Source organism: Halovulum sp. GXIMD14793 (assembly GCF_054457435.1).
The window spans coordinates 1-55,347 of the sequence record NZ_JBTLNE010000014.1 but is presented as its reverse complement, the minus strand read 5'-3'; the positions used below and the strand labels follow the sequence as shown (position 1 = coordinate 55,347).

Here is a 55,347-nt window from a genome sequence, read left to right as displayed (position 1 = left end):
AAGTCTTCGGCCATCATGTCTGCGCACATGGCCCGCGCCGTGATTTGCGGTTGCCAGCCGAGCTTCGACTTGGCCTTTGACGCATCACCCAAAAGCGTTTCCACCTCGGCGGGGCGGAAATAGCGGGGATCGATGCGCAGGATGACATCGCCAATATTGACGGCAGGTGCCATGTCGCCCGTGATGCCAGAGACGGTGGCGACCTCATCAACATCGGTGCCAGTGAACTCCAGGCTCAAACCGACCTCTGCTGCGGCCCAGGAGACGAAGTCCCGCACCGAATGCTGCTGCCCTGTGGCTATGACGAAGTCTTCGGCGGCCTCTTGCTGTAGCATCATCCACATCATCCGGACATAGTCGCTGGCATGGCCCCAATCGCGGCGCGCGTCCAGATTGCCAAGATACAGACAGTCCTCCAACCCAAGTGCGATATTGGCGATTGCGCGGGTGATCTTGCGGGTCACGAAGGTTTCGCCACGCCGTGGGCTTTCGTGATTGAAAAGAATGCCGTTGCAGGCATAGAGATCATAGGCCTCCCGATAATTCACCGTGATCCAATAGGCATAGAGCTTTGCCGCTGCATAAGGGGAGCGTGGATAGAACGGCGTTTTCTCAGTCTGAGGGCTTTGCTGCACTAGGCCATAGAGCTCGGAACTTGAAGCTTGATAGAACCGCGTCTTGTCCGTCAAGCCAAGAAATCGGATCGCCTCAAGCAGACGTAAGGTGCCCAATGCATCGACATCTGCAGTGTATTCCGGCGCCTCGAAACTGACCGCAACATGAGACTGAGCACCAAGATTGTAAACTTCGTCCGGCTCAACCTCAGCAATGATCCGCGTCAGGCTGGAACTGTCGGTCAGGTCACCATAGTGCAGCCGCAATCGAACATCATCGGTATGCGGGTCCTGATAGATGTGGTCGATCCGTTCGGTGTTAAAAACCGAGGAGCGGCGCTTGATGCCATGCACCTCGTACCCTTTGTCCAGCAGAAGCTCTGCCAGATAGGAGCCGTCCTGCCCTGTGATCCCGGTGATCAGCGCCTTCTTTGTCATTATCCTGCCTTTGTTGCCCCGATGGCATAAGCTTAGACTGCGGCGGGCCAGGGCCGCAACCCACCGGGCAGCCCGGGATCATAAAACGGCCCTTGCGCCGGAACCGCATGGCATGTTGGATGTGGTCAAAGCAAAGGGGATGACGATGACGTTTTCTGCACTTGTGGTTGAGAAAGACGAAGCGGGCAGCACCCATGCAGTGGTGCAGCACCTTGAGGAGGACCGTCTGCCCGAGGGCGAGGTAACGGTTGCGGTCGAATATTCGACCCTCAACTACAAGGATGGTCTTTGCATCGGACCTGGTGGCGGTCTGGTGCGCACTTACCCGCATGTGCCGGGGATCGACTTTGCCGGTGTGGTGGAGACATCCGATGATGAACGCTATGTGCCAGGCGACCGTGTGGTGTTGACCGGCTGGCGCGTGGGTGAGGCACATTGGGGCGGCTATGCACAAAAGGCGCGGGTCAAGGCGGATTGGCTGGTGCGTCTGCCCGAAGGATTGACCACCCGGCAGGCCATGGCGGTCGGCACGGCCGGGTTCACCGCGATGCTGGCTGTGACAGCACTTGAGGATCACGGGCTGGAGCCGGGGCATGGTCCGGTATTGGTTACAGGTGCCGCTGGCGGGGTCGGTTCGGTGGCCACGGCGCTCTTGTCCAATCTTGGGCATGAGGTGGCCGCGGTCACAGGGCGTCCCGAAACCGAAGACTATCTTCGCGATCTTGGTGCGACACAGATCGTGCCGCGCGCCGATCTGGCTGAGACGGTCAAGCGTCCGTTGGAAAGCGAGACTTGGGCCGGATGTGTTGATGCCGTGGGCGGGGCGATGCTGGCGCGTGTTTTGGGGCAGATGAAATATGGGGCCTCAGTGGCTGCGGTCGGATTGGCTGGTGGCGCTGCACTGCCGGCGACGGTGATCCCTTTCTTGCTGCGCGGTGTGAACCTTTTGGGCATCGACAGTGTGATGCAACCGCATGACAATCGGGTCAAAGCCTGGCGTCGGATTGCAACCGACCTGCCCATGGACAAGCTGGACGCGATGGTGCAGCCCGCAAAACTGGCGGATTTGCCAGAGCTGGGCGCAGCTATCCTGAAGGGCGAGGTCAAGGGCCGGGTTGTGGTGGATGTAAACGCCTGACCGAACGATCCGGCGGGTATTGACACTGAACTGTCGCAAATCTGCGACATTGCGCCGCAGAACATCCGAAGCTACCCTCACACAAAAGGGGGGGAGCTCATGACCGATCCAATCGACACCGATCCGGAGGTCGTTCCCAGCCCGATCGACACCGAGTATGAAATCGGCCAGGACAATGTTGAAGGAAACGTTGGTCCCTTCGGTTTTGACATTCACAATCCGGTTTTTCTGGTCTCTGGCCTCACCATCGTTTTGTTCGTGCTGTACGCCTTGTTCTTCAAGGACCATGCGGCAGCGCTGTTTTCCGGCGTTGATCCCGCCAAGGTCGAGGGGTGCGAGAAAGGCGCGTTCTGCGATATGGGCCTCAGGGCCTATCTGACCTCAACCTTCGACTGGATGTTCCTGAGTGCGGCCAACATCTTTGTCACTTTCTGCCTGTTCCTGATCGTCAGCCCCTGGGGCGGGGTTCGCCTGGGCGGGGCTGATGCGACGCCGGACTATTCCTATCCCGGATGGTTTGCCATGCTGTTTTCACCCCATCCTTGGCGACAGGGTCTGGGGCTGGCCCAGACATATCATCGACACGCTGGCGGTCTTTGCGACCCTCTTTGGTCTGGCGACATCGTTGGGATTGGACGAGCAACAGGCGAATGCCGGGCTGAAGCATGTCTTTGGTGTGCCCAACACAATCACCGTGCAGGTGATCCTGATCACTGTGATTACCCTGATTGCGCTGGTGTCGGTTCTGCGCGGGCTTGATGGCGGCGTAAAAGTTCTGTCCGAAATCAATATGGGTGTCGCAACGCTATTGCTGCTGTTTGTGATGTTCGCCGCCGGTGCCGGTGGCATCATTGCTGACTTTGCCTCTGGTATTGTTGCCTACGGGCAGGAGGTTTTTGCCCTGTCCAACCCGGTCGGGCGCGCGGATGAGGGTTATCTGCAGGGCTGGACCGCGTTTTATTGGGCCTGGTGGATCAGCTGGTCACCCTTTGTCGGTATGTTCATCGCCCGGGTCAGCCGGGGCCGCACTGTGCGGGAATTCGTGATCTGCTTTTTGTTGATCCCCAGCGTTGTCTGCGTGTTGTGGATGGCCACCTTTGGCGGGGCGGCGATCGAACAGGTTATCGCTGATCCGGCGGGCTCGGCCGTCAAGGCGCAGGTGATTGACAGTTACAACCCGCCGATCTCGCTGTTTGCGATGCTAGAAGGATTGCCGCTTTCGGCCATCACATCAGTGATTGGGGTCATTCTGGTGATCGTTTTCTTTGTAACCTCCTCTGACAGCGGCTCTTTGGTAATCGACACGATCACCGCTGGCGGCAAGATCAATGCGCCGGTGCCGCAGCGGGTGTTCTGATGCACATTCGAAGGGCTGGTGGCCATTGTGCTGTTGCTGGGCGGTGGGCTGACAGCGCTGCAGGCGATGGTGATTTCCACTGGTCTGCCATTTACGCTGGTGTTGTTGCTGATGTGCTGGGCGATCCTGCGTGGCCTGATGAGCGAGCAGCGCTAGGGCCGAACTGGCAACGGGGCGGGGCAGCAATGCCACGCCCCGGGTGCTTTCGTATTCCCGCATCTTGTGTAACCCGGCATTCCTCTGGCAGAGATAGTGTCTGAGGATGCCAAACCGCATCGCCAAGACCGGAGTACGCCTGATGGCAAGACGCGCAACCCTTTGGACGGCCTCGCGCCTGATCGCCGCAGCCCTGCTGATGATCGCCGGGGCCGCGATGGTCCCGATCCTGATCAGCTTTTATCCAGACGAGAAACTGGATCGCGACCAGCGGGAACTGACCTATCTGTTTGTGGCTGTCGGCTGGTATGTCGGCTGGTTCGGGCTGGGCCGCAAGGTGAATACCGGTGTCGGCTCTGGCGTGGGCCTGGGGCTGCGTGCGGTGATAACGATGGTGGTCTGTATCCTTGCGCTGTTGGCGATCTGGTATGGCATCGAACAGATGAAGCGCCATGCTTACTGGGAGCCGCTGGAAGCTGTCCTTGATATGTTCGACAAGCTGACGGAGTTCGTGCAGTACCTGCTGAACTGGAAGCTTCTGGGGATCATCGCGGCAACCGGCGTCGTTATCGGCTCGATGGTGGAAGGTGCTGGCAAGCGCTGGCGATGACATCTGATATCTTTGTCTATGGCAGCCTGTGCGATGCTGATGCGCTGAGCATTGTGCTTGGCGGACGCCTGCCCGGTGTGATGCCAGCGCGCCTGCCGGGCTATGTTGCGAAACAAGAGGCAGGGGCCAGCTATCCCGTGTTGCTGGAAGAGCCGGACGGCGTGTCAGAGGGAATGCTGCTGACCGGCCTTACACAGGACGACCAGGCACGGCTTTGGTATTTCGAGGGGGCCTTTGGGTATCACCTGACGGATGTGACAGTGACGACCGAGGTCGGTGCGCAGCCTGCACAGGTGTTTCTGCCAAACGCGATACCTAGCGGGGCGTTACACCCTTGGCGTCTGGAAGATTGGCGCACACAGGACAAACCCCTGTTCCTTGAGATGGCGGCAGAGTTCATGCAGTACTATGACCCTTCTGGCGCGGCGACCAGCGCGCTGCTTTATGTCGGGGTGCATCGTCGCGCGATTTCCCGTTTGCGGGCCAGACAGGCAGAGGTGCCCGCGACGCTGCGGCAGCGTTTCCCTGATGATGCCGTGACACTTGCCCAGCCTGAGGCGCTTCATACCGGATTTTTCGCCACGCAACGGCTGACCTATGACCACCAGCGCTATGATGGTGGCCGGCAGGATGGTGTTGTTCGCGAGGTGTTTGTCAGCGGTGACGCTGTGGCAGTGCTGCCCTGGGACCCCAAGACCGATACCGTGTTGGTGATCGAGCAGTTGCGCGCGGGGGCTTTGGCCCGGACCGATCCCGCTGCCTGGCTGTTGGAGCCGATTGCCGGGCTATGCGATAAGGTGGAAAGCGCTGAAGACACAGCGCGGCGCGAGGCGCTGGAAGAGGCCGGGCTTGAACTGGGTGCAATGGTTCAGGTGGCAGAGTTTTATACCTCCCCTGGGGCCATGGCAGAATACCTCTATGCTTTTGTCGCGCAGGCCGATCTGTCGCAGGCGGGTGGCGTCCACGGTCTGGCCGATGAGCATGAGGATATCCGCACCGTTGTTGTCCCCCTTGAGCAGGCACTGGCTGCTGTGGACAGCGGTGAAATCCGCACCGGGCCGCTTGTGCTTTTGCTGTTAGCGCTTGCTCGTCGACGCGACGCGCTGCTGTCTGAGCCCGGGTTTCTTGGTTGAAGGCCGGTCAGCAGCGCACTAGGTTCCTTTCGCACATTATACGCTGAGCGAGGACCGGCATGACCATTCGCAAAAATCTGGCGGACGCCATCGGCAACACACCCTTGATCCGGCTTACAAAGGCCTCTGAAATAACGGGCTGCGAGATCCTCGGGAAGGCCGAATTCATGAACCCTGGCCAATCGGTCAAGGATCGCGCGGCGCTGTCTATCATTCAGCATGCCATCAAATCCGGGCAATTGCGGCCCGGCGGTACGATTGTCGAAGGCACGGCGGGCAATACAGGGATCGGTCTGTCGTTGGTGGGCGCATCCATGGGCTTTCGCACGGTGATTGTCATCCCCGAGACGCAAAGTCAGGAAAAGAAGGACATGATCCGCATCGCCGGTGGCCAGTTGGTCGAAGTGCCCGCCGCACCCTACCGCAACCCGAACAACTATGTGCGTTACTCAGGCCGCCTGGCCGAGGCGCTGGCCCAGACCGAACCGGGCGGCGCAATCTGGGCCAATCAGTTTGACAACACGGCCAACCGGCAGGCCCATATCGACCACACAGGACCTGAGATTTGGGATCAGACCGCAGGCAAGGTTGATGGCTTTATCTGCGCCGTCGGCTCTGGCGGGACCTTGGCGGGCACGGCGCAGGCCTTGCGGGACCGCAATAAGGATATCCGCATCGGGCTGGCTGATCCCGATGGCGCGGCGCTTTTCAATTGGTATGCCAATGGCGAGATGAAATCCGAAGGATCGTCCATAACCGAAGGCATCGGACAGGGCCGGATCACCGCCAACCTTGAGGGTCTGGATGTGGATATGTCCTACAACATCCCGGATGCCGAGGCGCTACAGGTGCTGTTCGATCTGCTGCAGGATGAGGGGCTTTGCCTTGGCGGGTCCTCGGGCGTGAATATCGCGGGTGCGATCCGCATGGCGCGTGATCTGGGGCCGGGGCATACCATTGTTACGATCCTTTGCGACTATGGCACCCGCTATCAGGCAAAGCTTTATAATGCTGACTTCCTGAAGTCCAAGAACCTGCCTGTACCAGAATTCCTGACACGCCAGACGCCGGATATGCCGGACGTGTTTACTTCCGAAGAGGCCTGAACCAAATGACATTCAAAGTGCTGGAGTTTGTAAGGACCTGCCTTTTTCTGAGTGTCCTGGCATCGTCTGCTTTTGCCCAATCGAATGATGTTGCTGCGCCGGTTGGCGACTGGCGGGCTTTGGTCGACCGGGCCGTTGCTCTGGTCGAGGCAGATGACACAAGCACCGACAAACTGGATGCCTTGCGCACAGAACTGGCCAACCAGCGCAGCGAGATCCAGAAACTGGTGGCAGATCGGCAAACAGTTGTCGATGAACTGCGCGAACAGATCAAGGCGCTTGGCCCGCCACCCGAAGGCGACGCCACTGAAGCCACGGAACTGGCGGATCGACGCAAGAACCTGAATGATCGTCTTGCTGAGGCTCAGGTTCCCCTGCTGGATGAGAAAGAACTGCTCGACCAGACGGACAACGCGCTGGATAAGATCGACAACCAGGTCCGCAGCCGGTTTTCCAAGCAATTGCTTAGCCTTGGTCCGTCACCGGTTGACCCCCGCAGCCTCGCCACAGCGCTGAGCGACACCGCCGATTATATTGAACAGACCACGCAAGAGATCGGCGCGCGGGCCGGAAACAGCTACTATCGCGATCGCATGCTGCAGCGTCTTCCTGTGGCCCTGATTTTCATAGCGGCAGGACTGTTTCTGATCCTTGGGATCTATCGTCGACAGCTGACCTGGCTGCGAGAATGGGCCGCGCGCGTCGAGGCGGCTGAAACCCGGCCACCGCCCTGGCTGGGGACGGCGATTACGTTTAGCCGTTTGGTCACCCCGGTGCTTGGTGCTGCGGCGCTTTACTGGGGTATCCGGTCACTTGATCTGTTCGGGCCGCAGGGGATGGTCTTGCTGGATGCGATGCCAGCGGCGATCGGTATATTGATCTGGGTCTATTGGATCTCACATTCGATCTTTGCGCCGGTTCTGTCGTCTTACAGGCTGGTACATCTTGAGGATCACAGCGCCCGCGCCTGCGCGCGGTATGGAGCCATTCTTGGTATTGTCGTGGCGGCACAGATCGTTCTGTCTGCTGGTATCGCCAGCGTGCAGCCACAAGCGGCAACGATTGCAGTTCTGTTGTTTCCGCTGATTGTCATCGGGGCGCTTAGCCTCTGGCGGCTGGCAGCACGGCTGCAACCAGCGTTGCGTCGGCCTGAGCCGGTCGAAGATGGTGATGACAACCCAGTAACAGAGCCTTTCGGTCTGAACCTTATGCGGCTGTTGCGCCGCTTTGTTGTTGTGGTCGCGCTTGCATCGCCGGTTCTGGCCATCATCGGCTTTACGCAGGCGTCGGAATTCTTCCTGTTCGCCACCATTCTTACCCTGGGGTTGCTTGGTTCGGCCTATGTGATCTTTATTGCGCTTCAGCGATTGGTGGATGGGTATTTCAGCCGCACGATGCCTGATGGCAGTGATGGTGGGGCAGGGCTTTTGCCGGTGCTCCTTGGCTTTGTGATTGTCTGCGCGATCATGCCGCTTCTGGCGTTGGTCTGGGGCGCCCGCCGCAGTGATCTGATCACGGCGTGGATCTGGCTGCGCGATGGGGTGTCCATCGGCGGCGCGCGTATCTCGCTGACGGATTTCATGTTGCTGGTGGTGGTCTTTGGTATCGGCTACGCCATCACCCGGTTTATTCAGGCGGTTCTGCGCTCTTCCGTTTTGCCGCGCACTCGTCTGGATGTGGGGGGACGCAATGCGGTTGTGACCGGGGTGGGCTATGTCGGGATATTCCTGGCCGCAGTGGCTGCCATTACATCAACCGGCATAGATCTGTCGGGTCTGGCGATTGTCGCTGGTGCCCTGTCTGTCGGTGTTGGTTTCGGCCTGCAGACCATCGTGTCGAATTTCGTGTCCGGGATCATCCTGCTGGTCGAACGCCCGATCAAGCAGGGCGACTGGATCGAGGTGGCCGGGTTCTCGGGCCATGTATCGAAGATATCCGTTCGGTCCACTGCCATTGACACTTTCGACAAGGCCACCGTGATTGTCCCCAATCAGGAACTGATTGCCGGAACCGTTCTGAACCGCACCCACGGATCGCTGTGGGGGCGGGTGATCGTGCCAGTTGGCGTGGGGTATGGGACCGATCCCCAATTGGTCAAAGAGATTCTGACAGAGATCGCCAAGGAACATCCGCTGGTCTTACGGCGGCCCGAACCGATGGTCCTGTTCATGAATTTCGGGGCTGACGCGCTGGAGTTCGAAATCCGCGCGTATCTGCGGGATGTGAACAATATGCTGTCGGTGCGCTCAGAGATAAACTTTGAGATTGCCAGACGCTTTGCCGAAGCCGAGATCGAGATCCCGTTTGCGCAGCGCGATATCCATCTACGCAATCCCGAAGCATTGGTCGAGGTGCTGAAAGGCAGCCCGCCGCCTCAGAATGATCCGCCGCAATCGCATGAGACGCCGCGTGCGGCAACGGCCAAGGCAGAACTGCCGTCCGAGGCGGATACGGGTGATGCCGATGGGGATGCGACCTAGGGGGCGTCTGCATTTAGCTGATCCAGACCATTGCACATGCGAGGTCTACGAAGGCTTTGAATGAGCAGAGTATCTTCTCACAGCGTAGGGCGATGCGGCGGAAGCGTTTGAGTTTGTTGAAGAAACACTCAACGAGATGACGCTCCTTGTAGAGTACCCAGTCGATTGACCGACCCTCGCGGCGGGTTGGGTTGCGCTTGATATGAGCCTTTGCGCCAAGGTTGTGGGCGATGAACGCCCGCAGATGATCGGCGTCATATGCCGCGTCCATGACCACGTGCTGCGCATCTGTCAGCCCCTCGATCAGGCCGCGTGCCTGCGGGCTGTCACCCCACTGACCGGGGGTGATCGTGAACCGGATCGGCAGGCCAAGCGCGTCCACCGCCGCGTGGATTTTCGTCGTCAGGCCGCCTTTGGAGCGGCCAATACCGGCAGCTTCAAGCCCCCTTTTTGAGAGGTCGCGTCTGCATGCGTTTTGCAGATGGTGGCATCCACGAGAACGTATTCGAAATCCGGGTCCGTGCTTAAGGCTTTGAAAAGACTCTCCCAAACGCCTGCCAGCGTCCAGCGGCGAAACCTGGAATGAGCTGTCTTCCAATTTCCAAATTCCGGTGGCAGATCGCGCCAGGGCGATGCCCCTCTCGCCAGCCAAAGGATCGCGTCGAGGAACAACCGATTGTCTGTGCCAGTGCGGCCCCGGTCACCCTGCTTGCCCGGGACCAAAGGTTCAATGATCGCCCCCTCTCGGCAGATTGCTGCGCAATCGCCTGCCGGGCAGTGACTGCCTGTCTGTCAAAGTCCGTCTGCTCAAGATCGCCTCCCGTTTTTGATCTTGAATCAAACAGGAGATGATTTGGGAACCCCTAAATGCAGACGCCGCCTAGGGCGTCATGCGAAAAACCTGAATCATCCAACACTGCCTGAAATCAAAGATTTCAACGCGTTCGACGATGCGTGATGTCTCAGGTATTTCGCGAGACGATATAAGGGGCAGGGCGGTCTAAGGTTTGACCTGCCCGGTTGAGGCTCTGGGCGTCAGACTGCAGGCCAGCTCGACCCGGCTGGCGGGCACCTTTGCGCCAGGCGCTGGGGCCCGTGCGGCCATGCACAGAAGGTCCAGCGCCATCGCGCCGACAGCCTGCATTGGGATGCTGACCGTGGTCAGTGGCGGCGACAGCAATGCGCCCTGCGGCAAACCATCAATGCCGATGACGGAGACATCCTCGGGCACTCGAACGCCTGCATCCTGTAACGCAACCAGCGCCCCTGCGCCCAGTACGTCGCCAGCGGCCAGAACGGCGGTGAACCGGGTGCCCTTGGCCAGAACGGCGGCAATCGCGGCTTGCGCGGCCTCCGCCGTCCAGTCTGTGGCCTCAACCACAAGGGCGGGGTCAAAGCGGTCGCCCAGCACATCCCGCATGCCCTCCAGCCGCCGCTGAATGGTGCGGCGTCCCGGTTTGGTCAGAAACAGAATGCGCTGATGCCCCAGATCGACCAGATGTTTGGCGGCTAACGCAGCGGCAGAGCGGTTGCAGGGGGTCACAGAACTTAAGCGCATCTCGGGGTCGTCGCAATTGACCAGAACCACGGGCCCGGAGACCTGATGCGCAAGATTGAGTGCGCTGTCATCAATAGACAGGAACAGTGTGCCAAGCACATCCTCAGCCGCTGCCCGTGTTGGCAGGTCGCCGGGGTTCTCAGGTGTGCGAAAGGTTTGGTGGTTGATTGCAATCCCCAGATGCTCGGCCCGTTCCCGCAACCCGTCCAGCACATGCAAGGTGAACTGGCTGCGCTGAAAATCCACCATTGCGTCGTTGGAGGCCGCCAGCAGCACCTGGGTTCCAGCGTAGTTGCCGGGAAGGCCGTAGTTCATTTCATGCGCCGCAGCTTTGATCCGTTCAGCCAAATCCTCGCGCACATATCCCTTGCCCGATATCGCCCGCGATACCGTCGCTGTCGACACGCCCACGCGTGCGGCAATATCGGCGATCCGTGTTTTTCGGCTGCTCACGTTAGCTCCAAATATGCAATAAAATTACATGTTGAGAATAAAATTACATAGTGCAAGCATATTTGCAGGGAGAGGAAATGGACTTGGCACTTCAGATCACCAAGGGACGGATAGAAACCGCATTGGATGCGGTTGTTGACGGCCTGGTGTCGCTTAGCGATGAGGGGCGGTTTGATGAACCTAACCTTGATGGCAGTGCAGGGGACTATATCAGCTTTGACAGCTGGGAATGGCCGCAGGGCGTAGGGCTTTACGGTCTGGTGCAGCTTTGGCAGGCGCGTGGCTTTGAGGCGCGGCTGGGGAAAGTGATCGGCGGTTGGTACGACCGGGCCATCGCGCGCGGCTTACCTGGGATGAACGTGAACACGACAGCGCCGATGCTGGGATTGGCGCTGTACTGGGCAAAGACCCGCGATCCCGAGCATGGCCGGTTGTTGGAGGATTGGGCTGGCCAAGTGATGCAGCAGGCCCCGCGCACGTCGTTTGGTGGTGTGCAGCACGACGTTTCCGACAAGCTGAACGCGGGTGAGCTTTGGGATGACACGCTTTACATGGTGGCGCTGTTTCTGGCCGCCTATGGTCAGTCGGCAGGACGACGCGATCTGGTTGATGAGGCCGAGCGGCAGTTTCTGGTTCACACACATTTTCTGGCGGATCGTGAAACCGGGCTTTGGTTTCATGGCTGGACTTTTGAGGGACGGCATAATTTTGCCCGGGCGCGCTGGGCGCGGGGAAATGCGTGGGTGACGGCAGGTTTGGTCGACCTGTTCGAATTGGCCGAGATTTCGCCTGCGATCCGCGCCTATTTACAGGACATTCTGCGCGATCAGGTGGCCGCATTGCTGCCTTTGCAAACAGACAATGGCTTGTGGCGTACTTTGCTGGACGAGGATAGCAGTTACGAGGAAACATCGGCGACGGCAGGTATCGCCTATGCTCTGTTGAAGGGCGTGCGAACCGGTCTTGGAACGGTAGACTGGCGCAGTGCCGGGCTGCGCGCCGTTGACGCGGTGCTGGCCCGGATCGACACGACCGGCGTTGTGCAGGGCGTCAGCTACGGCACGCGGATGGGCGGCGACCTGCAGCATTACCGCGATATACCGATCCAGCCGACAGCCTATGGCCAATCGCTGGCAATTCTGGCGCTGGCCGAGGCCAGCAGATGCGAAGACAAGGGAACAGACTGATATGGCGATGATCCAACGATATGGTGCCGGACCCGACCAGATTGACGGGATGAATACGGATGCGCTGCGGCAGAATTTTATGGTCGAAGGGCTGTTCCGGGCGGGTGAAGTGCGTTTTGCCTATACGCATTACGACCGCATGATCGTCGGCGGTGCCGTGCCCGGATCATCCTCGCTGAGTTTTGGGGATGGCGCGGATGTCGGGACGGAGCATTTTTTTACCGCGCGCGAAATGGGCATTGCCAATCTTGGTGGTGCCGGATGGATCGAGGTGGACGGCACGCGTTATGATCTGTCCAACCGCGATGTGCTCTATGTTGGTCGCGGCAGCAAGGCGGTCACAATGGGCAGTGCGGATGCGTCCCGCCCGGCGCGGTTCTACATGAACTCGGTCCCTGCCGGTGCGGATATTCCCACCCGGCTGATCACACAGGCCGAGTCAAAGGTGCTGACCATGGGCGAGGCTGCAAAATCCAATGTTCGCGCACTGGCGATGTATATCCACCCCGAGGTGGCCCCCTCCTGCCTGTTGTTGATGGGCATCACGGACCCTGCCGAAGGCTCTGTCTGGAACACCATGCCGCCGCATCTGCATGAGCGCCGGATGGAGGCGTATTGCTATTTCGACCTGTCCGAAGACAACCGTGTCATGCATTTCATGGGCCGACCCGACAACACCCGCCATCTGGTTGTCGCCGATGGTGATATTGTGCTGTCCCCAGCCTGGTCGATCCATATGGGGGCGGGCACCGGGCCTTATGCCTTTGTCTGGGGCATGACCGGCGAAAATCAGGCCTACACTGACGTTGATCCCGTCGCTATTTCGGAGCTGCGCTGACATGCCTCTCGCCCCTGGGGATCCGCTGACTTACTGGCAGGTCACAGCGCTTGACGAAAGTGCTTATGACGTTGCGGATGCGCCGATGCAGGGCGAGATGGATTCGACGTTTTTTCTGACCAAAGACAAGAACATTATCCCGCATACCTATCCCTGTCGCACCAGCTATATCGCTGAGGTTCGGGGCAGGGAGCCTCAGCCGCATATCACCGCCAACTGGACGGGCGCGCGGAATATCCTGCCGCTGGGCTCTGCGTTTCTGGACCTTTCCGGTTTCTGGTTCCGCGCCACCCGTCTGAAAGGCTGGGCGCGGACAGCGGTAGAGTGTGAGGCTGGCGGCTCTGCGCGGCTGCGGCTGGGCATTGCGGGTGCGGCAAAGCTGTTCGTGAACGGTGAGGTGGCGGGCTGGCTGGCACCTGCGCAGCGCAACGCGATGGACGAGGTCGAGGTCGATATCGTGCTGCGCCCGGGGAGCAATGAGATCGCGGTCTGGTTCGAAGATCTGGCAGAGCGTGACGCTGTGCTGCGGGTTCAGTTGAGCTGGATCAGCGGCCCGGCCGCAAAGGCGGCTTATCCCTATGAGGTTTTGCCGGATATCCTGCGCGGGGTAGAGGCTGCAATTGCAGCGATGCACCTGGATACACGGCATTACGACGATGACGATATCCATCTGGTCCTGCCGGTGCCGTTCCCTGATGACGTAACAGGCAGTGTCACGATCTGCGGTCACTTCATGACCCATGATGCGCAGGCCATGCCGATCACCATTCCGGCCAGGGCGACGCGTTTGCGTCTGGCCGCCTCCGGCAGCTTGCCGCCGGATTATCGCTATTTCCATTTCGCACTCACCTGTCAGAGTTTCAAGACCGAGGCGAAACTGGGGGCGGAGATTACCAATCACACTGCCCTCGGCCCCGTCCCGGGGCGACCGGCCGACCGGATCGCCGAGGCGCTTGATTGGATTGCATCCCATGGCGAAACTGACACCGAAACCGCGCTGGCCTGTCTGGGTCAGGGCAAGGCGACCTCGCTAATGCGGGCGGAGGAGATCATTGCGCAGAAACTGGCTGGGATCGAGGCCTGCCATGACTGCGCTGACTTTGCGCTGGTGCCGCTGATTTGGGGCCGCATGGTCTATGGAGAACGGCTGTCGGAAGCGCTGCGCGCGCGGATTGATGCCGCGATGCTGACCTATCGCTACTGGATGGATGAGCCAGGCAATGATGTGCAGTGGTATTTCTCGGAGAACCACGCGCTGTTGTTTCACACAGCGGCCTATCTGGCCGGGCGGCATCTGAGGGATCATGTTTTCGTTCGCTCTGGCCGCAGCGGCGCAGACCAAAGCGCTGTTGGGCGTGAACGGCTTCACGCCTGGTTCGACCATTTCGAGGCCGCCGAGATGGCGGAGTTCAACTCGGTTCCCTATTTCCCCATCGACCTGAAAGGCTTGACGGCGATATTCGCCCTGGCACCTGACGCGGATTTGCGAGATCGGGCGCATGCCGCGATTGTGCGGCTGCTTACCATTGTTGCACGCTCGGCGCATCACGGGATCATCACCGGCGCACAAGGGCGCAGCTATGAACACAGCCTTTGCACCACCTGGACGCAAGAGCTGTCGGGTATTGCGCGCCTGTTGTGGGGCAGGGGTGGATATGGCGCGCATGTCAATTGTCTGACTCAGCTGGCGATCTGTCTTAGGGACTACGGGTTGGATGTGCCGGACCTGACAGCGGTGGCCTGCTGGGATCGGGCGGATGCGCAGGAATGGTGCTTTTGGCAGGGCAAGGACGGGTTTGCGCGTCTGTACCACTACAAAACCCGCGAAACGGCGCTTGGCTCTGCCGCTCGGTATCGCTGGCAGGATTGGGGGTATCAGGAAACCTTGATCCATGGCCGGATCGGGCGCGACCCACGGGCGCAGGTCTGGATCAATGCGCCTGGAGAAATGGTGCAAACCGGATATGGCCGCCCGTCATTCTGGGGTGGCTCGGCCAGCGTGCCGCGGGTTCAGCAATATCGCGATCTGGCGATTGTGCGGTTTCATGCCTCGGCGGAGCATCTGGACTTTACCCATGCCTGGTTTCAGACACCGGTTTTTGACGACTGGCTGGTGGAGGGCGCGCGCGCCTCTGCCCGGGCAGGGTGCGGCGTTGTCCTGTTGCAGGCTGATGGCCCGTTGCAACTGATGAAAAACGGCGCTTCAGCCGATCATGAATTGCGCTTGCCGGGGCGGCAAAGTCTTTGGGTGGTGCGTTTGGGGCAGGCGGGGGATCGCGCCGCGTTTAGTGCGCGGCACCGGCTGGTCGCCGTTGAAGAGCCCGATGGCACGATCAGGATCGACGATGCCGATTATGGCCGCGTGACCTTTCTGCCCTCGGGGATTGTGCAGGCCGAGGGCCGCATCATCGACCCGCAACACTGGACAATGGCGGGCGAGGTTACGATTCTGCCGACAGATGCAGCAGCAACAGATAATAAACAGAACGCACATGCGTTGTGAAACTGCAGACCAAAAGGGAGGACTGAACATGATAGGACGAGGACTGAAAGCCACGCTGCTGGCCAGTGCATTTACCGCGCTGGTTGCTGGTGGCCCCGCATCGGCACAGGAACTGCGCATGATGTGGTATTCCGATGGCGTCGAAGGCGAAGTGATGCAGGACCTGCTGGATCGCTTTATGGAGGCGAACCCGGACATCACCGTCGTGCTCGACAACGTGTCTTACAAGGTAATCAAGGAACAGCTGCCCATCACGCTGGCGGCAGGCGAAGGCCCGGATATCGCGCGGGTCACTGACCTGAAGGACCTGTCGGAGCATTGGCTGGACCTGACCCCTTATGTTGCCGACCCGGCGGTCTGGCAGGCGAATTTCGGGGATCAGGCGGACTGGATGCGGCCCGATGGGTCGGATGCAATCCTCGGCTTCATGACCCAGCTGACCCTGACCGGGGGCTATGCCAACAAGACCCTGTTCGAACAGGCCGGCGTCGATCTGCCCGGCCCGGATGCGACCTGGGATGAGTGGGTTGAGGCTGCAGATAAAGTGGCCAAGGATCAGGGCTTGGCTGCGGCCTTTACCATTGACCGGTCCGGCCACCGCATGACCGGCCCTGCGGTCAGCTTTGGCGCGAACTATATCGGCGAGGACGGTATGCCCGCCTCGGTTGATGATGGCGTTAAGGAATTCGTCAGCCGGATGGTCAAATGGACCGAAGAGGGCAAGAACCTGCGAGATGTCTGGGTCGCGGCCTCTGGCTCGACCTATCGGGCCGGGGCGGATGAGTTCATCAACGCCAATGTGCCTTACTATTATTCCGGCAACTGGCAGATCGCCAACCTGTCGTCAAAGATCGGCGATGGATTTGACTGGGTTGCAACCGGCAGCCCCTGTGGTCCGGCGGCCTGTTCCGGCATGGCTGGTGGTGCTGCACTGGTCGCTGTCAAATACACCAAACATCCCGAAGCCGTGGGCAAACTGATGGACTATCTGGCCTCGGCCGAGATGGTGAAGGAGTTCTCGGAGCGCACCTTGTTCCTGCCCGCGCATAAAGGTGTGGTCGAGGCTGGCGGGCTGAACTTTGTATCAGACGATCCGAATGTCGGCGCAGCGCTGGAAGCCTTTGTTGCAGCCTCCGCCAGACAATCGCCCATTGCCAACAAACTGCCCGCCTGGAAGTGGTCAGGTGCCTATTACAATGCGCTGGTGACACGCACCAGCCAGGCAATGGCCGGAGAAATGTCGCTTGAGGATGCTTATTCCCGCATGGATGCTGACATCGCAGAACAGGTGAAACAGGCCGGTCAATGACGGCATCGCCCATGGAACTGGCTGGCGCGGTTCTTATCGCGCCGGTTCAATGGATCGCGACCGCGCTGGACGTGCCGCTGCGTTGGTTGCAGCGCCGCGCCGGGCGCGGCGGCATGATCAGTTTTTTCCTGCTGCCAAACATGGCCGTCTTTGGCATCTTTGTCCTGATCCCGCTGTTGATCAACGTGGCCTATTCGGTGACCGGCGGAACCGACCTTTTCCTGAGCGACCGCACCTATATCGGCGGCGAGAATTTCGACCGCCTTCTGACCTGTGACAACCACTTTGATCCGGCAACCTGCCGTGATGATCTGTTCTGGATATCGGTCTGGAACACGGTGAAATTCGTCGTCTTTCAGGTCACTGCCATGACTATCGTTGCGATGATCACAGCGCTGATCCTGAACCGCAGCATTCCGGCCCGTGGCTTCTGGCGGGCGGTATTTTTCTTTCCTGTTCTTTTGTCCCCGGTCGTTGTTGGTTTGATCTGGAAATGGATCCTGCAGCGCCAGGGCCTGTTGAATTTCCTGCTTTATGAGGCTGGGCTGGAGCAATCGAACTGGCTGCTGGAACGCGGCTCTGCCTTTTTTGCCGTCGTCGGCGTCTCGGTCTGGGCGCATATGGGGTTTTATGCGTTGATTCTGCTGGCCGGTCTGCAGGCGATCCCGCGCGACCTTTATGAGGCGGCCGAGATGGACGGCACCCGCCCAACGCGTGTGTTCTGGCGGATCACGCTGCCCTTGCTTTGGCCCAATCTGCTGGTTGTTGTGTTGCTGGCGCTGATCCGCGCGGTGCAGGTCTTTGATGAGGTCTTTGTGTTGACGGCAGGTGGGCCGGGCACGTCGACCCTGTTTATGACGCAATATATCTACGAGATCGGCTTTGCCTCGACCTTGCGCAATCCGGGTGTTGCTTCCGCCGCATCGCTGATGATGGGCGGGGTGCTGATCGTGCTGACCCTTGTGCAGCTTGGCCTGACAAGGTGGAGGGACCGACGATGAACCTGGCGCGCTTTGTGACCCGGCGCCGGGGTGGGCGCGGCTGGCATTGGACCGATGTTGTGACCTATGGGTGGCTGTTCGCCGGGTTGATCATCATGTTTGGTCCCGCGGTCTGGCTGGTCCTGTCCTCGTTCAAATCGCCTGCGCAGCTGGACGAGTTCCCGCCAACGATCCTGCCCTATACCCAGCAAATGGCCGAGGTGACGCGCAGCGGCCAGACCAAATCACTGCCGCTATATGAGGTAACGGTAGAGGGTGAAACCCGCGTACTGGCCGAACTGCGCCGCATTGGGACTATGTCCAATCTGGTTGACCCCGCAGCACCGGAGGAGGTGATCAAGGTCAACATCGCTGAACGCCGCCCCGTGCGCGAGGTTGGCTTTGCCATTCAGAACTACACAGAGCCGCTGCGAAAGTTCGATTTCGGCACCTACCTGTGGAACTCTGTTTTCGTAACGACCATGGCGACGATCATCACGCTGCTGACCAACTCCATGGCGGCCTTTGCCCTGTCGAAATATGATTTCCGCGGCCGCAATGCGGTGCTGTTGTTGATCATCGCAACCCTGATGATCCCGCTATCGGTCAATCTGGTGCCGCTTTATTCGGTGATCTCTCAACTGGGCCTTTTGAACACGCTTTGGGGGGTTATCCTGCCCACTGTGGCGACGCCGACAGGCGTGTTCATGTTACGCCAGTATATGCTGACCATTCCCGATGAACTGCTGGAAGCTGCGCGCATGGACAAGGCGAGCGAGTGGCAGATTTACTGGCGTATTGTCTTGCCCCTGTCGGCCCCGGCGCTGGCGGTGCTGGCGATCTTTTCCGTTGTGTGGCGCTGGAATGACTTCCTATGGCCGCTGATCGTGCTGAGCCGTAAGGAGCTTTTCACCCTGCAGGTGGGGTTGAATACCTTTGCCGGGGAGTTGAATGTGCAATGGCATTATATTCTGGCGATGACCGTCGCCACTATGATCCCTGTGGTGCTGGTGTTCGTCTTTCTGCAACGCTTCATCACAACCGGCATTGCCGGGACCGGTTTGAAATAAGGGCCTGATATGGGACAGATCACACTTGAAGGCCTGAACAAGGATTTTGGTGGGCTTGAGGTTCTCAAAGACATCAACCTCAATATTGAAGAGGGCGAGTTGGTGGTGTTCGTCGGGCCCTCGGGCTGCGGCAAGTCCACGCTGCTGCGTCAGATTTCCGGGCTGGATCGCCCAAGTTCGGGGCGCATTCTGATCAATGGCACTGATGTCACCAAAGACAGTGCTGCGGATCGTGGATTGGCGATGGTGTTCCAAAGCTATGCGCTTTACCCGCATATGACCGTGCGCCAGAACCTCGCTTTCGGGTTGCAGAACACCAAGATGCCGAAGGATGAGATTAACCGGCGCATCACCGAAGCCTCCCGCATGTTGGAGATTGATCCGCTGATGGACCGGCGTCCGGGGCAACTGTCTGGCGGGCAGCGTCAGCGGGTGGCGATCGGGCGGGCGATTGTCCGGGACCCAGCGGCGTTTTTGCTGGATGAACCGCTGTCGAACCTGGATGCGGAGTTGCGTGTTTCCATGCGTGCGGAAATCGCCGCCCTGCATGCCCGCCTTGGCGCAACAATGATCTATGTGACCCATGACCAGGTTGAGGCGATGACGCTGGCCGACCGTATCGTGGTTTTGCGCGCTGGCCGGATTGAACAGATTGCCGCCCCGATTGAGTTGTTTGACCGCCCCGCCAACAGGTTTGTTGCCGGGTTCATCGGTGCGCCTGCGATGAATTTTCTGTCGCCCGAGGAAGCCGCGCCACTGTTGTCGCAATCGCTGCCCGGCGATGCTGCCTGTGTCGGCATCCGTCCCCAGCATCTTGAACCGGCAGAGGCCGGGCTTGAGGTCACCGTTGCCTTGGTTGAAGCGCTTGGGACCGAGACCGTGATTCATGCTGATTTGGCCTCGGGCACACGGGTGCTGGTGACGGTCCCGGGCCACCTGATGGCCAAACCTGGTGAGGTACTGCAACTGCAGACTACCCCGAACCAGTTGCACTTGTTTGATGCGGATGATCGCCGGATCAGTTCAGACTAAGCTTTTGCTGTTTTCCTGCGCGCGCGGTCTTGCTGCGGGCGGCTGGCTCTACTACAAAGTCCTGCCCAGCTTAGCGAGGTAGGATGATGCGATACTACAGGTCCAGACGTTCCACCCATGGACGCAATATGGCCGGGGCCCGCGGGCTTTGGCGTGCCACAGGCATGACGGATGACGATTTCGGCAAACCGATTATCGCTGTCGTCAACAGCTTTACCCAGTTTGTGCCGGGCCATGTGCATCTGAAAGACCTGGGCCAGATGGTCACGCGCGAGATTGAAAAATCCGGCGGTGTCGCCAAGGAATTCAATACCATTGCTGTCGATGACGGTATCGCGATGGGCCATGACGGGATGCTCTACTCACTGCCCTCGCGCGAGGTGATCGCTGACAGTATCGAATACATGGTCAACGCGCATTGTGCCGATGCGATGGTCTGCATCTCGAACTGCGATAAGATCACGCCGGGCATGATGATGGCGTCCATGCGCCTGAACGTGCCGACGATCTTTGTATCGGGCGGGCCGATGGAGGCGGGCAAAGTTACCATCGATGATCTGGAAAGCGCCATTGATCTGGTCGATGCCATGGTCGTTGCGGCGGATGACAGCTACACCGACGAACAGGTGGCAGAGTTTGAGCGCAATGCCTGCCCGACCTGCGGGTCCTGTTCGGGTATGTTCACCGCCAATTCCATGAACTGTCTGGCCGAAGCGCTGGGCCTGGCTTTGCCGGGCAACGGCACTGTTCTGGCCACGCATGCCAAACGCAAGGAATTGTTCCTTGAGGCTGGGCGCCGCATCGTCACGCTGACCAAGGCGCATTACGAAGAAGAAAAACCCGGTTGTCTGCCGCGCGAGATCGCCACGTTCAAATCCTTTGAAAACGCGATGAGCCTTGATATCGCCATGGGCGGCTCGACCAATACTGTGCTGCATCTGCTGGCGATTGCGCATGAAGGTGGAGTGGATTTCACCATGGACGATATCGACAGGCTGTCACGTCAGGTGCCGGTCCTGTGCAAGGTCGCCCCAGCTGTGCCGGATGTGCATATCGAAGATGTGCACCGCGCTGGCGGCATCATGGGTATCCTGGGTGAGCTGCTGCGCGGTGGGTTGCTGCATGGCGATGTCGGTACGGTCCACGCGCCATCACTGGCAAGTGCGATCAATGATTGGGATATCGTGACCTCCAACGATCCGGCAACGCGCGACTTCTACCTTGCAGCCCCCGGCGGCGTGCGCACGGTTGAGGCGTTCAGCACCGAGAACCGTTATAAGGTGCTGGACGAGGACCGTCAGGCCGGGGTGACCCGCAATGTCGAACATGCCTTTTCCAAGGATGGCGGTCTGGCCGTTCTGTTCGGCAATCTCGCGTTGGAGGGCTGCATTGTCAAAACTGCCGGCGTGGACGATTCTATCCTGAAGTTCACCGGTACCGCGCATGTGTTTGAAAGCCAGGATGACGCCTGCAACGGGATCCTTACCGGTAAGGTCAAGGAGGGCTCGGTCGTCATCATCCGCTATGAAGGGCCGCAAGGCGGGCCTGGCATGCAGGAAATGCTCTATCCCACCAGCTACCTGAAATCCAAAGGCCTGGGCAAAAGCTGCGCGCTGCTGACCGATGGCCGGTTCTCGGGCGGCACCTCGGGGCTGTCCATCGGCCATGCCAGCCCCGAAGCGGCCGAGGGCGGTACCATTGGTCTGGTGGAAACCGGCGACACGATCGAGATCGACATCCCCAACCGCACAATCAACCTGGCCGTTGACGAAGCCGTGCTGGACCAACGCCGCGCCGCCAAGGGCCCGCTGCCCTGGAAGCCGTCAGAGAAACGTAGTCGGTATGTTTCCAAAGCGCTCAAGACCTATGCACAGCATGTATCATCTGCTGCAAAGGGTGCAATTCGGGTATTGCCTGACTAACCCTGCATTGGGGTCGACTTGAACCAGCCGATCACTATTCGATGACAACCGGGAACGTGACGGCATCCTTGGGTCCGCCGTCACGAATGTTATCGGTGAATATGAAGCGTAGTTCATACCGACCCGGATCCTGGAGCGATATTCCTGCGGTGATATCGTTCCAGAACTGCGTTTCATTTGCCGGATACAAAAGTGCGGACGGCGCAACGTAGTTGTATAGTTTTTGCCGACGAATAGTTTTGCCGGTCTCATCCGTCACCTCAAGGTCAAGATCGAAGGAAAAGTGCATGTCCATCGTGCCCGGCTACTCACGCGCGACGTTTTCCAGATAGGCACGAAGAAATATCTCTTCATTCGGCGCGTAGACATTGCTTTCGCGTTGCAGATAGCGCCCATTTTCATCCCGTTTGTCCTTATGGGCGAGATAGGCTGAATGGATTTTGATCGGCGGCATCGTTTCTTGCAAAGTGATGGTTTGGCCATCGAAATAATGTGGTTCTGTGCGACCAGACCCAAAATAGGTGATTGTGTTTTCATAGCAGAAAAGCTGGGCGTAGTCCTCATCCATAGCTACCAGTATTGCTGAGGGCGCTCTTTCCTTTTGAACCGCGTCGCGTTCATAAAGCGTACACATCGGGATTGTGAATGCCGTCCGCCAGCCAAGATCGACATTTTCAACAAGCAGAATCTGATCAGCTTGCTCCTTTGCCGACCGGAACTCGGTTGAGTTTTTTGCCGTGGCGTTGTTCGTTGAAAGGATGACGGTGTTCTCGGGGACGCCATGTTCTCTTGCTGCTGCTTTGGCTGCTTCGAAAGCACCTGCTTGATCAAAAAGGGCCATGTGCAGGACATAGTCTTTTGAGCGTTTGACCGCAGCGAGCCAGGCATCTCTATTGAACGAAGTTGCCTTGCCGTCTTCTCTCAAAACGAAAGCTGTTGGTGTCACAACCCGCTCGCTTTGCGCGAACAGGCCAGTACCCAACGATATCAGCGCAATACCCAATATGGTCGTTTTCATACGCCACTCCTTTCAGGATGGACAGAAATCGTAACCGGTATTTTGTGCTTGGGAATAATAGCTGGGGGAAGGGGCGTTGTCTTTCAATACCGCGTGAGAAAAATCTCAAACCCAATCAAATGATGTGGGTTCATTGAGGTGGTATCTTAGTTGCGCGCAATACATTAAAAATAAGCACTTACTATGTATTTAGGCGGCATATAAATCAGCGATCTTTTTGGCCCTATTCCCACTCAATCGTGCCTGGTGGTTTTGACGTGATGTCGTAGGTCACCCGGTTGATACCCTTCACCTCATTGATGATCCGTGTTGCGGTTTCGCCCAGGAATTCATGGGTAAATGGGTAGTAGTCGGCTGTCATCCCGTCGACCGAGGTCACAGCGCGCAGGGCGCAGGCGTAGTCATAGGTGCGACCGTCGCCCATCACGCCGACGGTGCGCACGGGCAGGATGGCGACGAAGGCTTGCCATATCTCGTCATAGAGGCAGTGTTTGCGGATCTGGTCAATATAGACCGCATCTGCCTTACGCAGGATCTCCAGTTTTTCGCGGGTGATCTCTCCGGGGCAGCGGATGGCAAGGCCGGGGCCGGGGAAGGGGTGGCGGCCGATGAAGCTGGCGGGCAGGCCCAGTTCGTGGCCGAGGGCGCGGACCTCGTCCTTGAACAACTCGCGCAGGGGTTCGACCAGCTTCAGGCCCATCTTTTCGGGCAGCCCGCCGACATTGTGGTGGCTTTTGATGGTAACGGACGGCCCGCCAGAGAAGCTGACGCTTTCGATGACATCGGGGTAAAGGGTGCCCTGGGCCAGAAATTCCGCCCGTTCGATCCCATCGGCGTATTTCTGGAACACGTCGATGAACAGTTTGCCGATGGTTTTGCGTTTGACCTCGGGGTCCGAGATGCCCTCCAACGCGCCCAGGAACAGTTCGCTTTCGTCAGCATGTATCAGCAACAGGTCGTAGTGCTCGCGGAACATTGAGACGACCTCTTCCGCCTCGTTCAGCCGCAGCAGGCCGTGGTCGACAAAGACGCAGGTCAGCTGGTCGCCGATGGCCTCGTGGATCAGGATCGCCGCGACAGAGCTGTCAACGCCGCCGGACAGGGCGCAGATCACCTTTTTGTCGCCGACCTGATCGCGGATTTTGCGGATCATCTCTTCGCGGTAGGCCCCCATGGTCCAGTCCCCGCTGAACCCGGCCATGCGCACGAAGTTCTCATAGAGTGTTTTGCCGTTGGGGGTGTGATGCACCTCCGGATGGAACTGCACCGCGAAGAAACGGCGCGAAAGATCGGCGGTGATGGCAAATGGCGCACCGGGTGAGGTGCCGTAGACCGCAAATCCCGGGGCGATTTCGCTGACATGGTCGCCATGGGACATCCACACCTGTTCGCGGCCCGAGCCGTCCATGAACCATCCGCTCAGCAGGTCGATGCGGTCCTCGGCTGGGGTCACATAGGCGCGGCCAAACTCGGCGGTGTGGCTTTCGCCAGCCTCTACCTTGCCGCCAAGGTCCTGCATCATGACCTGTTGGCCGTAGCAGACGCCAAGGATCGGCACGCCCAGATCATAGACCGATTTCGGAGGGCGGGGGGAGCCGTCGCGCACCACCGAATCCGGCCCGCCGGAAAAGATCACGGCCTTGGGGGCAAACGCCTTAAGAAAGGCGTCCGTCACATTCTGATACGGATGGATTTCGCAATAGACATTCAGTTCCCGCAATCGCCGCGCGATCAGTTGCGTTACCTGAGACCCGAAATCAATGATGAGAAGGCGGTCATGCGCTGTGTTTGTCATAGCGCAGGCTTTAGGCCGCAGACCGGATTCGCGCAAGATGTCGGTTTTGAACGGCATAGATACGCAATCGGATCGTAGGGAGAGTGGCGGCACGGGGTAAACTACGGAAAGGCGCGCAGAACGGAGTGATAAGATGAACGAAGCGGCAGCGCAGGGGCGACGCAAATCTAGGGGTGGCGGCGGTGCAGCACGGCGCGCGGAACGCAGTGCGCCCAATCTGGAGGCGGCACGCTTCATCGAGCGGAATATCCCCAACTTCGAAATCCTGAATGAGGAGGCGCTGTCTATCATTGAGGCGAATGCCGAAACCGTGCTGGAAGAAATCGGTGTCGTTTTCTCTGATAACCCTGCGGCCCTGGAGTTATGGCGCGCAGCAGGTGCTGATGTGCGCGACGACCGGGTGCATATCCCACGCGGTTTGGCGCGAAAGCTCTGCGCGACAGCTCCGCCGCGGTTCACCCAACATGCGCGCAACCCTGAACGCAATGTTGAGATTGGCGGAAAGTCCCTTGTGCTGGCCCCGGTCTACGGCCCGCCTTTTGTGCGCGACCTGGAAGGCGGGCGTCGCTACGCCACGATTGAGGATTTTCGGAACTTTGTCCGGCTGGGCTATATGTCGAAATGGTTGCACCATTCCGGCGGGACGCTGTGTGAACCAACCGATATTGCCGTCAACAAGCGCCATCTGGATATGCTGATGGTGCACATGACGCTGTCCGACAAACCTTTCATGGGGTCGGTGACGGAGCCGGTGCGGGCCGAAGACAGTGTGAAGATGTGCGAGTTGCTGTTCGGCGCAGATTTCGTTGCTGAGAACGCGGTCATGACCTCATTGATCAATGTCAATTCACCGCTGACATTCGACGCAACCATGATGGGTGCGCTTGAGGTTTACGCCCGCGCCGGGCAGGCCTGCATCGTTTCGCCCTTCATCGTCGGCGGGGCTATGTCGCCTGTCTCGGTCGCTGGTACGCTGACGCAAGTGCTGGCGGAGGGGATGGCGGGTGTTGCTTATGCGCAGTTGATCCGGCCCGGTGCGCCTGTGATTTTTGGGGCGTTCGTGACCTCTATCGATATGAACTCCGGTGCACCGACTTTTGGCACGCCGGAGGCGTCAAAAATTCTTTATGGCGCGGGGCAACTGGCCCGTCGCCTGAATTTGCCATACCGGTCCGGCGGCGGGTTGTGCGGCTCAAAACTGCCGGATGCGCAGGCAGGCTATGAAAGTGCCAACACGCTGAATGCGGCCTTGCTGGGTGGCGTGAACTTCATGGTGCATGCCTGCGGCTGGCTGGAGGGCGGCCTGGTCGCGTCGTTTGAGAAATTCGTTATGGATGTCGATCAACTGGGCGCGCTGCATTCACTGGCAGCGGGTGTGGACCTGTCCGAAAACGGTCAGGCGATGGACGCAATTACCGAGGTTGGGCCGGGCGGGCACTTTCTTGGATGCGCCCATACCCAGGCCAATTTTCAGACGGCGTTCTGGCGGAGCGATGTTCTGGACTATCGCCCGTTTGAGGCCTGGGCCGAGGCTGGTGCGCCTGAAACGGTTCAACTGGCCAACGCGCGGATGCGCCGGATGCTGGACGACTATCAGCCGCCAGCCCTTGATCCGGGCATCGCTGAGGCGCTTCAGGCTTATGTCGATCAGCGCAAAGCCAGTGAGCCGGACGCGTTTGCCTGATCAGGCGGCCTGACCGGCCCCAGCCAATCTTGCCTCTGCGATCAGGGCAGCCAGTACGCCGACATGGCGCTGGATGGAATAGGTTGATTCGCCTTGTTGGCGGTTGGCCTCTAGGCGTTCCTCAACTTCGATCAGGGTTTCGACCATAGCACCAGCAGCCTTGCGCCGCAGCGCATAGGTCAGATCCCGTTCGCGACGGTAGTTGCCAGCACCGATACGGGCGGCGCGGACCAGTGTTTTGGGGCGGCGCAGGGCAGTCAGGGCATGTTTGATATCGGACATAGGTGGTCTCCGCTGATTGATTTTGCGGGTTCCATTGTCTGGCCAGTGCCGGGGTGTTGCGTGAAATCGCAAAGGACCGTTCGCAGTTATCGGTTAGATCATTTTGACTCCCCAAAAACTGCGATGGTTAACGCCTCCTTTGCGATTCAACCTTAGGTAGTTGTTCGCTTTTGTTTACTATGAGGCGATCGGATGACTGCGTTTGCAGCGCTAATAGATCGCGAGAATGTATCTGGTGCAGCGGGGACAGACTGCACGCTTCCTACAGAGCAATGCCGGCCGGTTGTCTTGTATCTGGCCCATGTCACCGGCGGTGTGCCAATCCGCGGACTGGCACGGATGCTGGGATGTCATGCGTCGACGGTGCTTCGTCAGGTGCAACGCATCGAACAGCGCCGGGATGACCCATTGCTGGACGAAGCTCTGAGCGTGGTTGCGGATCGTATTTCCCCTGAATTTGAACAGAATTTCCGGACGGAGGAGGTGTCAGAAATGGTTGCCAAGGTTGCACAGTGTCTCGACGAGGCTGAGGACAATATTGATCGTGAGGCACGGCGCAGGCTGTGCGAAAAGGACGCCTTTCTGGCAGTCGCGGCGGAAATGGGCAAAGCGGTTGTAATTCGCGAAAGCGATCCGGATAGCCAGACGCGCACCGCGGTGGTTGACCGTGATGTGGTGCATCAGTTTGCCTTGCGCGATTGGATCACCTGTACGGTTCCGGGGCGTGTTGCGCGCTATCACATCACAGAGGTAGGGCGCGCCAGCCTGAAACGTCTTTTGGAAGAGGACCGGGCCGAAAAGGCGCGACGTCAGGGCGGGGCAGAGGCCGCCACGCCGTTCCGCGCCCAGCATCAGGTGATGGGTGAGCGGCGCATGATGCAAAGCGATGGTGAAAAGGTTGTGCGGTTCAATATGGCCGAAAGCCCGCTTTTGATGCTGGGCCGCAAAAAGGATCGCAAAGGCAACCCCTATCTGACCCGTGACCTGATCGAAGCTGGTGAGCGTCTGCGTGAGGACTTTGAACTGGCGCAGATGGGGCCGCGCATTACTCAGAACTGGGACAAGTTCCTGACCGGTGGCCGCAGCGGCGTGATGGACGGCGGTAGCGGGCCTGCCGCAGGCCCATCTGCCGCGCGTGACCGGGTGGCCAGCGCAATGCAACTGCTGGGGCCGGGCCTATCAGACGTGGCGCTTCGCGTCTGTTGCTTTCTTGAGGGGCTGGAGGCTGCAGAAAAGCGCCTGGGCTGGTCGGCGCGTTCTGGCAAGGTTGTCCTTAAAATCGCGTTGGAGCGGTTGGCGATGCACTATCAGCTGCGTTCGCGTCCGCAGCTTTAAGGATCGTTTCGCGGTCCGGCATATGGCTGGACCGCGCACAGGTAGGTCGGCTTGTGCTGGAGGCTGCCGCCCTAACCGGCGGCTGCAACGATTGGTGCAAACGCATCGGCCGTCAGGGACGCCCCGCCGACCAGACCGCCATCGACATCCGGTATCGCGAAAATCTCAGCTGCATTGCTGCCCTTAACCGAACCGCCATAGAGGATGCGGGTCGTTTCAGCGCGTTCGGCATCCATATGGTTGGCCAGCTCGGCCCGCAGATGGCGATGGACGTCGGCGATTTGATCCGTGGTCGGAACCAGCCCGGTGCCGATGGCCCAGACAGGTTCATAGGCCAGGACCAGATTTGCGGCGGTGGAGGCCGCAGGGACGGACCCACGCAACTGTTCGCTGACCACGCTGAGCGTCTCGCCAGCCTCGCGCTCTGCCCGGGTTTCACCAACGCAAACAATCGCGGTTAGTCCGGCCTGCTGTGCGGCAGCGGCTTTGTCCTGAACCAGGGCAGAGGTTTCGCCATGATCCGCGCGCCGTTCTGAATGGCCAACGATAACGGCTTTAGCCCCGATGGCGGCTAGCAGATTCGCCGAGACATCGCCGGTATGCGCGCCGCTTTCTGCCGTATGACAATCCTGAGCACCGATGGAAAAGGCTGTGTCCATGGCGACAAGTGCCGGGATCAGGGGAAAGGGCGGGCAGATAATGACTTCGCAGCCCGGGGCGGCGTGGACAGATGCCAGCGCCTCAACCTCGGCCACCGATTGCGGCAGTCCGTTCATCTTCCAGTTTCCTGCGGCAATCTTGCGGCGCATCGTCATTCTCCAGCTTTTCCGAAGGTTCTACCCGGCAAAACCCGCAAAAGGAAGGATCAGCTGCGGCTGCGCTTTTTTTGCGGCGGCCCGCGCGGGGATCAGAGACTTGCGTGCCCAACTTACCGCTTCGGCCGGGTCCTCGACCGCGCTATCGGGGAAGGGTCATCAGACTCGTGAACCCTGCGCCCGGTCTTTGTGGTGTAGCTGAACGGCGTTGATCTGGCGGCGGTATATTCTTTCGCCAGTGCATCATCGGTTTTCATGTAAATGCCATCGCCCGAGATCATCGCGAACATGGCGTCATCAACATAAAGCACCGCCCCGCCAAACAATCGCCCCATGCGGATCGGTCCAAGCTCGGCGAACAGATCACGAGCATGGTCAATCAGCAACGGATCGGCGGCCATTACAGGCCTTCAAACTTGATCGATTCGCCGCAGCCGCAGGCCTCGGTCACGTTGGGATTGTTGAACTTGAAGCCGGATTCCAACAGCGAAGTCTGGTAGTCAATTTCGGTCCCGAACAGGAACATCTGCGCCATGGGGGCGATCATGACCCGTGCGCCGTCCTGTTCGACCACCTCGTCATTGGGATCAACCTCTTCCACGTAATCCATCGTGTATTCCATGCCCGCGCAGCCGCCTTTCTTGATGCCAATGCGCAGGCCCTTGGTGCCGCCCTGTTCCATAAGGCGGGCGATCTGCTTGGCGGCGGCGGTGGTCATGGTCACGGCCTGTTTGCCGGGAATAGAGAACATGAGGCGGGTCCCGAATAAATCCTGACCTCAGATATAGAGTTTCACCCGCGTCGTATCAAGGCGGCCCGCCACCGGGGCGGGCCGCGATGTGGTCAGGATTACTTGCCCATGCAGTTGGCGTAATAGGTCACGGTCGCAGGCCAGTCAGAGAAGACGCCTTCGACGCCGACATCTTTGGCCAGCACGTCCAGCAGCTCGAACATCACACCGTCATTGGTGGTGGCGTCCTTGATCGACTGATAGTACCAGCCGCCGCCCGAGGCCAGCGGGCCAGAGCGTTCCAGCGTCCAGGTGATGATCTTCAGATCAGCGGCCTTGGCTTCCTTGGTGTAGGCAGACGGGACGATCTTGCCATCTTCCAGCGTGACCAGCATCCACATCGGCGGGGCGATGTAGTTGACGCCCATCTCTTTCAGTTCGGCCATGGTCGGTTTGAAGGTCGACGGATCATTGGCATCAATCAGGCCTTCATCTTCGTCAGACGCTTCGTAGCGGTCATCCAGATAAACCGCCTGCGCGCCGAACTCCGGCTCATTCTCGATCCAGTACTTGATGACATCCAGATTGAAGCTTTGCGCCCAGACGTCCGTGGCCAGAACACCGGCGGCCTTGTATTCGTCGATCATCTTCTGCGCATAGTCGTCCATGCTGAACCCGTCGAAGGGCATGTCGACCGCAGGGTCCTTCAGCTCGGGCGTGAACTTGCCGCCCAGCGCTTTGATCAACTCGATCGATTCCGCATGGGTCATCAGAGTGCCCTTGGTGGAATACAGGTCTGTACGCCAACCAGCCGTGGCGTCCATGTAACCCGCCAAATCGGTCGCAGTACTGTTTGCGGCATCCATCTTGCCGTTAAGGCTGCGAAACTCTGCCAGGGTGATGTCAGAAGTCCGGCATTCCGCAGCGGCTTTCTGGTCGCCACTGGCAGGCGTGAAACCGGTTGTGCAGTTGGAGGCCAGATCGGTGGCCAGAATGTCTGTTGTGGTGTGCAGGTCATTCTGGGCGTGACGGCATACAAGTTCCTTGTCTTTGGTAAAGGTCACGTCGCATTCGATGATGCCCGCGCCCATGACAGCAGCAGCGCGATAGGATTCCTCGGTGTGTTCAGGGAACTGCATGGCAGCACCGCGATGCCCGATAGAGAACAGGCTCGGCTTCATCTCCTGACCCCGGCAAGCCTGCAGCTCGGATTTCAGCGGGCCGTCCTGCATCTGATCAATCAGGTAGAAGGGGCGCGGACCCAGATTTACGGCGTCGGCGAAACTTGGCGCGGCCAGAATGCTCAGCGCCAGTGCTAGGGAGTACTTCATCAGAAAACCTCGGAGTTTATTGGTTCACCGGGCTTCCCGTATCAGCTTAACAATCCGATGACGCTTTGGTGAGGTTTTCGTGACGCCTTAGTCCTGCGCGCGCAGCACCCGTGCGGGCCGGACGCCCAGCGGACGCCAGGCAAAGGCGAGACCCGCCAACAGACTGGCAAATGCGCCGCCCAGAACGATCACCAGGGCCGAGACCGCATCAAAGCGGTAGCTGGCCTCCATCACCTGCGTCATCACCGCCCAGCCGCCCAGCGCCCCGGCGGCAATCGCCACGATCCCGGCAGCGGCCCCCATCATGGCAGAGCGCAGGGCAAAGCTGGTCAGGATACGCTTGCGGCTGGCACCAAGGGTCTTGAGGACCGCTGCCTCAAAGACGCGTCGCCGCTCCCCGGCTGCGGCCGCACCGATCAGCACGATAAAGCCGGTCAGAAGCGTCGCGGCTGCGCCATAGCGGGTTGCCGTGGTAAGGCCATTCAGCGCCTCTGTCACCCGCTCGATTGCGTCACGGACCCGGATGGCAGTGATGTTGGGATAAGCGTCAGAGGCTGCCCGCAGCAGCGGGGCCTCGGCTTCGGGGGCGGTATAGACGGTAGCGATGTGGGAATGCGGTGCCCCGGCCAATGCGCCGGAATTGACCGTCATGACGAAATTGATGCCCATATTGCGGAACTCCACCACGCGCAGGGCGACGATCTCGGCGGTGATTTCGCGGCCCAGAATATTGACCGTCACCTTGTCGCCGATACCGATGCCCAGTTCGCGGGCCTCTTCCTCGGCAAAGGCCATAACCGGCGGGCCGCTATAATCCTTGTTCCACCATGCGCCTTCGGTGATTGTCGCCCCTTCTGGCGGGGCGTCGGCATAGGTCACGCCCCTATCGCCGCGCAGCACCCAATGCGAGGTCTGCGCGCCGTTTGTGCGTTCCTGGAGGACCTTGAAAGGGTCTTCGCCATTCAGCTTTGTTATGACACCGCGCAGCATCGGGGCGCTTTCGACCTTGTCGACGCCCGGTTCGCTGGTTGCGATTTGCTTGAAGCCGGGCAATTGCTCGTTCTGGATATCCAGGAAGAAATAGGCTGGCGCGACATCCGGCAGGTCCTGCTCGATCACCCCGCGCAGGTTGCTGTCTATCTGACCTATGGCGGCCAGTACCGTAAGGCCAAGCCCCAGCGACAGCACGACAGAGGTCGTCTCGCCCCCGGGTCCGCCGACCGATCCCAGCGCAAGACGCCAAGCCGGTGCGCCGCGCGCTGCGCGCGAGCGGGACAAACGCCGGGCCAGCCGTCGCATGCCTGTGGCTGCCAGCGACAGGATGAAAAGAGAGCCCACGATCCCCGCCGCCGCCCCGATGGCCAATGTCGGGATGCCCGACAGGGTCACCACGGCAAGGACCAGCAGCGCGGCCAGCGCACCAATCAGAAGCAGATAAACCGGGCGCGGCAAGCCGTGGTTTTCCGTCGCCGCATCGCGGAACAGACCGGCAGCGCGCAGATCACGGGCGCGGGCCAACGGCCAAAGGGTAAAGATCAGCGCTGTCATCAGGCCGTAAAACGCCGCCTCGATCATCGGTTCGGCGTAAAAGCCAAACATCGCAGGCACTGGCAGATTGCTGGACAGAACCGGTCCCAGCATGGCGGGCAGGGCAGCGCCCAGCAGCACACCTGCAGCGATGCCGAGGATGGCCAGCAGGCCAATCTGGATCAGGTACACAGCAAAAATCGTGTTGCCGCTGGCTCCCAGTGTCTTGAGGGTGGCGATGGTCGCAGTCTTGCGCTCCAGATAGGCGCGCACCGCTGCGGATACGCCGACGCCGCCCACAGCCAGCCCCGCCAGCCCGACCAGCACCAGAAACGCCCCAAGCCGATCGACAAAGCGCGATATCGATGGTGTGCCGTTGCGTCGGTCGCGCCAGCGCAATCCACTGTCGCGGAAGGTTTCCTTCGCCTCGATCCCAAGCGCGGACAGATTGGCACCGGGGTCGAGCCGCAGCCGGTAAGAGCTTTCATAAAGCGTGCCAGCGGCCAGCAATCCACTGCCGTCAAGCGCGGCTTCAGCCACGATCACCCGTGGCCCCAGCGAGAAGCCCGCCGTTGCCCCATCGGGTTCATACATCAGTGCGGCACGCAGCTCATATTCCCGCGCGCCCAGCATGACGATATCGCCCGGCTGCAGCCCCAGCCGGTCCAGCAAAACCTTTTCCGCCACCAGCCCGGCCAGCCCGTCGCGGGTTTCCAGAGCTTGAGTGACCGGCATGGGCGGATCCAGTTTGACCTCTCCATAAATCGGATACGCCTCGTCAACGCCCTTGACCTGCGTCAGCGCGCGTTGGTCGCCCGTCACCAGCATGGACCGGAAATCGACGATTTGCGAAACCTGCTGCGCCTGTTCGTTCATCCAGGCCAGTTCCTCCGCATTCACATGGCGATAGGTGAATCGCATCTCAGCATCACCGCCCAGCAGGGCAGAGGCTTCACGCTCCAACCCGGTCTGAATGGCCTTTTGGACCGAGCCAACAGCGGTGATCGCCGCAACCCCAAGCGCGAGGCATAACAGAAAGATGCGAAAGCCAGAGAGGCCACCGCGCAATTCTCGAAAGGCTATGCGGGTTGCGACGCTCATGCCGCTTCCGCCCATTGCAGCGGGGCAGGCAGGGAAGCACCGCAATATTCCAGATGCAGCACGCGGCGGCGGCGATCAGAGCGGCTGCGTTCTGAAGCATGCGGTGTCAGTGGCCGCATCAGCACGGCACCACCTGCCCGAACGGTGCAGGTTACCACGTCAGTAGCGTGACGTAACGCGGCCAGCGCGGCGGCGTCTCTGACGCGATCCTGCCAGTGGGGAACGACCTGCAATGCGCCATTTTCCGCATCGGTGTCATCCAGGTGCAGCCGAATCGTTGCCATTGAGTGCAACACTTTCACAGGCGGCTCTGCATGGGGGACATCTTGTTTGAGGGTCCAGTTGGTGAAGCCTGTTGTTTCAGCTTTGTGTTGCAGGGCGACAGTCCGGTCTTGATGCCAGGGCAATGGCCAGTTTGCCTCTGGCGACTTGTCGAAGAAGATGCTGCGCACAGCGCGCGGGGCAGCGCCCGTTGCCTGTTCTACAAGGCTTGTCAGCCGGGTGTCCGAGGCCAGATCCCGCACCAGATCGCTTTGTCGCAGAACCCCGCGAATACCATAAGCCGCCCCGCCCCGTGCGGAGCCATTTGCAGACAGTCGGTCAAATTCGCCCCGCAGCGCCGAAACTTCCGCCGATGACAGCAGGGACGGCAGGACTGCATATCCATCCCGTATCAGATCCGCGCTCATTCTGCCGCCTCCGCTGCCTGATCGAGGACACCATCGCGCAAGCGGATGACCCGGTCGCAGCGATTGGCCAGGTCGTTGGAATGGGTCACCAGCACCAGTGTGGCACCGTGCCGGTCGCGCAACCCGAATAGCATGTCCATGATTGCCTCGCCATTCGCGCCATCCAGATTGCCGGTAGGTTCATCGGCTAACAGCACCTTGGGGCGCGGTGCCGCCGCGCGGGCCAGCGCGACACGCTGCTGCTCTCCCCCTGACATTTGCGAGGGGTAGTGATCCATCCGCGCGCCCAGCCCCACGGCCTTTAGTTCCTCTGCTGCGCGGTCAAATGCGTCCCGCGCGCCAGCCAGTTCCAAAGGCGTGGCGACATTTTCCAAAGCGGTCATCGTTGGGATAAGGTGGAAAGACTGGAACACGATACCCATATTGTCCCTGCGGAACCGGGCCAGCGCATCTTCGCCCAGGGCGGTCATGTCCTGGTCCAGAACCAGAACCCGGCCCGAGGTGGCGCGCTCCAGCCCGCCCATGACCATAAGGAGAGACGACTTGCCAGAGCCAGACGGTCCCACTAGCCCCAGCGTTTCACCGCGGGTGACATACAGGGTGATGCCCCGCAAAATCGCGACCCTCCCGGCATTGCCGTCAAGCGTCAGGGTCGCATCGGTCATCGAGATGACGGGGTCAGTCATGGGGCGGCTCCGGTCGTTGTTCCGTTCCCCATATGGGGCAAAAGCCCTAAAGCGCAAGATATGGGCGGCCTTGTTCGTCTTTACCGCCACACCGGCGCTGGCCGAGGAGGTCACGGTTCTGGCCTTCGGCGACAGCCTGACCCATGGCTACGGCCTGCCCCCGGCGGAGGGGTTTGTCCCGCAACTGGAGGCATGGTTGAACGCGCGCAGCGAAGATCAGGTGACGGTGGTCAATGCCGGTGTATCCGGGGATACGGCCGCGGGCGGCAAAGCGCGGATTGCCTGGTCGCTAAGCGATGATATCGATGTCGTGATTGTAGAGCTTGGAGCCAATGACCTGCTGCGCGGGATAGATCCTGCGGCCTCCCGTGCCAATCTGGATGCAGTTTTGGCGGAAATTTCGTCACGAGATTTACCGATCTTGTTGGCAGGGATGCCTGCGCCCGCGAATTACGGGCCGGATTACCAGCGGGATTTCGATGCGATCTATCCTGAGCTGGCCCAGAAATACGGTGCGGTTCTCTACCCGAATTTCCTGTCCGGCTTGGGCCAGGGCACGGATCTTAGCCAGGTGCGGCACCTGATGCAGGCCGATGGCGTCCATCCGAATGCCGAAGGTGTCGGCAAAGTGGTGGATGCCATCGGCCCGACCGTGCTGCAGCTGATCGGCGAGGTCGAGCCGGGCAGCTGAGCCGGATCATAGAGTTTTGGAGCGGCGCTGAAATAAATGCAGTGAGGCGGCGCTGTCCCTTTGGAAAAGGGCCAGACGCAATGCCTGTTCATCCCTAAAGCAGAAACATTGGCGGCGGGTTCCAGGCCTTTGCTGCATCGCGCCGCTGAATGCCCATATCGTGCAATCGGTGATCCGGCGTTTCCACCAGTTTCCTGCGCTGTCGGTGTGCATCATCCAGATGCAGCAACCAACCGATCAGGCCGCGTGACCGTTTGCGGGTCAGCCGGGTCCGGACTGCGGGTCTTGCGATCGAATTTGCCATCGTGTCCTCCATTCGGCTTGTTGATCGAATTCGCGGTAGTGATCACCAATGTTGATATATATGCGATGGGTGGATACATTTGTAAAATGAATGATTCTGAGATAGTTAATCAAGGATTGTGATATGCCGCGAAATCTCGACCTGACCGCCTTGCGCGCCTTTGTCACCGTGGCTGAAACCGGCGGCGTGACGCGTGCTGCTGGGCAACTCAATCTGACACAATCAGCCGTTTCGATGCAGCTAAAGCGACTTGAGCAAGCGTTGGGTCAGGCATTGCTGGACCGAACCGGTCGGGGTGTGACGCTGACCGCGCAAGGCGAACAGTTGCTCGGCTATGGCCGCCGCATGCTGGCGCTGAATGATGAGGTCTGGGCGCGGATGCTGGATGATTGCTTTGAGGGCGAGGTGCGGTTCGGTGTGCCGCATGACATCGTCTATCCGCTGATCCCCGGTATTCTGCAACGCTTTGCTGCGGAATATCCCCGGGTGCGGGTGGAACTGATCTCGTCTTTCACCAAGGCGTTGAAGGAGGATTTCGCCCGGGGTGGGCTGGATGTCATCCTGACGACCGAGTCTGGTTTGGACAATGGTGGGGAAACGCTGCTAACCCAACCGCTTTTATGGGTTGGTGCACCCGGTGGCACTGCCTGGCGGCAGCGTCCGCTGAAGCTGGCATTTGAAACGGGCTGTATTTTCCGGGATCCAGTGCAGCGCGCGCTGGATGATGCCGGAATCGCTTGGGATATGGTGGTGAACTCTGACAGCTCGCGCACCGTAGATGCGACTGTGTCCGCCGACTTGGCCGTGCATGCCAATGTTGCGGGCAATTCCTCACCACATGTACAAGTGATCGAACATGGCTGTTCGCTGCCGGATCTGCCGGAGGTCAACATAAACATGTATGTTACGCTGCGGACCGACATGCCGCTGGTCAAGGTGTTGGGGGATTTTGTCAGGCAGGCCTACACCCCCGGCTTGGCGCGCGCCGCAGAGTAGATCGAAGGGTTGCGCTACAATAGTCACTTGTAAACGGTGCCTGCCGATTTCCTCTAAGGAAATCGGATCGGAAACTTTTAAAGTTTCCGTTTCTGACGCCTGCAAAAGCTGAACTCTAAGCGATATCTGCTCTTTTGCTGGAAAACATGCAGCTTGTTTCGGGCAAGGCTGGCGTTGCTCGGAACAAGCCGTTAAGAAGGACCGGGATTTGAGAGGGATGCTGACATGCTGAAATCACTGCTGATCCGCTGGGCTGCTGCTCTGGTGCTGGTCTTCGTTACGTACAACCCGACCAGCTGGAACTTTGTCCACTGGGCTAAGGGGGCATATGACACCAATTTGCCGATGGTTGCGCTGATTGGTCTGGTTCTGGCGCTGGCTTATCTGGTGTTCTTGCGCGCCACCTTGCGCTCTATCGGAAAGGTGGGTGTCGGGCTAATGCTGGCGTTGGTTGCCATAATTGTTTGGGTTCTATGGGATGCCGGATGGATCAGTCTCACCAATGCTGGCGTCATGACCTGGATCGGCCTTATCGCACTATCCTTCGTGCTTGGGGTTGGTCTGAGCTGGTCGATCATCAATCGCCGCCTGTCTGGTCAGCTGGATGTCGACGATGTCGAGGATGACAACCTTTAAAACCCTGCCTTGAAAGGCCATCGACAATGCCCACATGAGCCGCTATAGGGGCGGCTCGATTGTGACGTGAACGGAAGTGCTATGGAAAACTTTGTCCTTACCATCCATCTGATCATCGCGCTGGCGCTGATCCTAGCGGTGCTACTGCAACGCTCTGAAGGCGGTGGTCTGGGCATCGGCGGCGGTGGCGGAACAGCGTCCGGGCGTCCGCCGACAACAGCAATGGCGAAAGTCACGTGGATGCTGGCAGCGGCTTTTGCAGCCACATTGCTGACATTGACATGGATTTCGACGCAGAAGAATGTCGATAGTTCGGTCATCGACCGTGTCGGTGTCGAAGCAGTCGAAGACACCGGCGGCGAGGTTACACTTCCTCCCGCTCTTGAGGGCAACCTGACCCCGCCCAGTGCCAGCGACGGGCCTGCGGTTCCAACCTCAAACGAATGATATCTGGGCCGGGGTTTCCTGGCCTTTTTCATGATCAGTCCTGCCAGGCCTCATCAAGCCGTTCAATGGCCGCGATGCGCGCCTCGGCCTTCGGATGGGTCATCAACCAGGCCGGCGGTGTGGCTAGCGCCGAGCTCATCCGATCCAGCTTTCGAAACAGGGATTTCTGCGGCTCCGTACCGATCCCTGACTTGGTCAGCAGGGCGGCAGCATAGGCGTCAGCCTCATATTCATCCTGCCGCGATAGGCGTGCAGCCAAAAGGTTGCTTAGCATCGTGGCAATCCAAGGGCCGATAAAGGGAATGAACCGGGCCAGCACCAGTGTCAGAATGGTGCGGATCGCGTTCTGACCAGAAAAATCGATCATCCGCCGCTTTGAGTGGCCCAGGGCAACATGCCCCAGTTCATGCGCAATGACCGAGGCGAGTTCCTCGGCACTGACCTCTCCCTTGGCATATTTTTTCAAGAACCCGCGGGTGATAAAAATTCGGCCATCCGCAGCGGCCAATCCGTTCACCGGGTCGATCTCGAACACATGGACTGCCAGATGCTTTAGCCCCAAGACCTGCGCCATCCTTTTGGTCAGCACCTCGATCTGCGGGTCAGCCAGCGGGGTAGAGCGCGCATCAAGTATCCGCCCCATTCGCCAGTTTGAGAAACGGTACATAACCAGCGCAACCAGGATTGCCAGAAGGATCGGTGTCAATCGGATCATAGCTGCCATATAGGTTGGGTTTGCTTCCGCTTCCAGATGTGCAGTCCGGGCGTCCGAAGCTGTAATGAACATTCGATCGGTAAGGCTTTGGAAGCGCTGAGGGCTCTATGTCGGTTCCCGGCGTAGCTTTCGGATCAAAATGACGCCAAGGACCAAAGTGACAAGGGCAGCGACGGCCAGTGTGGCTGTTGCGGAGACCAGCGGCAGGAAGATCGCGACTTGGCTGGCCAGCAGGTAGCCAGTGAAGACAAACAGAAAGACCCAGACCATCTGACCAGCGATATCGCCAAAAAAGAATAGCGTTGGGTTCAGGCGCGCTGCGCCTGCGGCGATGTTGAGTGCGGGTCCCAGCGGGGGCAGCAGCCAACGGGTAAAGAAAACGGCAGGGCCGCCCCAGGTGGACAGAAGCTGCGCGGCGCGGTCATGGGCCTTTTGCCGTTCCGGGCTGCGGGCCGTATCACTGTCAGTCCGTGGGCCAACCAGCCGCCCGATCAGATAGCCCAGTGTATCCCCGACAACTGCTCCGCCCAAAGCGGCAATCAAAACCGCAGGCGCGCTCAGATCGCCCGTGGCAATCAGACCGCCCGCCACGACCAGCGCCAGCGAGGTGGGTAGCGGCAGGCCGATACATCCCAGTGCGACCATAACTGCCAGACAAGCAGGGCCATAGGCCGAAACCAGACCAACAAATGTTGTGGTCATTGTAAGCCTCCTGCATTCCGTACCGCCATCGCGACCGTGAACATGACCTCGCCTTCGTCCTTGCCGAGGCGTTCAGCGATCTGGGCAATGGTTTCGCGCTTGCCGCGCTCCAGGCCCAGTTGTTCCCGCAACGCTTCGAAAACCGTGTTGCCATGCACATCATAGGACCGCGCGACATAGCCGATGGTCATCCAGGGCGAAACGGCAGGCTCGCGATAGACGGTCCAATGGCTCCAGGCGGCGGTCAGGCGAACGGCAATCAACACGGTGGCCAAAAGGCTCAGGCAGAACGCGAAGGTCAGCCAGCGATGTTCGGTCCAGGCGCGGCGCAGCATGTCAGTTTCCCAGTGTTTTGGTTGCGCTGGTCAGACCTTCCAGCGTCATTGGATACATCTGGCCCTCGAACAGTTCAGAGATCATCTGCGTGGAGGGCGTATAGTGCCAGTATTGCTGCGGCTCGGGGTTGATCCAGACGCAATTCGGCCAGGTTTCGCGAGCCCGGCGCAACCAGACCTCACCTGCTTCGGGATTGTGGTGTTCGTTTGCGCCGCCAGGATAAAGAATTTCATAGGGGCTCATCGCCGCATCACCGACGAAGATCACTTTTGAATCTGCATTATACTTGTTCATCACATCCAAAGTCGGGGTCTGATCATTCCAACGTCTGTTATTGTCGCGCCAGACACCTTCGTAAAGGCAGTTGTGAAAATAGAAATATTCCAGTTGCTTAAACTCCGCATGTGCGGCCGAAAACAATTCTTCGACAATACGGACATGGGCGTCCATTGACCCACCGACATCCAGAAACAACAGAACGCGGACGGCGTTGCGGCGCTCAGGCCGAGTCACGACGTCAAGATATCCGTTCTGGGCCGTCGATCGGATCGAGCCATCCAGATCAAGTTCCTCATGCGCCCCGTCGCGGACCCACTTGCGCAGGCGTTTCAGGGCGACCTTGATATTGCGGGTGCCCAGTTCGACACTGTCATCAAGGTTCTTGAACTCGCGCTTGTCCCACACTTTCACGGCGCGGCGATGGCGGCTTTCGTGCTGGCCGATGCGCACGCCCTCAGGATTGTAGCCATAGGCACCGAAGGGGGAGGTTCCCGCCGTGCCGATCCATTTATTGCCACCCTGATGCCGCCCCTGTTGTTCTTTCAGACGTTCGCGCAGGGTGTCCATCAGCTTGTCAAAACCGCCCAGGGCCTCAATCTCGGCCATTTCTTCGGGGCTGAGATGCTTTTCTGCCAGTTTGCGAAGCCACTCTTCCGGCAGATCGGTGGCTTCCAGTATTTCGTCCAGGCTGACGGCATCCAGGCCGGAAAAGGTCGCGGCAAAGACCTGATCAAAGCGGTCGATATGGCGTTCATCCTTGACCAGTGTGGCGCGGGCCAGATGGTAGAAGGCCTCAACGTCGAAGGTCACAAGATCGGCCTGCATCGCCTCCAGCAGGGTCAGATATTCGCGGAGGGAGACAGGAACGCGGGCGGCGCGCAGGTCAAGGAACAGGCGCGTGAACATTCAGACCAGCCCCAGACGCACCACGATCAGGACCGCGACAAAGGCGAGGATGGCAAAGCATATGCCATGCGCCGCGCCATATTGCAGCTTGTCCAGCTGGTTGCCCTGACGCTCTGTGGCGCGCCACCAGCCAAATGCGAAGCCAAAAAGCGCAGCACTAATGATTACCATGGCGTTGCATTCCTTGATGGCGAACCACCCATTTCTTCCAAAGCGGCTTGTGCCCGGGCGATAGCCCCGTTCAGGTCACCAAAGGCATAGCGCGCCCATCTCATGCTGTTTAGCCGGGCGTTTTGGGCGCGGGTAGCATCTCCGGATTTCAGCAAAGCCTCGGCCCGGATGGCATAAAGACCGGAGAGCAGCACCGCATTCTCGCCACGCTCGGCCACCGGGATGGCTTGCGCGACCAGTTCCAGCGTGCGGTCATAGCGGGCCGATTCCAGTGCGATGATCGCCAGATGCAGCACGGCTTGCGTTGTGCGCACGTTATTGTCGCCAAGCTGCTGGCGCAGCTGCCGATAGGCTGCGGCAAAGTCCGCGGCGGCGGCATTCGAATTTGACCGCATGGTCAGCCGCCCCCGCGTCATCAGGGCCACCGCCAGTCGGTGGTCAGTAGGCTGCATCGCCTGGGCGATCCGCACGGCCGTATCAGCGGCCTTAAGCCGCCGGTTGCGGGCGTTGCCACGGGTCATGGCTGTCTCGATCTGCTTTTTCCAGCTGGCCGATTCCGGGGCCCGGGGTGGTTGCCCTGCGCCGCGGCCTTGCGGGTTGATGCTGTTCAGAACCTCAAGCGCGCGTCGTTTGGCAGCAGCAGGCGGCAGGCCCGAGCGCATTTGCGGGCTGTAAAGGACCCGCAGCATCAGCATGTCAAAGCTGGTCAGGATCGAATGGAAGTTGTCATCATTGAAAACCGAATCGGACAGTCGGTAGATATCGTTCGCAGGTCCCAGCGCCTGGCCGATTTCTTCGTGCAGACAGTCCCGCACATCCTGCGGCGTGCTGTCGGACGGCAGAAAAATCCCCGTGGTCCCCAGCGTGGTTTGATCCGACCAGCGGACACGGGCGCGCGAGGACCGGCGGCGAAATTCGGCCCAATTTGTCTCACCGGGGACGATAAAACAGGCGGCGCCGGGATAGGCGCGCTGTATCTCGCGGGTTGGCACTGCCTCGATATGGATTTGCGCTAGCGCCGGGTCGCGGGTGGATTGGATCGGCACGCCAGCTTCGTTGCGCAACCGCGCCAGCAGCCGCTCCAGATCGCGACTATAGGGGGCCAGCGATGGGGAGCGTAGAACCACCCGCACCGGGCCTTCATAGCGCAGCAGCCCGCGCAGCTTCTGGCCGCTTTCCAGCGCAAATGTCAGATCGACGAAATCCTGAGCCAGCGATGCATTGGACCGGGTCACACCGCGCGGCAGCCCGCCGCCATTGAATTGCACACCCCGCACCTGCGGCACAGCGGTGACCGGCGCGCGCGAGGCCGGGGGATTGGGCGCACAGGCGGCCAGTGTCAGGGCGACGGCACCTAATAGAATAAGGGGTTTCATGCGACCCTCCGCTGATACTTGATAAAGGGGGTGATCTCGGCGACCTGATCATAGAGCTTGCGCGCCGTGGTGTCGAAATCCTGCGTCAGCCAATAAACGCTTGGGCAGCCCGCGGCATCTGCTGCCTTGTAGACAGCCTCGATCAGCGCGCGGCCTGCGCCCGTGCCACGGGTGGTCGGATCGACGTAGAGGTCCTGCAGATAAACGACATCCTCGACCTTCCAGCCATGGCGGTGAAACAGAAAATGAACAAGACTGACGGGTTTGCCCTCGACCAGCGCCAAAAACCCCTTAAACTCCCGCGCATCGCCTGAGGTCAGCCGGTCAAAGCTAGAGCGATAGACCGTCTCGGGAACGGTGCTGTTATAAAACTCAAGATAAGCAGTCCAGAGACGTCGCCACTCGGCTTCGTCCCCACGCTCAATGCGCCGAATTTCCATGTGTCTGCCTCAATTTTCGCAGCAGGATAGCAGGCGCGCGTCATCCGGCAAAGCATTAGCCGCGTTTCGACATGAAAGCGAGGCGTTCAAACAACGCAACGTCCTGTTCGTTCTTCAGCAGCGCACCATGCAGTTTCGGCAAGGCCTCTTGCGGGGCGCGGCGCAGATCGGATGCGTCCAGATCCTCGGAAACCAGCAGTTTCAGCCAATCCAGCATTTCCGAGGTGGACGGCTTTTTCTTCAGCCCCGGCGTTTCGCGCAGCTCGAAAAACGTGGTCAGGGCCTGGCGCAGAAGGTCCTGCTTGATGCCGGGATAATGGACCTGGACGATCTGGGCGAGGGTGTCTTGATCCGGAAAGCGGATGTAGTGGAAAAAGCAGCGCCGTAGGAAGGCGTCGGGCAGCTCTTTTTCGTTGTTTGAGGTTATGATGACGATGGGGCGGTGCCTGGCGGTGATGGTTTCGCCGGTCTCGTAGACATGAAATTCCATGCGATCGAGTTCCTGAAGCAGGTCATTGGGAAACTCGATATCCGCCTTGTCGATCTCATCAATCAGCAGCACGACTCGCTGACCGGCCTCAAACGCCTGCCACAACTTGCCCTTGCGGATGTAGTTGCTGACATCCTCCACTTTGGGATCGCCCAACTGGCTGTCACGCAGGCGGCTGACGGCGTCGTATTCATAAAGCCCCTGTTGGGCGCGGGTGGTGGATTTGACGGCCCATTCCAGAATCGGCACGTCCAGCGCGCCCGCGACCTGCTTGGCCAGCTCCGTCTTGCCGGTTCCGGGCTCTCCTTTCACCAACAAAGGGCGCTGCAGCGTGATCGCAGCATTGACGGCCACCCGCAGATCATCGGTTGCGACATAGTTTTCGGTACCCTGAAACTGCATTGAATGCTGCCTTTCTTGCCTGCGTAGTCCGCAGCTAAGCCATAGGGCGAAAAACCGGGGACATCAAACAAACATGATCACGAAACGCGTGACATCCCGAGACAAAAGGATTAGAGCAGGCGCCACGAGGGGGGTGGTCCGGGCCGGGACGGCTGGGTCGGAAACGCCAGAGCAAGGACCGGACATTGGGTCAGACCAAGGGTAGTGCACGAATGAAAGCAGAGAACAACTTCAGCGATGACTACAAACCCGCTGAAGATGAGCCGTTCATGAATGAGCGCCAGCTAGAGTATTTCCGGCAGAAACTTCTGGACTGGAAAAATTCGATTCTTGAGGAAAGCCGCCACACAATCGAAGGCATGCAGGAAGGGACGCGTAATATTCCGGACCTCGCGGATCGCGCTTCGGAAGAGACTGATCGCGCCCTGGAACTGCGTACCCGAGATCGTGAGCGTAAGGTGGTTTCCAAGATTGATGCGGCGTTGCGCCGGATCGACGAGGGAAGCTACGGGTATTGCGAAGTGACCGGGGAACCGATCAGCCTGAAACGGTTGGATGCCCGTCCAATCGCGACACTGAGCCTTGAGGCCCAGGAGCAGCATGAGCGGCGTGAGCGGGTTCACCGCGACGATTGAGATTGACCGGCACCTGCGTGATTGGGGTGCCGGATGCCGCTGAACGGACAGCGGATTGCCGTGGTGGGCGCAGGGGTTGGCGGTGCGGCTGCGGCCTTGGCTTTGGCGCGTCATGGCGCTGTTGTATCTGTATTTGAGCAAGCCCCTGAGGCTAAAGAGGTTGGGGGCGGTTTGCAGCTTGGCCCCAATGCGGTCAAGGTGCTTGATGCGCTCGGTGTTGGATCGGAGTTGCGCCGGATCGCGACCCGCCCACTGGCCGGTTTTTTCCGTGATGGGTTAAGTGGTGCGCAGATTGCCCGTATCGCGTTCGGTGATGTGGCTGAGGCCCGCTATGGTGCGCCCTATTTGCAGGTTCATCGGGCCGATCTTTTGGGTATTTTGCTGAAGGCGGCGGGTGAAGCCGGCGTGACCCTGTCGCTGAACAATGAAATTTCAACGCCGCAGGACTTGAGTGCTTACGACATGATTGTCGGGGCGGATGGTCTGAAATCGAAGATGCGGTCTTACGTGGTTGGGGCTTCCGAGCCGAAATTCACCGGACAGGTTGCGTGGCGCGGGTTGGTTCCGGCTGAACGGTTGCCGGAGGGACTGCTGCCACAGGCGGTGACTGCCTTTTGGGGGCCTTACCGACATTTGGTCAGCTACCCTCTGCGCGGTGGGATGCTTTGGAATGTTGTGGCGGTAGAGGAACGTCGCTGCTGGACCGAGGAGGGTTGGCAGGCCAGTGCGTCGGTCCATGATGTCCGAAACGCTTTCGCGGGCTGGTGCACAGAAGTTGAGACCTTGCTGGACGGGTTGGAGGAAACGTTCCTTTGGGGCCTCTTCGATCATCGCCCATTGTCGCATTGGCATTGGGATAATGTTGTGCTGCTAGGGGATGCGTGCCACCCCATGTTGCCGTTTCTGGCGCAGGGTGCTGCGATGGCGATCGAGGATGCCTGGGTTCTTGCAGTGTGTTGCGATGCAGCCCCTCTGAACGAGGCCCTGGCGCTCTATGAAGCGCTGCGCAAGCCAAGGACGACAAAGGTGCAAAGACAAGCGGCAGGCAATGCGGGGATCTATCACACAGCACGGCCGGGGCTGCGACAAGCCAAACATTTAGCGGTACGGGTTGCCGCCGCTTTGCCGGGCGGGTTGCTGAGGCGGTTTGACTGGCTTTATGGCACGGATACGACCGAGGCAATGCGGTAGGGTGGGTTTAAACCCACCCTACAAGCTGCCTTAGGCGTTGAGTGTAATCCACACAGGTACGTGGTCAGATGGTTTCTCGCGGTCACGGATCTGCTTGTCGATGCCACATCCCTGCAGACGATCCGCCGCTTGGGGGGACAGCAGCAGATGATCGATGCGTATTCCGTTGTTCCTTTGCCATGCACCGGCCTGATAATCCCAGAATGAATAGGTCTCGGCTGCGGCATTGGTTGCTCGCACGGCATCCGTGAAGCCCAGATTGACGATCCGGCGAAATGCGGCCCGGCTTTCGGGGCGAAACAGCGCGTCCTCGGTCCAGACCTCAGGACGTGCCGCATCCTCGGCCTGCGGGATGATGTTGTAATCCCCGGCCATAAGCGCGATTTCTTCGGTCGCGAGCAGGGCTTGCGCGCGGTCATAAAGCCGCTCCATCCATCGCAACTTGTAGTCGAATTTCTCCCCGGGGGCCGGATTGCCATTGGGCAGGTACAGGCCGCACATACGCACCGCGACCTCGCCCATAACCGTTGCTTCGATCCAGCGCGCCTGTTCATCAGTGTCATCGCCGGGCAGACCGCGCGTCACATCCTCCAGCGGCAGTTTTGATAGGATCGCAACGCCGTTGAAGCCCTTTTGCCCATGCGTTTCGACGGTGTAGCCCAGATCCTCCAGCGGCTCCCGGGGAAAGGCCTCGTCGACCGACTTGATCTCCTGCAACAGCGCGACATCGGGGTCTGCCTCCTGCAGCCAATCGATCAGCGCGGGCAGGCGCGCTTTGATGCCATTGATGTTGAAGGTGGCAATTTTCATCGTAGGTCCCCGGTCATCCGACCCTTTGCTACCACCCGTGCCCGGCTTAAGCCAATGTTAAACATCGCAGGTCATGCTTTGCGCGATGGACAAGCATGTGATCAAGGTTTTTGGTGAGCGGAACACCGGCACACGGGCGGTGAACGCCATGCTCGCAGGGCTGGACGGCCTGCGCCGCCGCCTTGGCGCAGCACCGGCCACGGATGGTTCGCTTGAGGCTGCGATTGAGGCGCGCTTTACCGGTGGCTGGCGCAAGCAGTATCTTGAGGCGCTGCGCGACACCAGGATCACCGCCGATGATCCCTGGAAACACGCCTGTGCCAAGCTGACCCCTGCGATGGTTGAGGCGCGGGTCTCAACACTGTTCATGCTGCGCGATCCCTATTCCTGGTTTCTGGCTTTGGCACGTCGGCCCCACCACATGAAAGGCCCGGCCTCGGACGGGTTGGAGGCTTTTGCCGATCGTCCATGGATCACCGACCGGCGCGAAGGTGTGCCTGCGCTGGTCGCCTCGCCCATGGACCTGTGGTCATTGAAACTGCGCTCCTATCTTAACTTTGCAGACGATGCCTACGCGCTGGGTCTGCGCTGCGCCTTTCTGAAGTTTGAGGATTTTGTCGAGGATAACACGGGCAGCCTGCAGCGCGCGCTGGCGCACTTGCACTTGCCGGACCAAGGACTGAAACCGATACGGCGCAATACCAAGGGCGAAGGCCTTAGTGCGGATGACCTGGCGGCCTATTATCGGGACAAACGCTGGCAGGCCCGCCTGACCGCTCCGCTGGTGACGCGGCTGAATGCGCGGATTGACTGGGCTGTCGCAGAACGCCTTGGCTATACGCGGCTGGACCCGGCGGATTTCCCGGATAAGCTGGACCCGCTGCTTGCGGCGGCAATCCGGCGCGAAATGCTGGACCCCAAGGCGCTGCTAGATCGAAAAACTGGTGCCGCAGCCGCAGCTTGAGGTGGCGTTGGGGTTGTTGACCACGAAGCGTGCTCCGATCAGTTCCTCGGTGAAATCAATCTCGGCATTGGTCAGAAAGGGCAGCGATACCGGATCAATCAGCACCGCTTGTCCGTCACGTTGCAGCACAAGATCATCCTCGGCCGGGGTATCCTCTAGCGTCAGTTCATACTGAAACCCGGAACAGCCGCCGCCCTCGACCGCAACGCGCAGGTGTTTAACCGCGCCTGCGTCCTCGGCAATGCGGGCCAACTGCGCATAGGCGCGGTCGGTAACTTTGGGGGGCAGGGACAGGTCCATCTTTTCGCAACTGCATTATTGGGCTACACCCCGCCAATATAGGGTGCCTTTCGCGCCGCAACAAGTTCGGAGCCGTCATGGATCTTGCAGACTATGCCAGCCATCCCAATGCGTGCCGTGGCCGATTGGTGGCGGAACCGGGGTCGCAGCACCGCACAGAATATCAGCGTGACCGGGACAGGATCATCCACGCCTCTGCCTTTCGGCGGCTGAAACACAAGACCCAGGTGTTTGTCGAGCATGAGGGTGATTACTACCGCACTCGCCTGACCCACACGATTGAGGTGGCGCAGGTCGCCCGCACCATCGCCCGCACCCTGCGCCTGAACGAGGATCTGGCCGAAGCCGTCGCGCTGGCCCATGATCTGGGCCACACACCGTTCGGCCATACAGGCGAGGACGCATTGGCCGAGGTGATGGCCCCCTGGGGCGGCTTCGATCACAATGCGCAAGCGATCAAAATCGTGACCTCGCTGGAGCGGCACTATGCAGAGTTTGACGGGCTTAACCTGACCTGGGAAACGCTGGAAGGCATCGCCAAACATAACGGCCCGGTCACCGGCGACATCCCCTATGCGCTGGCGGCGTACAATGCCGGGCATGACCTTGAGCTGAACACCTATGCCAGTGCCGAGGCGCAGGTCGCGGCGATTTCCGACGACATTGCCTATAACAACCACGATCTGATGGACGGCTTGCGCGCCGGGCTGTTCAGCGAAGCGCAAATCCGGGATCTGCCGATCATCGGTCCGCAGTTCGAGGACGTGGACCGCCTGTACCCAGACCTTGCTCCAGCCCGCCGCCAGCACGAAGCGTTGCGCCGGGTCTTTGGCGTGATGGTCGAGGATGTCTTGCGCGAATCCGCACAGATTCTGGGTCGTGTCGCACCTAAATCACCGCATGACATCCGCGCCCTGGATATGTCCGTAATCCGCTTTTCCCGTCCGCTGGAGGAGGAACTGAACGTCATCCGCAAGTTCTTTTTTGACAATATGTATCGCCATTGGCAGGTGCGCCGGATGCGCCGCAAGGCAGGGATCGTCGTGACCGATCTGTTCAATGTGCTCATGGAAGACACCGGCCTTCTGCCCGACCAATGGCGGAAAGAAGCGAACTATGCGGGCGAAGGCGAGGGCGCGGCGCGGGTGATTTCAGACTACATTGCCGGTATGACCGACCGCTTTGCCTTGCAGGAACATCGCAAGATCATGGACCCGACGCAGAAAAGCTGACGCCTATTCGAATGTACGCTCCGGTCGCGCCCGGAAGATGTAGAAAATGCTTAGAAATGCGATCACAGTGCCGCAAAGTGCAAAGTAGGCAACGGACATCTTCCAAGCGTTGGGCGCGAAGACCGGCGGATAGTCAACATACCCACGCGGCTTTCCGGCAAGACCCAGCCAAAGATGGTACGATGTTAGGAAATAGATTGGGACCTGCACCACTACGGCGCCGATCCAGGCAAGGAGCTTGGGCGGAGATAAAAGGGAAACGGCCGCCCATAGGCCCAGTGACAGCAAAACCTCAGACGCTATCAGAAACTCGATAGACACCCCGACGAGAGTCTCGCGTGCGTACTCCAGATCAAAAAGATAGTTCGATATCTGGTCGAAGCCTATTTTGGGCTGAAGGTTTATCATTCCTGAAATGCCCGCGAGCAGAAAAAACTGTCCCGTGCGGCTGCCACGGTTAAGTGCCACTAAAGCGTTTCGAGTTTACCTTGAGACATCACCTAAAATCGAAACGCGTACACCATATAGGCTTATCACTGCGTTTCAGGATAATCTTTTGTCTCAGGTTTATCCCGAAACGCTTTAACGATAAAGAGGTCAGAAAAAATGCTACCACTATGCCTGCCCACAGCCAGGGGGCCAGCTTCCCTGGTGTCCAGGCCAGGGCAGAGGCTACGAAACCCTCGGATAGCAAGGTATCAAACAGGCTTTGGGCCGCTTGGATTGATATCGCAGTGGTAATCAGGCCCAAAGCCACAACAAGCCAGTTTGGCGCGCTTCTCCATGTTGCCTTGAGAACAACACAAGCAAGACAGCCGGCGCAAATCGCAAAAGCTATACTCTTTGCGAAGAGCATCATCTGAAAAATCCGCCCGCTCTCTGTGAGCCAGAGGCCGGGGTACATCATTTCGGCCATTATGAACGCATAGCTTGCCGCGCCGATGCCGCCAGAAATCGCGGCAAGCCTTAAAAGTCTGCCGTCGATATCAAGATAAGGTGCGGGGAAGTTTGTCATGTGATCGCTATCCGTAAACCAAAGCTCTGCACAGATAACCGCTGGTTCGCCAAGAAGCCATATGGTATCGGAACGCGAATTTGACAGAGACCTGAACCGATGAACCTGTTTGCCGATATCCACACGCTCGTCCTGAAAAGCCTTGAGGCGCTGATCGCAGAGGGGGTTTTGCCCGGCGATCTGCGATTTGACGCTGTTTCGGTCGAGCCGCCGCGCGATGCGGCGCATGGGGATATGGCGACCAATGCGGCCATGGTGCTGGCCAAGGCTGCGGGTGCCAAGCCGCGCGATCTGGCCGAGGCGCTGGCGGCAAAGCTGCAGGCGGAACCGCAGATTGCCAGTGCCGATGTGGCCGGGCCGGGTTTTTTGAACCTGCGGTTAAGCGATGGCATCTGGCAGGGCGTGGTCCGTTCGGTCCTGACAGATGCCACGGATTTCGGTCGGTCCACGCAAGGCGCGGGTGAGAAGGTCAATGTGGAATATGTCTCGGCCAACCCGACTGGTCCTATGCATGTCGGCCATGCGCGCGGCGCTGTCTTTGGCGATGCGTTGGCCAGTCTGCTGCTGTTTGCTGGCTATGACGTGACGCGGGAATACTACATCAATGATGGCGGCGCGCAGGTTGATGTGTTGGCCCGCTCCGTCTACCTGCGCTACCTTGAAGCGCATGGTCAAAGCGTGGAGTTTCCCGAAGGCACCTATCCCGGCGATTATCTGGTGCCGCTGGGCCAGGCCCTGAAAGACAAGGTCGGCGACAAGTTCGTCGAGATGGGCGAGCAGGGCTGGCTGGCTGAACTGCGCGAATACGCGACCGAGGCGATGATGGACCTGATCCGGGGCGATCTGGCTAGCCTCGGCGTCGAGATGGATGTCTTTTTCTCGGAAAAAGCGCTTTATGGCACAGGCCGGATCGAGGCCGCGATTTCCGATCTGGACGACAAGGGTCTGATCTATGACGGCATTCTTGAGCCGCCGAAAGGCAAGGTGCCTGAGGATTGGGAACCGCGGGAGCAGACCCTGTTCCGCTCCACCAAGCATGGCGATGACGTGGATCGGCCAATCAAGAAATCTGACGGCTCCTGGACCTATTTCGCGCCGGATATCGCCTATCACTATGACAAGGTGCAGCGCGGCTTCACCCAGTTGATTGACGTCTTTGGCGCGGATCACGGCGGTTATGTCAAACGGATGAAAGCGGCGGTGTCGGCCCTGTCGGACGGCAAGGTGCCGCTGGATATCAAGCTGATCCAGCTTGTGCGCCTGTTCAAGAATGGCGAGCCGTTCAAGATGTCCAAACGGGCGGGCACCTTTGTCACCTTGCGCGATGTGGTGGATGAGGTGGGCGCGGATGTGGCCCGGTTCACCATGCTGATGCGCAAGAATGACGCGCCGCTGGATTTCGATTTCGCCAAGGCGACCGAGCAGTCAAAGGACAATCCCGTCTGGTATGTGCAATACGCGCATGCCCGGATCTGCTCGGCCCAGCGTAAGGCTGGGGGTCTGGCGGAAGGGCCAGCGGATCTTTCCCTGCTGAGCCATGGTGCAGAGCAGGGAATGATGAAAAAGCTTGCCGAGTGGCCGCGTCTGGTCGAAGGGGCGGCCAAGGCGCATGAACCGCATCGGGTGGCATTCTACCTTTACGACCTCGCCAGCGCTTATCATGCCTATCAGAATCTGGGCAAGGAAGACCCCGACATGCGCTTTATCCGCGAGGACGCGCCGGATCTTTCTGCCGCGCGTCTGGCCCTGATCCGTGCCGTTTCGGTTGTGATTGCGGCTGGTCTTGGTATTCTGGGCGTGACTCCGAAAGAAGAAATGTAAAACGGCAGAAGCCAAAGAATATTTCGGGGTTGGAGCGGGGGCTGACACATTATATGGTGTTCGTCTAAAGAGGCTTTGACCAGATGCAGGATACGTTAAGGGGCGATTCTAAAGGACCCGGCTTCGGCGGGGCGGTTGGTGCGGCCACCAAATGGGGGGGCGCTGCGCTGTCGCTGTTGCTTGTGGTCTCGCTGATTATATGGGCGTATCGCCTGGGCACGCGCGATGCGCAGGCGGTCCCTGTCATCCGGGCCATGACCGATCCGGCCCGCGTTGCGCCAGAGAACCCCGGCGGCCTTATCGCTGAGCATCAGGGCCTTGAAGTCAATGAAATTCTGGCTGGCGGCGAAGCGGGCACACCGGATGCTGCAGAACTGGCGCCGGGCCCGGATACCCTTGCCGAGGAAGACTTGGCCGCCGGGAATCTACCTCCCATCGAGGAGGAAGGTGAAACCACCGTTGCGGCAATTGATGCGGACACGGCTACGACTGAGGCTGCCGAAGGTGTTGCGGCGGAAAGCGAAGCGGTGCCGGTGGTTCCCGGCGGTGACGTTCCTGGCGGTCCACCCCGTGCCTCAGACCGCCCGATCCCACGTCCGGCAAATCTGGCGGCGGCCGCGCCCGCACCAAGCCCGGGCAATAATGCAACCTCCGACGCCCCGGCACCGACACCATTTACGGAAACGCAGGTTCCTGCTGGCACCCGCACTGTGCAGATCGGGGCGTTTGACAGCCCGGGCGATGCCACCTCGCAATGGCAGCGGCTACAGAGCAATCACGCCGACCTGCTGGGTGGGCACAGCAACTATATTCAGAAGGCCGAATCGAATAACCGCACATTCTTCCGTTTGCGCGTCCTTGGCTTTGACGAAGCCGCGCAGCAAAACGCGATGTGCGAAGCGCTCAAGGCGCGCGGGGTGGAATGCATCCCTGTGACGGTGCGCTGAGCTATGGCGCGGGCGGTTATATTCGGGTGTGCAGGCCCGGTTCTGGATCAGAGCGAACGCGCCTTTCTGGCCGAAGCTGACCCTTGGGGGTTTATCCTTTTTGCCCGCAACCTTGAAACGCCCGATCAGATCCGCCGTTTGACGGCCGATCTAAGGGATGCGGTTGGGCGTGATGCGCCGATCCTGATTGATCAGGAGGGGGGGCGTGTCGCGCGTTTGCGTGCGCCAGACTGGACGGAATGGCCCGCACCACTGGATTTTCTGGATGGATTTCCGGATCTGGATACGCGGGTTGCTGCCATGCGGTTGCGCTATCACGTAATCGCGGCAGAGTTGCGAGATCTGGGCATTGACGTCAATTGTGCACCGATGGCCGATATCGCGCAGCCGCACACGCACCCGATCCTGCGGAACCGCTGCTACGGGCGCGAGGCTGATCAGGTGGTAGCCGTCGCGCGGGCGGTGGCTGATGGTCTGGGCGATGGTGGCGTGCTGCCGGTCCTCAAGCATATTCCCGGACATGGTCGCCCGCGTCAGGACAGCCATGCCGAATTGCCGGTCGTCGAAGAAAGTGCCGAGGTTCTGGCCGCGACCGACTTTGCCGCCTTTGCGGGCCTGTCCGACCTGCCGATGGCGATGACGGCCCATGTCATCTATACGCATATAGATCCTGAGAATTGCGCGACCCTGTCGCCCCGCATGATCGACATCATCCGCCGTCGCATCGGCTTTGACGGGCTGTTGATGACCGATGATTTGTCGATGCACGCGCTCAGCGGGCCATTTAGCGCCCGCGTTAAACAATCCCTGCAGGCAGGCTGTGACCTGATGCTGCATTGCAATGGCCACCGGCAAGAGATGGAAGAGGTTGCCTCTGCCACGCCGGACCTGGCCGGAAAAGCCGCCGACAGAGCGGAGGCCGCGCTTGCGGCCAGACCCGAGGCAAAACCGATCAACATCCCCGATGCGCTGGCGCAATTGGCACGATTGGGGCCAAAGCAGGAGCAGGTAAATGCCCGATGATCACTTCATAGAGCAGACAGACACCGCAGACCGTATCGTGGCAGAGGCGCTTGTCGTGGATGTCGATGGGTATGAGGGGCCGCTTGATCTTCTGCTGACCATGGCGCGGACCCAGAAAGTGGATCTACGCAAAATCTCGGTTCTGGCACTGGCCGAGCAGTATCTGAGCTTTGTGGAAACGGCGAAGAAGCTGCGCATCGAACTTGCCGCCGACTATCTGGTGATGGCGGCCTGGCTGGCCTTTCTCAAATCCCGCCTGCTGCTGCCCCCCGATCCCGAGGCCGAGGGGCCATCGGGCGAGGAATTGGCCGCGCATCTGGCGTTCCAGTTGGAGCGATTGGAGGCGATGCGCCGGGTTTCCGCGCAGCTGATGGCCCGTGATCAGTTGGGCCGTGATTTCTTCGCCCGTGGTGAACCTCAGGGCATCACCACCAAACGCAAGGTCGAATATCAGGCCAATATCCTGGAACTGATGCAGGCCTATGCGCGGATCAAAACCCGCGACGACTTCCAGCCGCTGCATATGAAACGCGGCCCGGTCTATAGCATGGAGCAAGCGCTGGAGCGGATGAAAGGTCTAATCGGCCATGCCATTGAATGGTCTGAGCTTGAGATTTTTCTGCCCGAGGGCTGGCGTCTGGACCCGAAAAAGCGCCGTTCGGCGCTGGCGGCGACCTTTGCGGCCTCGCTGGAACTGGTGAAGGCGGGCAAGCTGGAAATCCGCCAAAGCGAGACCTTCGCACCAATCTCGCTGCGACAAAGGTCTGCGCATGGCTGAGGACGACGCGCCCGAGGCCGAGGATAAGCAAGATCTCGACACCCTGTTCGACGCCCCGCCAATGGCCGAACAGGAACGGATGGTCGAAGCGATCCTGTTTGCCGCCGACAAACCGCAAAGCCTTAAGCAGGTTTCTGACCGCATGCCCCATGGTTGTGCCCCGGCAGAGGCCCTGGATCATCTGAGACGCCGCTACGAAGGGCGGGGGGTGACCCTGTTGAAAATTGGCGATGCCTTTGCCTTTCGCACAGCACCCGATCTGGGGTTCCTGATGCACAAGGAATCGGTGGAGCCGCGAAAGCTAAGCCGGGCGGGTATCGAAACACTGGCCATCATCGCCTATCACCAGCCGGTCACGCGGGCCGAGATCGAGGAAATCCGCGGTGTATCCGTATCCCGCGGGACCATCGACCTGCTGCTGGAACTGGAATGGATCAAGCTGGGCCGCCGCCGCATGACCCCAGGTCGCCCCGCCACCTTCGTCGTGACCCCGACCTTCCTTGATCACTTCGGTCTGGAAAGCGCCAGGGATCTTCCGGGTGTCAAAGAACTGCGCGACAGCGGCCTCCTCGACAACCGCCCGCCGCCCGGTGTGGTGCGCGAAGAGGGCGAGGAAGAGGGCGAGGAAGATATGTTCGAATGAGGCTTTGGCTTGCTCGTTGTTTCCGGTTGGAACTGCCTAGGGCCTGTTAACACTATTGCATAGTGCTGTTTTGTACAAAGTATCTGTTATGAATGAGATAGCAGAAAGCCACTACGCGCTGATCTGCCCCTACTTACCGGTTCAGCGCGGGAATGTGCGGGTTTCGAACCTGACCGTGATTAATGCGATCCTCTTTGTCGCCGAGAACGGCTGCAAATGG

55 protein-coding genes and 1 pseudogene (1 of these 56 only partly in view) are annotated in these 55,347 nt (G+C 59.6%); 29 read left to right on the top strand and 27 right to left on the bottom strand.

Going from position 1 to position 55,347, the window contains the following annotated elements; genetic code table 11:
• Positions 1–1,052, bottom strand: the 5' portion of a protein-coding gene (gene gmd, locus ACW9UQ_RS05635) for a GDP-mannose 4,6-dehydratase (RefSeq protein ID WP_458930024.1). Its footprint begins 70 nt before the window's first position; 1,052 of the gene's 1,122 nt are visible here — the first part of the coding sequence; it begins with the start codon at positions 1,050–1,052; the stop codon falls past the left edge of the window.
• A gap of 145 nt (positions 1,053–1,197) precedes the next feature.
• On the opposite strand from gmd, the gene acuI reads away from it, so the two are divergent.
• The 6 genes and pseudogenes from acuI to ACW9UQ_RS05605 all read left to right on the top strand — a co-directional run bounded on the left by acuI (position 1,198) and on the right by ACW9UQ_RS05605 (position 9,032).
• Complete coding sequence (gene acuI / locus ACW9UQ_RS05630; protein ID WP_458930023.1) at positions 1,198–2,190, top strand: acryloyl-CoA reductase; 993 nt, start codon at positions 1,198–1,200, stop codon at positions 2,188–2,190.
• Positions 2,191–2,289: 99 nt separating this feature from the next.
• A pseudogene (locus ACW9UQ_RS05625) lies at positions 2,290–3,703 on the top strand (BCCT family transporter).
• Positions 3,704–3,845: 142 nt separating this feature from the next.
• Positions 3,846–4,313 carry a TrgA family protein gene (locus ACW9UQ_RS05620; protein ID WP_458930022.1) on the top strand — a complete coding sequence of 156 codons (468 nt, stop codon included), beginning with the start codon at positions 3,846–3,848 and terminating at the stop codon, positions 4,311–4,313.
• Positions 4,310–5,446, top strand: coding sequence for an NUDIX domain-containing protein (locus tag ACW9UQ_RS05615; RefSeq protein WP_458930021.1), 1,137 nt, complete (start codon positions 4,310–4,312; stop codon positions 5,444–5,446). Before ACW9UQ_RS05620 ends, ACW9UQ_RS05615 begins: the two co-directional genes overlap by 4 nt.
• 59 nt (positions 5,447–5,505) lie before the next feature.
• Positions 5,506–6,552: a cysteine synthase A gene (locus tag ACW9UQ_RS05610; RefSeq protein ID WP_458930020.1), complete on the top strand. Its 1,047-nt coding sequence runs from the start codon at positions 5,506–5,508 to the stop codon at positions 6,550–6,552.
• 5 nt (positions 6,553–6,557) lie between these two features.
• Positions 6,558–9,032 carry a DUF3772 domain-containing protein gene (locus ACW9UQ_RS05605; protein WP_458930019.1) on the top strand — a complete coding sequence of 825 codons (2,475 nt, stop codon included), beginning with the start codon at positions 6,558–6,560 and terminating at the stop codon, positions 9,030–9,032.
• 13 nt (positions 9,033–9,045) lie between these two features.
• On the opposite strand, the gene ACW9UQ_RS05600 is transcribed toward ACW9UQ_RS05605, so the two are convergent.
• Together ACW9UQ_RS05600 and ACW9UQ_RS05595 are read right to left on the bottom strand one after the other, a co-directional pair.
• Positions 9,046–9,785, bottom strand: a protein-coding gene (locus tag ACW9UQ_RS05600; RefSeq protein WP_458930035.1) for an IS5 family transposase whose coding sequence is annotated in 2 segments (ribosomal slippage) — positions 9,046–9,488 and positions 9,488–9,785 — 741 coding nt in all. Because the reading frame shifts where the segments join, the coding sequence is not laid out codon by codon here.
• Positions 9,786–10,032: 247 nt separating this feature from the next.
• Complete coding sequence (locus ACW9UQ_RS05595) at positions 10,033–11,043, bottom strand: LacI family DNA-binding transcriptional regulator (RefSeq protein ID WP_458930018.1); 1,011 nt, start codon at positions 11,041–11,043, stop codon at positions 10,033–10,035.
• Positions 11,044–11,120: 77 nt separating this feature from the next.
• Here ACW9UQ_RS05595 and bglB point away from each other — a divergent pair, with 77 nt between their 5' ends.
• The 8 genes from bglB (at position 11,121) to ilvD (ending at position 21,884) form a co-directional block, all read left to right on the top strand.
• Entirely contained in the window at positions 11,121–12,230 is a 1,110-nt protein-coding gene (gene bglB, locus ACW9UQ_RS05590; protein ID WP_458930017.1) for a beta-galactosidase BglB, read from the top strand.
• Position 12,231: 1 nt separating this feature from the next.
• A complete protein-coding gene (kduI, locus tag ACW9UQ_RS05585) occupies positions 12,232–13,068 on the top strand; it encodes a 5-dehydro-4-deoxy-D-glucuronate isomerase (protein WP_458930016.1) in 837 nt (278 codons plus the stop codon).
• Position 13,069: 1 nt separating this feature from the next.
• Positions 13,070–15,571: a hypothetical protein gene (locus tag ACW9UQ_RS05580; RefSeq protein WP_458930015.1), complete on the top strand. Its 2,502-nt coding sequence runs from the start codon at positions 13,070–13,072 to the stop codon at positions 15,569–15,571.
• Between the two features lie 28 nt (positions 15,572–15,599).
• Positions 15,600–16,880 (top strand): ABC transporter substrate-binding protein, encoded by a 1,281-nt coding sequence (locus tag ACW9UQ_RS05575; protein WP_458930014.1) that lies wholly within the window; start codon positions 15,600–15,602, stop codon positions 16,878–16,880.
• Entirely contained in the window at positions 16,877–17,881 is a 1,005-nt protein-coding gene (locus ACW9UQ_RS05570; RefSeq protein ID WP_458930013.1) for a carbohydrate ABC transporter permease, read from the top strand. Before ACW9UQ_RS05575 ends, ACW9UQ_RS05570 begins: the two co-directional genes overlap by 4 nt.
• Positions 17,878–18,930, top strand: coding sequence for a carbohydrate ABC transporter permease (locus ACW9UQ_RS05565; RefSeq protein WP_458930012.1), 1,053 nt, complete (start codon positions 17,878–17,880; stop codon positions 18,928–18,930). Before ACW9UQ_RS05570 ends, ACW9UQ_RS05565 begins: the two co-directional genes overlap by 4 nt.
• A gap of 9 nt (positions 18,931–18,939) precedes the next feature.
• Positions 18,940–19,962, top strand: coding sequence for an ABC transporter ATP-binding protein (locus tag ACW9UQ_RS05560; protein WP_458930011.1), 1,023 nt, complete (start codon positions 18,940–18,942; stop codon positions 19,960–19,962).
• Between the two features lie 86 nt (positions 19,963–20,048).
• A complete protein-coding gene (gene ilvD, locus ACW9UQ_RS05555) occupies positions 20,049–21,884 on the top strand; it encodes a dihydroxy-acid dehydratase (RefSeq protein WP_458930010.1) in 1,836 nt (611 codons plus the stop codon).
• A gap of 34 nt (positions 21,885–21,918) precedes the next feature.
• On the opposite strand, the gene ACW9UQ_RS05550 is transcribed toward ilvD, so the two are convergent.
• The 3 genes from ACW9UQ_RS05550 to guaA all read right to left on the bottom strand — a co-directional run bounded on the left by ACW9UQ_RS05550 (position 21,919) and on the right by guaA (position 24,697).
• A complete protein-coding gene (locus ACW9UQ_RS05550; protein ID WP_458930009.1) occupies positions 21,919–22,179 on the bottom strand; it encodes a hypothetical protein in 261 nt (86 codons plus the stop codon).
• Between the two features lie 9 nt (positions 22,180–22,188).
• A complete protein-coding gene (locus tag ACW9UQ_RS05545) occupies positions 22,189–22,902 on the bottom strand; it encodes a hypothetical protein (RefSeq protein WP_458930008.1) in 714 nt (237 codons plus the stop codon).
• 223 nt (positions 22,903–23,125) lie between these two features.
• A complete protein-coding gene (gene guaA / locus ACW9UQ_RS05540; protein WP_458930007.1) occupies positions 23,126–24,697 on the bottom strand; it encodes a glutamine-hydrolyzing GMP synthase in 1,572 nt (523 codons plus the stop codon).
• Between the two features lie 133 nt (positions 24,698–24,830).
• Between guaA and ACW9UQ_RS05535 the strand changes: the two genes are divergently transcribed.
• Positions 24,831–26,381 (top strand): trimethylamine methyltransferase family protein, encoded by a 1,551-nt coding sequence (locus ACW9UQ_RS05535; RefSeq protein WP_458930006.1) that lies wholly within the window; start codon positions 24,831–24,833, stop codon positions 26,379–26,381.
• Here ACW9UQ_RS05535 and ACW9UQ_RS05530 read toward each other — a convergent pair whose 3' ends face one another.
• Complete coding sequence (locus ACW9UQ_RS05530; protein ID WP_458930005.1) at positions 26,382–26,663, bottom strand: DUF6477 family protein; 282 nt, start codon at positions 26,661–26,663, stop codon at positions 26,382–26,384.
• A gap of 192 nt (positions 26,664–26,855) precedes the next feature.
• On the opposite strand from ACW9UQ_RS05530, the gene ACW9UQ_RS05525 reads away from it, so the two are divergent.
• A complete protein-coding gene (locus ACW9UQ_RS05525) occupies positions 26,856–27,998 on the top strand; it encodes a DUF6456 domain-containing protein (protein ID WP_458930004.1) in 1,143 nt (380 codons plus the stop codon).
• A 71-nt stretch (positions 27,999–28,069) separates the two neighbouring features.
• Here ACW9UQ_RS05525 and tpiA read toward each other — a convergent pair whose 3' ends face one another.
• From tpiA to ACW9UQ_RS05490, 7 genes are all read right to left on the bottom strand, one after another.
• A complete protein-coding gene (gene tpiA / locus ACW9UQ_RS05520; RefSeq protein WP_458930003.1) occupies positions 28,070–28,807 on the bottom strand; it encodes a triose-phosphate isomerase in 738 nt (245 codons plus the stop codon).
• 119 nt (positions 28,808–28,926) lie between these two features.
• Positions 28,927–29,214, bottom strand: a complete 288-nt coding sequence (locus ACW9UQ_RS05515; protein ID WP_458930002.1) for a TfoX/Sxy family protein — start codon at positions 29,212–29,214, stop codon at positions 28,927–28,929.
• Entirely contained in the window at positions 29,214–29,564 is a 351-nt protein-coding gene (locus tag ACW9UQ_RS05510) for a HesB/IscA family protein (protein WP_458930001.1), read from the bottom strand. The genes ACW9UQ_RS05515 and ACW9UQ_RS05510 overlap by 1 nt, the downstream gene beginning before the upstream one ends.
• A 98-nt stretch (positions 29,565–29,662) precedes the next feature.
• Positions 29,663–30,874 (bottom strand): glycerophosphodiester phosphodiesterase family protein, encoded by a 1,212-nt coding sequence (locus tag ACW9UQ_RS05505; RefSeq protein WP_458930000.1) that lies wholly within the window; start codon positions 30,872–30,874, stop codon positions 29,663–29,665.
• A gap of 87 nt (positions 30,875–30,961) precedes the next feature.
• Complete coding sequence (locus tag ACW9UQ_RS05500; protein ID WP_458929999.1) at positions 30,962–33,502, bottom strand: ABC transporter permease; 2,541 nt, start codon at positions 33,500–33,502, stop codon at positions 30,962–30,964.
• The gene (locus tag ACW9UQ_RS05495) at positions 33,499–34,191 is read right to left on the bottom strand and encodes a phytanoyl-CoA dioxygenase family protein (RefSeq protein ID WP_458929998.1); all 693 of its coding nucleotides are present in this window, start codon (positions 34,189–34,191) and stop codon (positions 33,499–33,501) included. The genes ACW9UQ_RS05500 and ACW9UQ_RS05495 overlap by 4 nt, the downstream gene beginning before the upstream one ends.
• Entirely contained in the window at positions 34,188–34,877 is a 690-nt protein-coding gene (locus ACW9UQ_RS05490) for an ABC transporter ATP-binding protein (protein WP_458929997.1), read from the bottom strand. The genes ACW9UQ_RS05495 and ACW9UQ_RS05490 overlap by 4 nt, the downstream gene beginning before the upstream one ends.
• Between ACW9UQ_RS05490 and ACW9UQ_RS05485 the strand changes: the two genes are divergently transcribed.
• On the top strand, positions 34,876–35,568 hold the full coding sequence (locus ACW9UQ_RS05485; protein ID WP_458929996.1) for an arylesterase: 693 nt from the start codon (positions 34,876–34,878) through the stop codon (positions 35,566–35,568). The genes ACW9UQ_RS05490 and ACW9UQ_RS05485 overlap by 2 nt on opposite strands.
• A gap of 94 nt (positions 35,569–35,662) precedes the next feature.
• On the opposite strand, the gene ACW9UQ_RS05480 is transcribed toward ACW9UQ_RS05485, so the two are convergent.
• The gene (locus tag ACW9UQ_RS05480) at positions 35,663–35,872 is read right to left on the bottom strand and encodes a hypothetical protein (protein ID WP_458929995.1); all 210 of its coding nucleotides are present in this window, start codon (positions 35,870–35,872) and stop codon (positions 35,663–35,665) included.
• Positions 35,873–35,995: 123 nt separating this feature from the next.
• On the opposite strand from ACW9UQ_RS05480, the gene ACW9UQ_RS05475 reads away from it, so the two are divergent.
• The 3 genes from ACW9UQ_RS05475 to secG all read left to right on the top strand — a co-directional run bounded on the left by ACW9UQ_RS05475 (position 35,996) and on the right by secG (position 37,951).
• A complete protein-coding gene (locus ACW9UQ_RS05475; RefSeq protein ID WP_458929994.1) occupies positions 35,996–36,868 on the top strand; it encodes a LysR family transcriptional regulator in 873 nt (290 codons plus the stop codon).
• A 225-nt stretch (positions 36,869–37,093) separates the two neighbouring features.
• The gene (locus tag ACW9UQ_RS05470) at positions 37,094–37,504 is read left to right on the top strand and encodes a DUF6524 family protein (RefSeq protein WP_458929993.1); all 411 of its coding nucleotides are present in this window, start codon (positions 37,094–37,096) and stop codon (positions 37,502–37,504) included.
• Between the two features lie 81 nt (positions 37,505–37,585).
• Complete coding sequence (secG, locus tag ACW9UQ_RS05465) at positions 37,586–37,951, top strand: preprotein translocase subunit SecG (RefSeq protein WP_458929992.1); 366 nt, start codon at positions 37,586–37,588, stop codon at positions 37,949–37,951.
• 34 nt (positions 37,952–37,985) lie between these two features.
• Here secG and ACW9UQ_RS05460 read toward each other — a convergent pair whose 3' ends face one another.
• From ACW9UQ_RS05460 to ACW9UQ_RS05425, 8 genes are all read right to left on the bottom strand, one after another.
• The gene (locus tag ACW9UQ_RS05460) at positions 37,986–38,666 is read right to left on the bottom strand and encodes a M48 family metalloprotease (RefSeq protein ID WP_458930034.1); all 681 of its coding nucleotides are present in this window, start codon (positions 38,664–38,666) and stop codon (positions 37,986–37,988) included.
• A gap of 105 nt (positions 38,667–38,771) precedes the next feature.
• Positions 38,772–39,368, bottom strand: a complete 597-nt coding sequence (locus tag ACW9UQ_RS05455; RefSeq protein ID WP_458929991.1) for a DedA family protein — start codon at positions 39,366–39,368, stop codon at positions 38,772–38,774.
• The gene (locus tag ACW9UQ_RS05450; RefSeq protein ID WP_458929990.1) at positions 39,365–39,703 is read right to left on the bottom strand and encodes a hypothetical protein; all 339 of its coding nucleotides are present in this window, start codon (positions 39,701–39,703) and stop codon (positions 39,365–39,367) included. Before ACW9UQ_RS05450 ends, ACW9UQ_RS05455 begins: the two co-directional genes overlap by 4 nt.
• 1 nt (position 39,704) lies before the next feature.
• Positions 39,705–40,889, bottom strand: a complete 1,185-nt coding sequence (locus ACW9UQ_RS05445; RefSeq protein WP_458929989.1) for a vWA domain-containing protein — start codon at positions 40,887–40,889, stop codon at positions 39,705–39,707.
• The gene (locus ACW9UQ_RS05440; protein WP_458929988.1) at positions 40,890–41,060 is read right to left on the bottom strand and encodes a hypothetical protein; all 171 of its coding nucleotides are present in this window, start codon (positions 41,058–41,060) and stop codon (positions 40,890–40,892) included. It abuts the gene before it with no gap.
• Positions 41,054–42,436 (bottom strand): DUF2927 domain-containing protein, encoded by a 1,383-nt coding sequence (locus ACW9UQ_RS05435; RefSeq protein WP_458929987.1) that lies wholly within the window; start codon positions 42,434–42,436, stop codon positions 41,054–41,056. Before ACW9UQ_RS05435 ends, ACW9UQ_RS05440 begins: the two co-directional genes overlap by 7 nt.
• The gene (locus tag ACW9UQ_RS05430; RefSeq protein ID WP_458929986.1) at positions 42,433–42,876 is read right to left on the bottom strand and encodes a GNAT family N-acetyltransferase; all 444 of its coding nucleotides are present in this window, start codon (positions 42,874–42,876) and stop codon (positions 42,433–42,435) included. The genes ACW9UQ_RS05435 and ACW9UQ_RS05430 overlap by 4 nt, the downstream gene beginning before the upstream one ends.
• A 55-nt stretch (positions 42,877–42,931) precedes the next feature.
• Entirely contained in the window at positions 42,932–43,768 is an 837-nt protein-coding gene (locus tag ACW9UQ_RS05425) for an AAA family ATPase (RefSeq protein ID WP_458929985.1), read from the bottom strand.
• A 212-nt stretch (positions 43,769–43,980) separates the two neighbouring features.
• On the opposite strand from ACW9UQ_RS05425, the gene dksA reads away from it, so the two are divergent.
• Both dksA and ACW9UQ_RS05415 read left to right on the top strand, forming a co-directional pair.
• Entirely contained in the window at positions 43,981–44,403 is a 423-nt protein-coding gene (gene dksA, locus ACW9UQ_RS05420; RefSeq protein WP_458929984.1) for an RNA polymerase-binding protein DksA, read from the top strand.
• Positions 44,404–44,436: 33 nt separating this feature from the next.
• On the top strand, positions 44,437–45,594 hold the full coding sequence (locus ACW9UQ_RS05415; RefSeq protein WP_458929983.1) for an FAD-dependent monooxygenase: 1,158 nt from the start codon (positions 44,437–44,439) through the stop codon (positions 45,592–45,594).
• Between the two features lie 30 nt (positions 45,595–45,624).
• Here ACW9UQ_RS05415 and xth read toward each other — a convergent pair whose 3' ends face one another.
• Positions 45,625–46,404 carry an exodeoxyribonuclease III gene (gene xth, locus ACW9UQ_RS05410; protein WP_458929982.1) on the bottom strand — a complete coding sequence of 260 codons (780 nt, stop codon included), beginning with the start codon at positions 46,402–46,404 and terminating at the stop codon, positions 45,625–45,627.
• A gap of 97 nt (positions 46,405–46,501) precedes the next feature.
• Between xth and ACW9UQ_RS05405 the strand changes: the two genes are divergently transcribed.
• Positions 46,502–47,368 carry a hypothetical protein gene (locus ACW9UQ_RS05405; protein WP_458929981.1) on the top strand — a complete coding sequence of 289 codons (867 nt, stop codon included), beginning with the start codon at positions 46,502–46,504 and terminating at the stop codon, positions 47,366–47,368.
• Here ACW9UQ_RS05405 and erpA read toward each other — a convergent pair.
• A complete protein-coding gene (gene erpA, locus ACW9UQ_RS05400; RefSeq protein ID WP_458929980.1) occupies positions 47,333–47,668 on the bottom strand; it encodes an iron-sulfur cluster insertion protein ErpA in 336 nt (111 codons plus the stop codon). The two genes, ACW9UQ_RS05405 and erpA, sit on opposite strands and share 36 nt — an antisense overlap.
• A 77-nt stretch (positions 47,669–47,745) precedes the next feature.
• Between erpA and ACW9UQ_RS05395 the strand changes: the two genes are divergently transcribed.
• A complete protein-coding gene (locus tag ACW9UQ_RS05395; protein WP_458929979.1) occupies positions 47,746–48,900 on the top strand; it encodes a deoxyguanosinetriphosphate triphosphohydrolase in 1,155 nt (384 codons plus the stop codon).
• Between the two features lie 3 nt (positions 48,901–48,903).
• On the opposite strand, the gene ACW9UQ_RS05390 is transcribed toward ACW9UQ_RS05395, so the two are convergent.
• Both ACW9UQ_RS05390 and ACW9UQ_RS05385 read right to left on the bottom strand, forming a co-directional pair.
• Entirely contained in the window at positions 48,904–49,308 is a 405-nt protein-coding gene (locus ACW9UQ_RS05390; protein WP_458929978.1) for a hypothetical protein, read from the bottom strand.
• A gap of 88 nt (positions 49,309–49,396) precedes the next feature.
• Positions 49,397–49,915 (bottom strand): hypothetical protein, encoded by a 519-nt coding sequence (locus tag ACW9UQ_RS05385; RefSeq protein ID WP_458929977.1) that lies wholly within the window; start codon positions 49,913–49,915, stop codon positions 49,397–49,399.
• Between the two features lie 99 nt (positions 49,916–50,014).
• On the opposite strand from ACW9UQ_RS05385, the gene argS reads away from it, so the two are divergent.
• From argS to scpB, 5 genes are all read left to right on the top strand, one after another.
• Entirely contained in the window at positions 50,015–51,736 is a 1,722-nt protein-coding gene (gene argS / locus ACW9UQ_RS05380; protein WP_458929976.1) for an arginine--tRNA ligase, read from the top strand.
• 83 nt (positions 51,737–51,819) lie between these two features.
• Positions 51,820–52,683 carry an SPOR domain-containing protein gene (locus ACW9UQ_RS05375; RefSeq protein WP_458929975.1) on the top strand — a complete coding sequence of 288 codons (864 nt, stop codon included), beginning with the start codon at positions 51,820–51,822 and terminating at the stop codon, positions 52,681–52,683.
• Between the two features lie 3 nt (positions 52,684–52,686).
• On the top strand, positions 52,687–53,706 hold the full coding sequence (nagZ, locus tag ACW9UQ_RS05370) for a beta-N-acetylhexosaminidase (protein ID WP_458929974.1): 1,020 nt from the start codon (positions 52,687–52,689) through the stop codon (positions 53,704–53,706).
• Positions 53,696–54,484 carry a segregation and condensation protein A gene (locus tag ACW9UQ_RS05365; protein WP_458929973.1) on the top strand — a complete coding sequence of 263 codons (789 nt, stop codon included), beginning with the start codon at positions 53,696–53,698 and terminating at the stop codon, positions 54,482–54,484. Before nagZ ends, ACW9UQ_RS05365 begins: the two co-directional genes overlap by 11 nt.
• Positions 54,477–55,127, top strand: coding sequence for an SMC-Scp complex subunit ScpB (scpB, locus tag ACW9UQ_RS05360; RefSeq protein ID WP_458929972.1), 651 nt, complete (start codon positions 54,477–54,479; stop codon positions 55,125–55,127). Before ACW9UQ_RS05365 ends, scpB begins: the two co-directional genes overlap by 8 nt.
• Positions 55,128–55,347: the final 220 nt, after the last annotated feature.

Excerpts from the sequence above, each read along its gene's own strand:
- acuI (WP_458930023.1), top strand. The coding sequence starts at position 1,198 with ATGACGTTTTCTGCACTTGTGGTTGAGAAAGACGAAGCGGGCAGCACC.
- ACW9UQ_RS05620 (WP_458930022.1), top strand. The coding sequence starts at position 3,846 with ATGGCAAGACGCGCAACCCTTTGGACGGCCTCGCGCCTGATCGCCGCA.
- ACW9UQ_RS05615 (WP_458930021.1), top strand. The coding sequence starts at position 4,310 with ATGACATCTGATATCTTTGTCTATGGCAGCCTGTGCGATGCTGATGCG.
- ACW9UQ_RS05610 (WP_458930020.1), top strand. The coding sequence starts at position 5,506 with ATGACCATTCGCAAAAATCTGGCGGACGCCATCGGCAACACACCCTTG.
- ACW9UQ_RS05605 (WP_458930019.1), top strand. The coding sequence starts at position 6,558 with ATGACATTCAAAGTGCTGGAGTTTGTAAGGACCTGCCTTTTTCTGAGT.
- bglB (WP_458930017.1), top strand. The coding sequence starts at position 11,121 with ATGGACTTGGCACTTCAGATCACCAAGGGACGGATAGAAACCGCATTG.
- kduI (WP_458930016.1), top strand. The coding sequence starts at position 12,232 with ATGGCGATGATCCAACGATATGGTGCCGGACCCGACCAGATTGACGGG.
- ACW9UQ_RS05580 (WP_458930015.1), top strand. The coding sequence starts at position 13,070 with ATGCCTCTCGCCCCTGGGGATCCGCTGACTTACTGGCAGGTCACAGCG.
- ACW9UQ_RS05575 (WP_458930014.1), top strand. The coding sequence starts at position 15,600 with ATGATAGGACGAGGACTGAAAGCCACGCTGCTGGCCAGTGCATTTACC.
- ACW9UQ_RS05570 (WP_458930013.1), top strand. The coding sequence starts at position 16,877 with ATGACGGCATCGCCCATGGAACTGGCTGGCGCGGTTCTTATCGCGCCG.
- ACW9UQ_RS05565 (WP_458930012.1), top strand. The coding sequence starts at position 17,878 with ATGAACCTGGCGCGCTTTGTGACCCGGCGCCGGGGTGGGCGCGGCTGG.
- ACW9UQ_RS05560 (WP_458930011.1), top strand. The coding sequence starts at position 18,940 with ATGGGACAGATCACACTTGAAGGCCTGAACAAGGATTTTGGTGGGCTT.
- ilvD (WP_458930010.1), top strand. The coding sequence starts at position 20,049 with ATGCGATACTACAGGTCCAGACGTTCCACCCATGGACGCAATATGGCC.
- ACW9UQ_RS05550 (WP_458930009.1), bottom strand. The coding sequence starts at position 22,179 with ATGGACATGCACTTTTCCTTCGATCTTGACCTTGAGGTGACGGATGAG.
- ACW9UQ_RS05545 (WP_458930008.1), bottom strand. The coding sequence starts at position 22,902 with ATGAAAACGACCATATTGGGTATTGCGCTGATATCGTTGGGTACTGGC.
- guaA (WP_458930007.1), bottom strand. The coding sequence starts at position 24,697 with ATGACAAACACAGCGCATGACCGCCTTCTCATCATTGATTTCGGGTCT.
- ACW9UQ_RS05535 (WP_458930006.1), top strand. The coding sequence starts at position 24,831 with ATGAACGAAGCGGCAGCGCAGGGGCGACGCAAATCTAGGGGTGGCGGC.
- ACW9UQ_RS05530 (WP_458930005.1), bottom strand. The coding sequence starts at position 26,663 with ATGTCCGATATCAAACATGCCCTGACTGCCCTGCGCCGCCCCAAAACA.
- ACW9UQ_RS05525 (WP_458930004.1), top strand. The coding sequence starts at position 26,856 with ATGACTGCGTTTGCAGCGCTAATAGATCGCGAGAATGTATCTGGTGCA.
- tpiA (WP_458930003.1), bottom strand. The coding sequence starts at position 28,807 with ATGCGCCGCAAGATTGCCGCAGGAAACTGGAAGATGAACGGACTGCCG.
- ACW9UQ_RS05515 (WP_458930002.1), bottom strand. The coding sequence starts at position 29,214 with ATGGCCGCCGATCCGTTGCTGATTGACCATGCTCGTGATCTGTTCGCC.
- ACW9UQ_RS05510 (WP_458930001.1), bottom strand. The coding sequence starts at position 29,564 with ATGTTCTCTATTCCCGGCAAACAGGCCGTGACCATGACCACCGCCGCC.
- ACW9UQ_RS05505 (WP_458930000.1), bottom strand. The coding sequence starts at position 30,874 with ATGAAGTACTCCCTAGCACTGGCGCTGAGCATTCTGGCCGCGCCAAGT.
- ACW9UQ_RS05500 (WP_458929999.1), bottom strand. The coding sequence starts at position 33,502 with ATGAGCGTCGCAACCCGCATAGCCTTTCGAGAATTGCGCGGTGGCCTC.
- ACW9UQ_RS05495 (WP_458929998.1), bottom strand. The coding sequence starts at position 34,191 with ATGAGCGCGGATCTGATACGGGATGGATATGCAGTCCTGCCGTCCCTG.
- ACW9UQ_RS05485 (WP_458929996.1), top strand. The coding sequence starts at position 34,876 with ATGGGGCGGCTCCGGTCGTTGTTCCGTTCCCCATATGGGGCAAAAGCC.
- ACW9UQ_RS05490 (WP_458929997.1), bottom strand. The coding sequence starts at position 34,877 with ATGACTGACCCCGTCATCTCGATGACCGATGCGACCCTGACGCTTGAC.
- ACW9UQ_RS05480 (WP_458929995.1), bottom strand. The coding sequence starts at position 35,872 with ATGGCAAATTCGATCGCAAGACCCGCAGTCCGGACCCGGCTGACCCGC.
- ACW9UQ_RS05475 (WP_458929994.1), top strand. The coding sequence starts at position 35,996 with ATGCCGCGAAATCTCGACCTGACCGCCTTGCGCGCCTTTGTCACCGTG.
- ACW9UQ_RS05470 (WP_458929993.1), top strand. The coding sequence starts at position 37,094 with ATGCTGAAATCACTGCTGATCCGCTGGGCTGCTGCTCTGGTGCTGGTC.
- secG (WP_458929992.1), top strand. The coding sequence starts at position 37,586 with ATGGAAAACTTTGTCCTTACCATCCATCTGATCATCGCGCTGGCGCTG.
- ACW9UQ_RS05460 (WP_458930034.1), bottom strand. The coding sequence starts at position 38,666 with ATGATCCGATTGACACCGATCCTTCTGGCAATCCTGGTTGCGCTGGTT.
- ACW9UQ_RS05455 (WP_458929991.1), bottom strand. The coding sequence starts at position 39,368 with ATGACCACAACATTTGTTGGTCTGGTTTCGGCCTATGGCCCTGCTTGT.
- ACW9UQ_RS05450 (WP_458929990.1), bottom strand. The coding sequence starts at position 39,703 with ATGCTGCGCCGCGCCTGGACCGAACATCGCTGGCTGACCTTCGCGTTC.
- ACW9UQ_RS05445 (WP_458929989.1), bottom strand. The coding sequence starts at position 40,889 with ATGTTCACGCGCCTGTTCCTTGACCTGCGCGCCGCCCGCGTTCCTGTC.
- ACW9UQ_RS05440 (WP_458929988.1), bottom strand. The coding sequence starts at position 41,060 with ATGGTAATCATTAGTGCTGCGCTTTTTGGCTTCGCATTTGGCTGGTGG.
- ACW9UQ_RS05435 (WP_458929987.1), bottom strand. The coding sequence starts at position 42,436 with ATGAAACCCCTTATTCTATTAGGTGCCGTCGCCCTGACACTGGCCGCC.
- ACW9UQ_RS05430 (WP_458929986.1), bottom strand. The coding sequence starts at position 42,876 with ATGGAAATTCGGCGCATTGAGCGTGGGGACGAAGCCGAGTGGCGACGT.
- ACW9UQ_RS05425 (WP_458929985.1), bottom strand. The coding sequence starts at position 43,768 with ATGCAGTTTCAGGGTACCGAAAACTATGTCGCAACCGATGATCTGCGG.
- dksA (WP_458929984.1), top strand. The coding sequence starts at position 43,981 with ATGAAAGCAGAGAACAACTTCAGCGATGACTACAAACCCGCTGAAGAT.
- ACW9UQ_RS05415 (WP_458929983.1), top strand. The coding sequence starts at position 44,437 with ATGCCGCTGAACGGACAGCGGATTGCCGTGGTGGGCGCAGGGGTTGGC.
- xth (WP_458929982.1), bottom strand. The coding sequence starts at position 46,404 with ATGAAAATTGCCACCTTCAACATCAATGGCATCAAAGCGCGCCTGCCC.
- erpA (WP_458929980.1), bottom strand. The coding sequence starts at position 47,668 with ATGGACCTGTCCCTGCCCCCCAAAGTTACCGACCGCGCCTATGCGCAG.
- ACW9UQ_RS05395 (WP_458929979.1), top strand. The coding sequence starts at position 47,746 with ATGGATCTTGCAGACTATGCCAGCCATCCCAATGCGTGCCGTGGCCGA.
- ACW9UQ_RS05390 (WP_458929978.1), bottom strand. The coding sequence starts at position 49,308 with ATGATAAACCTTCAGCCCAAAATAGGCTTCGACCAGATATCGAACTAT.
- ACW9UQ_RS05385 (WP_458929977.1), bottom strand. The coding sequence starts at position 49,915 with ATGACAAACTTCCCCGCACCTTATCTTGATATCGACGGCAGACTTTTA.
- argS (WP_458929976.1), top strand. The coding sequence starts at position 50,015 with ATGAACCTGTTTGCCGATATCCACACGCTCGTCCTGAAAAGCCTTGAG.
- ACW9UQ_RS05375 (WP_458929975.1), top strand. The coding sequence starts at position 51,820 with ATGCAGGATACGTTAAGGGGCGATTCTAAAGGACCCGGCTTCGGCGGG.
- nagZ (WP_458929974.1), top strand. The coding sequence starts at position 52,687 with ATGGCGCGGGCGGTTATATTCGGGTGTGCAGGCCCGGTTCTGGATCAG.
- ACW9UQ_RS05365 (WP_458929973.1), top strand. The coding sequence starts at position 53,696 with ATGCCCGATGATCACTTCATAGAGCAGACAGACACCGCAGACCGTATC.
- scpB (WP_458929972.1), top strand. The coding sequence starts at position 54,477 with ATGGCTGAGGACGACGCGCCCGAGGCCGAGGATAAGCAAGATCTCGAC.